Source organism: Streptomyces sp. 549 (assembly GCF_030124175.1).
Taxonomy (GTDB): domain Bacteria; phylum Actinomycetota; class Actinomycetes; order Streptomycetales; family Streptomycetaceae; genus Streptomyces.
The window spans coordinates 1-57,535 of sequence record NZ_JASKMT010000008.1 but is presented as its reverse complement, the minus strand read 5'-3'; the positions used below and the strand labels follow the sequence as shown (position 1 = coordinate 57,535).

The following is a 57,535-nucleotide window of genomic DNA, read 5'->3' as shown; positions in this document are numbered from 1 at the left end:
TCGACCCGGGTGAGGTCCAGTTCGGCGAGGCGGGTGCTGAGTTCGCCCAGGGCGGCGAAGTCGCGCAGCACCACCTGGAGGTGCACCCGGCCGTGGTGGGCGCGCACCCGCTCGCCCCGGCCGTGCTTGCTGAGTTCGGGAGTCAGGGTGAAGGAGCCGGTCTCGGTGGACTCGACGGCCTCCCCGTAGCTCCGCACCAGTTCCAGCACCTCGGCGTTGCGGCGGGTGAGGTCCTCCAGCGCCGCGCGCCGGTCGGAGCCGCGCGCCTGGACGGTGACGCCGATCCGGGCGATCTCGGGATCGGCCTCCAGCAGCGCCTCACCCCGCACCGCGACCCGCGGCAGGGCGGCGGCGCCGGTGCTGCTGCCGGGCGGGCTCACGGGGGCGGGAGTGTCGGTCATGCAGTCACCCTGGCAGACCCGGGCGGCCACCGCGAGCACTTCCGGGCACGGCGCTCCCACCCGGTCGTCCCCCGCCCGGGCACGGCCGTCCCGCCCGGCGCCGTCCCGTCCGGGACGGCCCTCAGTTGGCCGGGAGCGGGCGCAGCGCGGACTGCCCGGCGCGGAGGGCGGTCTCCGCGTCGGCCGCCGGGCGGCGCAGCCCGAAGCGGGTGAAGGCCGTTCGGCGGGGCAGCGGATACGGTTCCGCACCTGTCAGCGTGTTGAGCACGGACGCGCTGCGGTGCGCCGCGAGACCCAGGTCCGGTGTGCCCACTCCGTGGGTGTGCGTCTGCGCGTTGTGCACGAAGACGTCACCGGTGACGGCCGGGTCGAGCACCAGTCGGTGCTGCGCGTCCACCCGGGGGCGTTCCGCCGCGTCGCGGCGCATGTACGGGTCCAGGGCCGCCAGGATGCGGTCCAGCGAACGCTCCCGGTAGCCGGTGGCGAGCACCACCGCGTGGGTGGTGAGGCGGTCGCGTTCGTCCTGCTCGACGTGCTGGAGGTGCAGCTCGATCTGGGTGGTGCCGATCCGCCCGGCCGTGCGCACCGTGACCCCCGGCGTGAGCACGGCGCTCGGCCAGCCCCCGCCGAGCGTGCGGCGGTGCAGCTCGCGGTGGATGTCGTCGATCGTCCCGCTGTCGATCGCCTTGTAGAGCTGGTTCTGCCGGGGCAGCAGCGTGTTCCTGGTCTGCTCGGGCAGCGCGTGGAAGTACCGCTCGTAGTCGGGTGTGAAGTGCTCCAGCCCCAGCTTGCTGTACTCCATCGGCGCGAACGCCGGACTGCGGGTCAGCCAGTGCAGGCGCTCCTGGCCGGCCGGGCGGTGGGTGAGCAGGTCCAGGAAGACCTCGGCGCCCGACTGGCCGGACCCGACCACGGTGACGTGCTCGGCGGCGAGCAGGCGTTCGCGGTGGTCGAGGTAGTCGGCGGAGTGGATCACCGGCACGGCGGGCGCCTCGACGAGGGGCCGCAGCGGCTCGGGCACCTGCGGCGCGGTGCCGATGCCCAGCGACAGGTTGCGCGCGTAGGCGCGGCCCAGCGCGTCCGCCTCGCCGTCCTGGTCCAGCCGCGTGAAGTCGATCTCGAAGACGGCCCGTTCGAGGTTCCAGCGCACGGCGTCCACCTGGTGGCCGAAGTGCAGACCGGTGCTGGAGCCGTCGTCGGCGGCGAGTTCGGCGCTGACCCAGCGGCAGTAGGCGTCGAACTCGGCCCGCGGGGTGTGCAGCCGCTCGGCGAGGTAGAAGGGGAAGAGGCGCTCGTGCAGCCGCAGGTAGTTGAGGTAGCTGAACCGGCTGGTGGGGTCGGCCAGGCTCACCAGGTCGGCGAGGAAGGGCACTTGCAGGGTCGTGCCGTCGATGAGCAGCCCCGGGTGCCACCGGAAGTCGGTCCGCTGGTCGAAGGCGGCCAGCCGCAGGCCGGCGAGGGGCTGGGCGAGTGCGGCCAGGGACAGGTTGAACGGTCCGATGCCGACGGCGGCGACGTCGAGCGGGGCTTCGCTCTGTACCGCGCTGTCGGGGGCGGGCCCGGGTGCGTTCATGGCTGGAGGTCCTTCTCTCGGGCACTGTCGTCGACGAGGGTGAGCAGCGCGGTCAGGTCGGCGGAACGTGCGTGGGGGTTGAGCAGGGTGGCCTTGAGCCAGCGTCGGCCGTCCTGCTCGGCACGGCCGAGCACCGCCCGTCCGGTGCCGAGCAGGTGGCGGCGGATCGCGGCGACCTGCTCGTCATCGGCCGACGTCGGACGGAACAGCACGGTGGAGAGGCAGGGCCGGGCGTGCAGTTCCAGCCGGGGGTGCTCCTCGACGAGGTCGGCGAGGTGGCGGGCGGCTGCGCAGGTGCGTTCGACGAGGAGGCCCAGCCCGCTGCGGCCGAGGGCCTGCAGGGTGACGGCGATCTTCAGTACGTCGGGTCGCCGGGTGGTGCGCAGGGAGCGGCCCAGCAGGTCGGGCAGCCCCGCCCGGGTGTCGTCGTCGGCGTTGAGGTAGTCGGCCTGGTGGCCGAGCGGGGCCAGCAGTTCGGCGCGCGGCACGGTGAGCAGGCCGGCGGCGACCGGTTGCCAGCCGAGCTTGTGCAGGTCGAGGGTGACGCTGTCGGCGCGCTCCAGGCCGTCGAGGCGGTGCCGGAGACGGTCGCTGAACAGCAGCGGACCGCCGTACGCGGCGTCGACGTGCAGGGCGGCGCGGTGCCGGGCTGCGGTGTCGGCGACGGCGGGCAGCGGGTCGATCGCGCCGGTGTCGGTGGTGCCGGCGGTGGCGACGACCAGGGCCGGCAGACCGGCGGCGGTGGCTTCGGCGAGGGCCGCGTCCAGGGCTGCGGGGTCGAGCAGGCCGCGCGGGGCGGGCAGCACCACGGGCCGGTCGAGGCCGAGCACCCATGCGGACCGGCCCACGCTGTGGTGGGCGGAGGCCGCACAGAGCACCCGCAGCCGGGGGCCCGTCCGCTCGCGGGCGAGCAGCAGGCCGAGCTGGTTGGACTCGGTGCCGCCGGTGGTGAGCAGCGCGTCGGGGTCGTGCTCCCGGGGGTGGACCAGTGCGGCGAGTGCCCGGGTGGTGCGCTCCTCCAGGGCGGTGGCGGCGGGCGCCTGGTCCCAGGAGTCCATCGACGGGTTGAGCGCGCTGGCGGCGAGGTCAGCGGCGGCGGCCACGGCGAGCGGCGGGCAGTGCAGGTGGGCGGCGCAGTGCGGGTCGGCCGGGTCCGCGGCGCCTTCGGCAAGGGCGCGGACCAGGGAGGACAGGGCCGCGTGGGCGCCGGTGCCGTGCTCGGGCAGTACCGGTCCGCAGGCGGCGCGCAGCCGGGCCGCGGTGGCTTCGGGGCCGCCGGGCGGCAGCGGGCCGTCCCGGTCGGCGGCCCCCTCGGCGAGGGCGGTCAGCACGGTGTCGAGCAGCGGACGCAGCGCGCGGGGGCCGCTGGTGCCGCCCGCGAGCAGCGTGGCGTCGTCGGTGGGCACGGGCATGGGCGGCGCTCTTTCTGCTGCGGCTGGGGTGCCGTGAGCCATGACCGTAGGGCGTCACCGCTCCGGGACCGGCGCGGTGCGGAAGGGTTCGCCCGAAGGTGGTACGCGGAGGAGGTGTCGGCCGGACCTTTCTGGTAATGGGACCCCGCCGGGCCGGGACACCGACGAGCCCGGCCGCGCGGGGCGGGGCCGGGCTCGTGCGGGTAGTGGTCGCGGTTGCGGCCGGGGTCGCGGTCGTGGCTGTGGTGACGGGCGGGTGGCCGCCGAGGGTGCTGTCAGTCGCCCCGGACGGCGAGCGCCCGGCGCAGGTCGTCGAGCTGGTCGGCGAGCGGCCGGCGGAAGGCGGGCTGGCGGACCGCGGCGAGCGCCGCCTCACCGCGCTTGAGCAGGCCGTTGTCGACCAGCGGTGCCGGGAAGCCGTAGTGGACGGCGAACTGGGCGAGGGAGTCGCCGCGCCGTTCGGCCACGGCCGGCGCGTCGGTGAAGAAGCGCTCGCCGTACGGCTGGAGCACGTCGAGGTGCTCGGCCTGCCAGAAACCCTGGGCGGTGGCGGCGAAGAGGTAGTTGGACAGGCTGTCGGCCGGCCCGAACAGGGCCTGCCAGGCTGCTTCCTTGGCCTCCGCGCCGGGCAGCGCCGCCCGGCAGCGCGCCGCGCTCTCCCGGCCGGTCGCGCCCGGGTCGCGTTCGGCTTCGGCGCGGATGTCCGCCTCGCCTGCCGCTCCGAGGACCACGAGCCGATTGAGCACCAACCAGCGCAGTTCCGGGTCGAGTTCGGGCCCGCCAGGCACGGTGCCCGCCGCGCGCCAGGCTTCGAGCCCGCCCGGTTCGGTGGCGGAGGCGATGTGGTGGCGCACCGCGGTGAGCCGGATGCCGGTGGCACCCGGCGGCTGCGCGGCGCCGGACGCCACCGGCGCCGTCCGGTCGAGGAGTTCCCGGCTGAGGGCGTGCAGCGTGGCGAGCGCGGCCGGGCGGCGAGCGGCAGGCAGGTACCGGTCGGCGACCCAGGTCCGGGCGAACGCGAGCACACCCTGCACCACGGCGTTGTCGCTCTCGTGGGGCAGGTGGGCGGCGGCGGTCTCCAGGTAGGAGGCGGGGGCGAGTTCACCGTCCCTGACCATGTCCCGGGCGGCGTTCCACACCACGGCCCGGCTGAGCGGGTCGGGCAGTCCGCTCAGGGCTTCGCGCACGGTGGTCCAGGATTCCGCGTCGAGGCGGACCTTGGCGTAGCCGAGGTCGTGGTCGTTGAGCAGGACCAGGTCGGGCCGGGGACCGGGCAGGGTGACGGCGGTGGTGCCCGGCGGCTGCGGCACGTCGATCTCGACGCGGTCGCGCAGCACCAGCCGCGCCGGGTCGGCGGGGGCGCGGTCGTAGCAGCCGGCGAGCAGGCGGTGCGGGCGGCTCCCGTCGTGCCGCACGCCGAGCTGCCAGGTCCCGGGCGCGCTGCCGGCGGCCGGCTCGGGGGTGAGCGTGTCGACCCCGGTGGTGCGCAGCCAGTGGCCCGCCCACGTGTGCACGTCACGGTCGGTGGAGCCGGCGAGCGAGTCGAGGAAGTCGGCGAGCGTGGCGTTGCCGAAACGGTGCCGGGCGAAGTGCGCGTTGATGCCGGCCAGGAAGTTCTTCGGGCCGAGCCAGCTGACGAGCTGCCGCAGCGCGGAGGCGCCCTTGGCGTAGGAGATGCCGTCGAAGTTGAGGCGGGCGGCGGCGGTGTCGGGCACGTCCTCGGGGGCGGGCGCGACCGGGTGGGTGGAGGGCCGCTGGTCTGCGTCGTAGCCCCAGCCCTTGCGGTTGACGGCGAAGTCGGTCCAGGTGCCCTTCCAGTGGGTGGCGTCGGCCAGCACCTGGAAACCCATGTACTCGGCGAACGACTCGTTCAGCCAGATGTCGTCCCACCAGCGCAGCGTGACGAGGTCGCCGAACCACATGTGGGCCATCTCGTGCGCTATCACCATGCCGCGGCTCTGGCGCTGGGTGTCGGTGACGGCCGAGCGGTGGATGAACTCGTCCCGGAAGGTGACCAGTCCGGGGTTCTCCATGGCGCCGGAGTTGAACTCCGGTACGAACGCCTGGTCGTAGGAGTCGAAGGGGTAGGGCTCGTCGAAGATCTCGTGGTAGCGGTCGAAGCAGCGCCGGGTGATGTCGAGGAGTTCGGCGGCGTCGGCGTCGAGGTGCTCGGCGAGCGAGCGCCGCACGTGCAGCCCGAAGGGCAGCCCGGCGTGCTCGGTGCGGACCGAGTGGTAGGGGCCGGCGACCACGGCCATCAGGTAGGTGCTGATGGGCGGGGTGGTGGCGCACTCCCAGCGGCCCGGGCTGCCCTCGACGGGGGTGCTGATCCCGTTGCCGAGCACCGTCCAGCCCTCGGGGGCGGTGACGGTGACGGCGAACTCCGCCTTGAGGTCGGGCTGGTCGAAGCAGGCGAAGACCAGTGGCGCGTCCGACTGGCAGACCTGGGTGTAGAGGTAGCTGAGACCGTCGGCCGGGTCGGTGAAGCGGTGCATGCCCTCGCCGGTGTGCGAGTACCGCATGTCCGCCTCGACGAGCAGTTCGTGGGGCCCGGCCTCCAGCGCGTCGAGCCGGATGCGGCCGTCCTCGGCGGTGGTGTCCAGCGGCTGCCCGTCGAGCACGGCCCGGCCCAGGGCGGCGGGGCGCACCTCGACGAAGGTGGCGCCGGGCTCCCGGGCGGTGAAGCTGATCCGGGTGGTGCTGCCGTACACCTGCTCGCCGCGGGTGAGGTCGAGGTCGATGGTGTAGCGGTGGACGTCGAGGAGGTGTGCTCGGGTCTGCGCTTCGTCGCGCGTCAGTACGGACATGGGGACATGCTGCCGCACCCCGCCACCGGCCCGCAGCAGGCCCCGGGGGACGGCGGCCGACGGTGGGTGGGGCCGGTGGGTCAGGAGCGGGCGATGGTCTCGTGGTGGCGGATGACCTCGGCGATGATGAACGTCAGCAGCTTCTCCGCGAAGGCCGGGTCCAGCCGGGCGTTCTCGGCGAGTTGGCGCAGCCGGGCGATCTGCCGGGCCTCGCGTGAGGGGTCGGCCGGCGGCAGGGCGTGGGCGGCCTTGAGGCGGCCGACCTGCTGGGTGCACTTGAAGCGTTCCGCCAGCATGTGGACCACCGCGGCGTCGATGTTGTCGATGCTCTCCCGCAGCCGGGTCAGTTCCGCCTGTACGGACTCGTCGATGTCGCCGTTGCTCATGGACAGCGACCTTAGACGGGCCGGCCCTGCCGGGTGCGGGGTGTCCACGCTGCGGAAGGGCACAGCGGCCAGCGCGTCGCGGCAGGCGCCGGGTGGTTCGAGTCCGGGTCGAGCCACCCGGCGCACGGTGGCCGCATGACTGCCACGGACGCAGGGCGCGCCGCCGTGCACATCACCGCGCGCACCGCCCGTCCCTGAGCGCCGGCGCCCACAGCTGAACCGCTCCCCCACCGGGCGCACGCCCCCACTCGGCGCGTGCGCGGGTCCCGGGTGCGCGCTGCCGTGCGCCCGGGACCCGTGTGCTCAGCCCGCTCAGACCGGTGCGACGTACGGCCGTCAGTCGGGCGTCTCCTGGTCCGCGCGGCGCGACCGCTCGACGTCGCCCCCGGCCGGCTCGCCGTCCTCGGCGTCCACCTCGGTACCCGCCTCCCCCTCTGCGCCGACCTCCTCCAGCTGCCCGGCGTGCTCGGTCTCCGCACCGGAGCCGGCGCCGGTCTCCGGCGGGTCGGGGGTCCGCGCGTTCGGGTCGCGGTGCGTCTCCTGGTGCGTCTCCCGGGTTCGGGGACGGTCCTGCTCCTGGTGGTTCTGGTGGTCGCTCACGGGGCCTCCGGTGGTGGGCGGCGGGCGTCGGGGGCAGCACGGCCCGAGGGACGCGGAGTACCCGGGGGCGGCACGGGAAACCGCCGGCTGGGCCGTCCGGGTCAGCCGGGCGTGCGCCTGCATGGCTGGCGCACACCCGGGTACTGGGCCGTCCCCGGCCGGCGTGCCCGCGCGGGCACGCCGGCCTCCCACCGTGCAGTCCCGGGGCGACCGGGAAGCCGAGAAGTCAAGGAGCGCAGGGCCGTGACAGACGTATCGAGCGCAGGGTCCCCCTCGGACGACGACCGGCCGGTGCTCACCGACCGGCAGGGCCACCCGATCTACGACAACCAGAACCAGCGCACGGTCGGGGCCCGCGGCCCGGCCACGCTGGAGAACTACCACTTCCTGGAGAAGATCAGCCACTTCGACCGGGAGCGCATCCCGGAGCGCGTGGTGCACGCCCGCGGCGTGACCAGCTACGGCTTCTTCGAGGCGTACGGGGCCTGGGGCGACGAGCCGATCAGCAGGTTCACCCGGGCCAAGCTGTTCCAGGAGCGCGGCAGGCGCACCGACGTGGCGGTGCGCTTCTCGACGGTGATCGGCGGCCGCGACTCCTCGGAGGCGGCCCGCGACCCGCGCGGCTTCGCGGTGAAGTTCTACACCGAGGACGGCAACTGGGACCTCGTCGGCAACAACCTCGGGGTGTTCTTCATCCGGGACGCGGTGAAGTTCCCGGACGTCATCCACTCCCTGAAGCCCGACCCGGTCTCGCACGAGCAGAAGCCCGCCCGGATCTTCGACTTCATGTCGCAGACGCCGGAGAGCATGCACATGCTGGTCAACCTGTTCAGCCCGCGCGGCATCCCGTCGGACTACCGGCACATGCAGGGCTTCGGCGTGAACACGTACAAGTGGGTCAACAGCGAGGGAAAGACCGTCCTGGTCAAGTACCACTGGCTGCCCAAGCAGGGCGTGCGCAGCATGACCGAGGAGGACGCGGCCAACGTCCAGGCGGGCGAGCTGGGGCACGCGACCAAGGACCTGTACGAGGCGATCAACCGGGGCGACCACCCCGAGTGGGAGCTGGTCGTGCAGATGATGGAGGACGGCGAGCACCCGGAGCTGGACTTCGACCCGCTCGACGACACCAAGACCTGGCCCGAGCAGGAGTTCCCGCCGCGGCCGGTGGGCCGCATGGTGCTCGACCGGACCGTCGACAACTACTTCGCGGAGAACGAGCAGATCGCCTTCGGCACCGGCGTGCTGGTGGACGGCCTGGACTTCTCCGACGACAAGATGCTCGTCGGCCGGACGTTCTCCTACAGCGACACCCAGCGCTACCGGGTGGGCCCGAACTACCTCCAGGTCCCGGTCAACCACGCCAAGAACGCCGAGGTGCGCACCAACCAGCGCGACGGCCAGATGGCGCACTACCAGGACCAGGCCGGAGCGAACCCGGAGGTCAACTACGAGCCGTCGATCACCGGCGGCGTGCGGGAGGGCCAGTACCCGACGCACGACGAGCAGGGCCCGGAGATCCACGGCCGGCTGACCCGCAAGCGGATTCCCCGCGCCAACGACTACCTCCAGGCCGGCCAGCGGTACCTGCTGATGGAGGACTGGGAGCGCGACGACCTGGTCGAGAACTTCGTAGACCTGATCTCCCAGTGCGACCGGGCGGTGCAGGAGCGCATGGTGTGGCACTTCCTGCTGGTGGAGAACGACCTGGGCCTGCGGGTCGGTGAGGGGCTCGGCATCGGGCCGTCCGACGTGTCCCACCTGGAGCCGCTGACGACCCAGGACCTCACCGAGGAGGACCGCAAGCGGCTGGCGAACCTCGGCAGCAACCCGCCGCGGGACGTCTCCGGGCTCACCATGACGCACTGCGTGCCCAACGAGCGGCACACCGTCACCCGCTGACCCGCCGCCTGCCGGGGATGAGCCGCCGCCCGCCCCCGCCCCGCGCCGCCGCCCGCCACCGGGTGGCGGCGAGGGGCGTTCGGGCGCGCGCGGGCGTTCGGGCAGGCCCGCGGCGGCGGGCTGCCCGTACAGTGGGCAGCGTCGGACGGGGGTGAGGGCGTGGCCGCTGGGCGGGACGTCGAACGCGGGTTCCCGCATCTGGAGACGGTGCGCGAGGCGGTGACGGCGCTGTACCGCCGGTTGTCCGGCGACGGGGTGCGGTCCTTCGACCTGAGTGTGGTGCCCGCCGACGTGGCGTTCGCGGACGACGACGACCTGCGGCTCGGCGCGCAGCGGGTGGCCCGGGTCATGGTGGCGCAGCTGCGGCTGCCCGAGGCACCGGTGGTCGTCACGTTCCGGGAGATGGAACACGCCGCGCAGATCGAGCCGGCGGGCGGCCCGGAGTACTTCGTCGAGCTGAACGCGCGCTTCCGCGAGCACCGGAGGGACATCGGTGCGGCACTGGCCCACGAGATCACCCACGTCTACCTGCACCGGCTGGGGCTGGCCTTCGACGGGGTCCGCAACAACGAGATCCTCACCGACACCGTCGCCACCTACCTGGGTGCGGGCTGGCTGCTGCTGGACGCCTTCCGGCAGGACCGGCTGTCCTCGCAGAAGCTCGGCTACCTGACGCCGGAGGAGTTCGGCTACGTCCTGGCGAAGCGGGCGGAGGTGTTCGGCGAGGACCCGTCGGTGTGGTTCACCAGCCCGCAGGCCTACGAGGCGTACACCGCGGGCCGCCGCAAGGCGGACGAGGACGCCCGGCGCCCGCCGCTGACGGCGGCCGGCTGGGCGGGCCGCCGCGCCTACGCCCGGGACCGGCGGTGGGCGCGGGACCGGCTGGCGGACGGCGCCGGGCCGGTGACCAGCGGTCCCTACACCTTCGAGAACCGCTCGCAGCTGCGGGTCGCCTTCGACTGCCCGACCTGCTTCCAGCGCATCCGGGTGCCGGTGCGGGGCCGGGTGCGGGCCCGCTGCGGGCTGTGCCGCACGGTCCTGGAGTGCGACACCTGACAGCCCCCGGTGGTGCCCGGCCCGGCCCCGCCGCGCGGTCTCAGAGCCGGAAGCGGCCGTCGGCCAGGCCGAGCAGTACGGCGTCGACGGTGGCGGTGCTGTCCAGCAGGGAGGAGTCCAGCACATGGCTCTCCAGCTCGCCCAGGTCGGCGAACTGCCGGTGCATGTGCCGGATCGGCCCGGGGTCGGTGAGCGGGTGGTCGGGGCGGGCGGTGCCGCGGTCGAGCGCGGTCTGCTCGTCCGGCCGCAGCACCGCGTAGTGCAGGTCGAGCCCCGCCGCCTCGGCGGCCTGCCGGATCGGAGGCAGGAACCAGGGGCCGATCACGCCGTCCACGAGCACCTGGTAGCCGTCCGCCGCGTACCCGGCGGCGGCCCCGGCCAGCACCCGCACGACGGTGGCGTTCTGCGCGTCCGCCTCGGGCCGGTAGGGGGACACCGCTCCGTGCACGATGTTGGCCCAGAAGTCGTCGGCGTGCAGGTGCACCACCGGGGCCGGCCGCAGCGAGGCGAGCAGTCGGGCCACGGTGGTCTTGCCCGCGCCGGGCGGGCCTGACAGGACGAGGATGCTGCCGTCGGTGCTCATCCTCGGCACCCTAGGGCTGTCCTGCGGGGTGACAGTCAGCGGGGTGCCGGTCGGTCAGCCCTTGACGGCTCCCGCGGCGAGCCCGGAGGACAGTCTGCGCTGCACGAGCACGAAGAAGACGAGCACCGGCAGCGTGATGAGAGTGGAGCCGGCCATCACCGCGCCCCAGTCGTTGGTGTGCTGCCCGAAGAAGCGGTGCAGCCCGACGGCGGCGGTGAAGCGGCTCTCGTCCTGGAGGAACGTGAACGCGAAGACGAACTCGTTCCAGGCCACGATGAACGAGAACACGCTGGTGGCGACGAGCCCGGGGGCGACCAGCGGCAGCAGCACGCTGCGGAACATCCGCAGCCAGGTGCAGCCGTCGAGGTAGGCGGCCTCCTCCACCTCCCGCGGCACCGCGGCGACGAAGCCGCGCAGCATCCAGATCGCGAACGGCAGGGAGAACGCCAGGTAGACGACGGTCAGGCCGAGCAGGCTGTTGAGCATGTCCAGGTTGCGCATCTGGACGAACAGCGGGATGACCAGGGCCTCCAGCGGCACCATCTGCACCACCAGCACCATCACCAGGACGGCGGTGCGGAAGCGGAACGTGAAGCGGGCCACCGCGACGGCCGCCAGCAGCGACAGCACGCCGGCCAGCAGCACCGTCCCGGCGCCGACCAGCGCCGAGTTGAGCAGGAAGCGCCCGAAGCCGCCCTCGTCCAACACGAAGCGGAAGTGGTCGAGGGTGAAGCCGCTCGGCAGCAGGTTCGCACCGCGGGCGTCGGCCCGGGGGTCGAACGCCGACGTCACCATCCAGTACACCGGCAGCACGGTGAAGGCGAGCAGCGCGGCGACGGCCGCAGCGGTCGCGGCGCGGGACACCAGGGACGTCCTTCGGGGCGGGGGCGATGCCCTGCGGGACGCGAGGGAGGCGCTCACAGTTCCTCACCCTCCTTGAACAGCGTGCGGATGTAGACGGTGGTGACGGCCAGGAGCAGCAGCGTCAGCAGCACGGCGACGGCGGCTCCCATGCCGTACTGGCGCTGGGCGAAGGACTCCACGTAGGACCACACACCGAGGTTGAGCACGTCCCGGTTGGCGCCGTTGCCGCCCGGCATCAGGTAGAGCTGCACGAACACCTTGAAGTCCCAGATGGTCGACAGGATGAGCACCACCATGAACACCGGCTTGATGGCGGGCACGGTGATCGACCAGAAGCGCTGCCAGGCGTTCGCGCCGTCGACGATGGCCGCCTCGTACAGTTCCCTGGGGACGGTGAGCAGCCCGGCGAAGACGGTGACGGCCACGAACGGGAAGCTGTGGTGCACCACGTTGAGGGTGGCGATGGCGTAGAAGGAGAGCCGGCCGGTGAACCAGTTGGTGTCGGCCGGGTCCACCGCGCCCAGGCCGCCGAGCAGTTGCACGACGGCGCCGTTCAGCGGGTCGAACAACCAGATCCACACGTACGTGCCGGTGACGGCCGGCATGGCCCAGGCCATCATCAGCACGCTTGCGCACACCGTGCGCCACAGCGGGCTGAGCCGTTGCATGAGCAGCGCCACCAGCGTGCCGAGCACGACGGTCAGGGAGACGCAGGCCGCCGCGAACAGCACGGTGTTGGGCAGGACGGTGGTCCACAGGTAGGGCTGGCCGAGGATCTCGCGGTAGTTGGCCAGGCCGTTGTAGTTGCTGGTGCCGCTGACGATCTCCCGCAGGCCGTAGTCCTGGAGGGACATCCACACCACCCGCGCCAGCGGCCACACCAGCAGCCCGGCGACGGCCAGCAGCGCCGGGGCCAGCAGCAGCCAGGGCCGCTGGCGGCGCCTGCGGTGGGCCCGGCGGGCGGCGGGGCCGGGAGGAGGCAGCGGACGGACGGGGCGGGCCGGGGCGGCGGCAGCGGACGGGTGGGGCGGGGTCTCAGTTGCCAAAGGACTTGTCCATGTCGGCCGCGGCGGCGTCGGCCGCCTGCTGCGCGCTCTGCTTCCCGGCGAGCACTGACTGCAGCATCTGGGCGAGTGTCTTCTTGCCCTGGATCTCGCCGTAGGCGGGGGTGACGGGCACGGTCCGGCCCGCCTCGGTCATCTGCCGGGCGAAGGGCGCCACCAGCGGGTCGCCCTGCTCGCGCACCTTCTCCACCAGGGACCGGCGGCCGGCGAAGTATCCGGACTGCTCGGCCCACCGGGCGGCGAACCGGCTGCTGCTCATCAGTTCCACGAACTCCCAGGCGAGTTCGCGGCGCGGGCTCTCCTGGAAAACACCCAGGTGGGAGCCGCCGAGGAAGGAGGGGCTGAGTCCGCCGTCGGGTCCGGGGATCGGCGCGGCGGCGAGCTTGCCCTCCATCTCCGGGCTGCGCTGTGTGATGGCGGCGGGCGTCCAACTGCCGGAGACGGTCATGGCGACACGGCCGGCCTGGAAGTTGTCGACCAGGTCGGCCTCGTTCCAGGTGTGGGCCGCCTTGGGTGAGAAGCCGTCCTTCGTGGCGAGGGCGGTGTAGAAGGAGAGGCCGCGGACGGCGTCGGCGGAGTTGACGGCGGCCTTCCAGCTGCCGCCGCTCTCGGTGGCCAGGTCGCCGCCGGCGCCCCAGATGAACGAGTCGAGGATGTACTCGTTGTCGCCGACCACCGGGAACGGGATCATGTCCGGCTCCTCGGCCTTCAGCCGGGCCGCGACCGCGCGCAGTTCCTTCCAGGACCCGGGGGCGTCGAGGCCGTGCTTGTCGAAGACGTCCTTGCGGTAGAGCAGGGCCCGCACCCCGGCGTACCAGGGCATGCCGTACAGCCGCCCGTCGAGGGTGCCGGCCTCACGCAGCCCCGGGACCAGGTCCTCGTCGAGTCCGGCGCCTTCCACGTCGTCGGTGAGGTCGGCGAGCGCCCCGGCGTCGGCGAACTCCGCCGTCCAGGTGGTGCCGATCTCCGCCACGTCGGGTGTGGTGCCGCCGGCCATGGCCTTGGTGAACTTGTCGTGGGCGTCGGGCCACGGCACGTACTGGACCCTGAGATCGGCGCCGGTGCGCCGGGTGAACTCCTTGCCGACGTCCCGGAAGAAGGGCCCGGAGTCCGGATTCGTTCCCTCCATGATCCATACGGTGAGGGCGCCGTCCCCGGCGGCGGAGCTGCCGCTGCCGCAGGCGGTCAGGGTGAGCGACAGGACCGCTCCGACGGCGATGGCACGCTTCCTCATTGCCGGGCTCCTCAGCGCAGTGCGGACTGCGGGTGACCACCTGGCCACCCGCGGTGACGCTTCCACCTTGCGCCATGCGGGGCCCTTCGGCGTGGACCGGCGCCGCCGTCGGGTTGAGCTTTGACGGATCGGCCTACTGCGGAGACTCCAGCACCGTCGTCCCACTGCCGGGCCACTCACGGCCGGACCACTCACCGCCGGGCCACGCACGGCGGCCCGGAACGCGGGGTCGCGGTTCCGGGCCGTCGGGTCGGGCTGGGGGTAAGGGGCACGGCCGTGCGGTGAGGCGGGTCTACTTCTCCAGCAGGTCCTTGCCGGTGGCGGCGTCCACCACGGTCCGGTCGCCGAGCGGCTGCTCCAGCTCGACCTCGACGTCGTCGATGAGCAGCTGGTCGGTGCAGAAGTCGACGTCCTTGGGCTTCGCCCAGCCGGCGACGACCACGTAGCCCTCGGACTCCTTCACGTGCACGCCGAAGTCCTCGTCGCAGGCCCCGTGGCCGACGGCCACCTCGAAGGTGGTGTCGTCGGAGCCGGGCGGACTTGCGTCCTCCAGCGGCAGCATGTCGTCGGGACGGCCGGAGACGGCACTGACCTCGGGCCACTCCGCCTCGATCTTCGCCGCCCGCTTGTCGAAACGGGTCTGCTTCTCGGAAGCGGACGGTGAGCCGTCCGAACGCACGCTCTGGTTGTTGCTGCCGCACCCGCCGGCGGCCAGTGCCGCGACCGCCGCCAGGGCCACCGCCGTAGTCCTTCGTCGCATCGTTGCCTCCTGTGTGGGGTGCCGATGAGACGCGGCCGCGCCCGTTCCGGTTCCGGTCCGGCCGCCGCCCGCGAGGGGTCTGGAGCCGTCCGGGCCAAGCCGCGCCCGGACGCGGAGGTGCCGCGGTGCCCGCCCTCGGTCGGGGGTGAGGGCGGGCACCGCGGCGGCTGTCCGTACGCCGTTGTACGGGACATCTGCGGGGCCGGGTCGGCGGGGCCCGGCCGGGGTCAGACGGTCAGCGCCCGGTCGGTGGGCTTCACCGGGGCGGGCAGCGCGCTGGCACCCGTCAGGAAGCGGTCCACGCCGCGGGCGGCGGAGCGGCCCTCGGCGATCGCCCAGACGATCAGCGACTGGCCGCGCCCGGCGTCACCGGCGACGAACACGCCGTCGACGTTGGTGGCGTAGTCCGCGTCGCGGGCCACGTTGCCGCGCTCGTCCATCTCAAGGCCGAACTGCTCGACCAGACCGTTCTCCCGGTCGATGCCGGTGAAGCCCATGGCGAGCGTCACCAGCTGGGCCGGGATGCGCCGCTCGGTGCCGGGCTTCTGCTCCAGCTTGCCGCCGGCGAACTCGACCTCGACGAGGTGCAGCCACTGGACGTTGCCGTCCTCGTCGCCCTCGAAGTGGGTGGTGGAGACGGAGTAGACCCGCTCGCCGCCCTCCTCGTGCGCGGAGGTGACCTTGTAGAGCATGGGGAACGTCGGCCAGGGCTGGTTGGCGTTCCGCTCCTCGCCGGGCCGGGGCATGATCTCCAGCTGCGTCACGGACGCGGCGCCCTGGCGGTGCGCGGTGCCCACGCAGTCCGCGCCGGTGTCGCCGCCGCCGATGACCACGACGTGCTTGCCCTCGGCGGAGACCGGCGACGTGACGTAGTCGCCCTCCTGCACCTTGTTGGCCAGCGGCAGGTACTCCATCGCCTGCATCACGCCGTTCAGCTCCCGGCCGGGGACCGGCAGGTCCCGGGCCGTGGTGGAGCCGGCGGCGATGACCACCGCGTCGTAGCGCTTGCGCAGCTTCGCCGCGTCCACGTCCCGGCCGACCTCGACGCCGGTGCGGAACTTGGTGCCCTCCGCGCGCATCTGCTCGATGCGGCGGTTGATGTGGCGCTTCTCCATCTTGAACTCGGGAATACCGTACCGCAGCAGCCCGCCGACCCGGTCGGCCCGCTCGTACACGGCCACGGTGTGGCCGGCCCGGGTGAGCTGCTGGGCGGCGGCCAGCCCGGCGGGGCCGGAGCCGATCACCGCGACCGTCTTGCCCGACAGCCGCTCCGGCGGCTGCGGCGTGACGTCCCCGGTGTCCCACGCCTTGTCGATGATGGTGACCTCGACGTTCTTGATGGTCACCGCCGGCTGGTTGATGCCCAGCACACACGCCGACTCGCACGGCGCCGGGCACAGCCGCCCGGTGAACTCGGGGAAGTTGTTCGTCGCGTGCAGCCGCTCGCTGGCGGCCCGCCAGTCCTCGCGGTAGGCGTAGTCGTTCCACTCGGGGATGAGGTTGCCCAGCGGACAGCCGTTGTGGCAGAACGGGATGCCGCAGTCCATGCAGCGGCCGGCCTGCTTGCTGATGATCGGCAGCAGCGCGCCGGGAACGTAGACCTCGTTCCAGTCCTTGACCCGCTCTTCGACCGGTCGCGTCGGCGCGACCTCACGGCCGGTGGTAAGGAAGCCCTTGGGGTCAGCCATTGGTCGCCGCCTCCATCATCTTCTCGTGGGTCTCGGACTCGCTGAGTCCGGCTCGCTCGGCGGCGTCCTTGGCGGCGAGCACTGCCTGGTAGGTGGCCGGCACGACCTTGCTGAAGCGGGGCAGCGCGGCCCCCCAGTCGGCGAGCAGTGCCTTGGCGACGGTCGAACCGGTCTCCTCGTGGTGGCGGCGCACGGCGTCGTGCAGCCACTGCTGGTCGTCGGCGTCGAGCTTGCAGACGGCCGAGGCCAGTTCGCGGTTGACGTTGTCCGGGTCGAGGTCGATGACGTACGCGACGCCGCCCGACATTCCCGCGGCGAAGTTGCGGCCCGTCTCCCCGAGCACGACCGCCCGGCCGCCGGTCATGTACTCGCAGCCGTGGTCGCCCACGCCCTCGGAGACGACCGTCGCACCGGAGTTGCGGACGCAGAACCGCTCGCCGACCCGGCCGCGCAGGAACATCTCGCCGCCGGTCGCGCCGTAGGCGAGGGTGTTGCCGGCGATGGTGGAGTACTCCGCCAGGTGGTCGGCGCTGCGGTCCGGGCGGACCACGATCCGGCCGCCGGAGAGGCCCTTGCCGACGTAGTCGTTGGCGTCGCCCTCCAGCCGCAGGGTGATGCCGCGCGGCACGAACGCGCCGAACGACTGGCCCGCGGAGCCGGTGAAGGTGATGTCGATGGTGTCGTCGGGCAGCCCGGCACCACCGAACTTCCGGGTCACCTCGTGCCCCAGCATGGTGCCGACGGTCCGGTTGATGTTGCGGATCGCGACCTGGGCGCGCACCGGGCGGGCGTCCTCGACGCTGTCCGCGGCGAGCGCGTCGGCGGCCAGCTTGATCAGCTGGTTGTCGAGCGCCTTGGCGAGGCCGTGGTCCTGCTCGGTCACCTGGTGCCGGACGGCGCCTTCGGGCAGCTCGGGCAGGTGCAGCAGCGGCGCGAGGTCCAGGCCCTGCGCCTTCCAGTGGTCCACCGCCCGCGAGGTGTCCAGCACCTCGACGCGGCCGACGGCCTCGTCCAGCGTCCGGAAGCCCAGTTCGGCGAGGATCTCGCGGACCTCCTCGGCGACGAACTGGAAGAAGTTGACGACGTACTCGGCCTTGCCGCTGAACCGCTCGCGCAGCACCGGGTTCTGCGTGGCGATGCCGACCGGGCAGGTGTCCAGGTGGCACACGCGCATCATGACGCAGCCGGAGACGACGAGCGGCGCGGTCGCGAAACCGAACTCCTCGGCGCCCAGCAGTGCGGCGATGACCACGTCGCGGCCGGTCTTGAGCTGGCCGTCGGTCTGCACCACGATGCGGTCGCGCAGTCCGTTGAGCAGCAGGGTCTGCTGCGTCTCGGCAAGCCCCAGCTCCCACGGGCCGCCCGCGTGCTTGAGCGAGGTCAGCGGCGAGGCGCCGGTGCCGCCGTCGTGGCCGGAGATCAGCACCACGTCGGCGTGCGCCTTGGACACGCCCGCCGCGACGGTGCCGACGCCGACCTCGGACACCAGCTTGACGTGGATGCGCGCCTTGGGGTTGGCGTTCTTCAGGTCGTGGATGAGCTGGGCGAGGTCCTCGATCGAGTAGATGTCGTGGTGCGGCGGCGGCGAGATCAGGCCGACGCCGGGAGTGGAGTGCCGCGTCTTCGCCACCCACGGGTACACCTTGTGGCCGGGCAGCTGGCCGCCCTCGCCGGGCTTGGCGCCCTGGGCCATCTTGATCTGGATGTCGTCCGCGTTGACCAGGTACTCGCTGGTCACGCCGAAGCGGCCGGAGGCGACCTGCTTGATGGAGGACCGCCGCGCCGGGTCGTAGAGCCGCTCGGGGTCCTCACCGCCCTCACCGGTGTTGGACTTGCCGCCCAGCTGGTTCATGGCGATGGCGAGCGTCTCGTGCGCCTCCTGCGAGATGGAGCCGTAGCTCATCGCGCCGGTGGAGAAGCGCTTGACGATCTCCGAGACCGACTCGACCTCTTCGATCGGGATGGGCTGCCGCTCGCCGTCCTTGAACCGGAACAGGCCGCGCAGCGTCATCAGGCGCTGCGACTGCTCGTCGACGCGCTCGGTGTACTGCTTGAAGATGTCGTAGCGGCGCTCGCGGGTGGAGTGCTGGAGGCGGAACACCGTGTCCGGGTCGAACAGGTGCGGCTCGCCCTCGCGGCGCCACTGGTACTCGCCGCCGATGTCCAGCTTGCGGTGGGCGGAGGCGATGCCGGTGGCCGGGTACGCCTTGGCGTGCCGGGCGGCGACCTCCCTGGCGACCACGTCGAGGCCGGCGCCGCCGATCTTGGTGGCGGTGCCGTGGAAGTAGGTGTCCACGAAGGACTGCTCCAGGCCGACGGCCTCGAAGACCTGCGCGCCGCGGTAGGAGGCGACGGTGGAGATGCCCATCTTGGACATCACCTTCAGCACGCCCTTGCCGAGTGCCTTGATCAGGTTGCGGATGGCCGCTTCCGGGTCGGTGTCGGCGGGCAGGAACGTGCCCGCGCGGACCAGGTCCTCGACGGACTCCATCGCCAGGTACGGGTTGACCGCGGCGGCGCCGTAGCCGATGAGCAGCGCGACGTGGTGGACCTCGCGCACGTCGCCGGCCTCCACCAGCAGGCCCACCTGGCTGCGCTGCTTGGTGCGGATGAGGTGGTGGTGCACCGAGGAGGTGAGCAGCAGCGACGGGATCGGCGCGTGCTCGGCGTCGGAGTGCCGGTCGGACAGCACGATCATGCGGGCGCCGCCGGCGATGGCCGCGTCGACCTCCGCGCAGACCTCGGTGATCCTGGCGGCCAGCGCCTCACCGCCGCCACCGACCCGGTACAGGCCGGACAGCGTGGCGGACGTCATGCCGGGCCGGTCGCCGTCGGCGTTGATGTGGATGAGCTTCGCCAGCTCGTCGTTGTCGATCACCGGGAACGGCAGGTTGACGCTGCGGCAGGCCGCCGCGCTGGGCTCCAGCAGGTTGCCCTGCGGTCCGAGCGAGGAGTGCAGGGAGGTGACCAGCTCCTCCCGGATGGCGTCCAGCGGCGGGTTGGTGACCTGCGCGAACAGCTGGGTGAAGTAGTCGAACAGCAGGCGGGGGCGGTCGGAGAGCGCGGCGATCGGCGAGTCGGTGCCCATCGAGCCGATCGGCTCGGCGCCCGCCTTGGCCATCGGCGCGACGAGGATGCGCAGCTCCTCCTCGGTGTAGCCGAATGTCTGCTGGCGGCGGGTGACCGAGGCGTGGGTGTGCACGATGTGCTCGCGCTCGGGCAGCTCGGCCAGCTCGGTGACGCCCGCGTTCAGCCACTCCTGGTAGGGCAGCTCAGCGGCGAGGGCCGACTTGATCTCGTCGTCCTCGATGATGCGGTGCTCGGCGGTGTCCACGAGGAACATCCGGCCGGGCTGCAGGCGTCCCTTGCGCACGACCTTGGCGGGGTCGATGTCGAGCACGCCGACCTCGGAGCCCAGCACGACGAGGCCGTCGTCGGTCACCCAGTACCGGCCGGGACGCAGGCCGTTGCGGTCGAGGACCGCGCCGACCTGGACACCGTCGGTGAAGGTGACGCAGGCCGGGCCGTCCCAGGGCTCCATCAGGTTGGAGTGGTACTGGTAGAAGGCACGCCGGGCCGGGTCCATCGAGTCGTGGTTCTCCCACGCCTCGGGCACCATCATCAGCACCGAGTGCGGCAGCGAGCGGCCACCCAGGTGGAGCAGCTCCAGCACCTCGTCGAAGGACGCGGAGTCGGAGGCGTCGGGGGTGCAGACGGGGAAGATGCGCTCCAGGTCGCCCTTGCCGAACAGCTCGGTGGCGAGCTGCGACTCGCGGGCCCGCATCCAGTTCCGGTTGCCCTTGACGGTGTTGATCTCACCGTTGTGGGCGACGAAGCGGTAGGGGTGTGCGAGCGGCCAGCTGGGGAACGTGTTGGTCGAGAAGCGCGAGTGCACGAGGGCCACGGCGCTTGCCAGGCGGCGGTCCGACAGGTCGGGGAAGAAGGGCTCCAGCTGCCCGGTGGTGAGCATGCCCTTGTAGACGAGGGTGCGAGCGGAGAGCGAGGGGAAGTAGGTGGCCGCCTCCCGCTCGGCGCGCTTGCGCAGCACGAAGGCGATGCGGTCCAGCTCGATGCCGGTCCGGGCCGCCGCGCCCGCCTCGGGGACGTCGGCGACGAAGAGCTGGCGGAACGCGGGCATGGTGGTGCGGGCGCCGTTGCCGAGCAGCTCGGGAGCGACCGGCACCTCACGCCAGCCCAGCACCCGCAGGCCCTCTTCGGCGGCCAGCGTCTCGATCTGCGAGACGGCCTGCTCGGTCTCCGAGACGTTCGGGGGAAGGAAGGCGATGCCGACGGCGTAGGCGCCCGGCTCGGGCAGCTCGAAGGAGACCGACTCGCGCAGGAAGGCGTCCGGAACCTGCAGCAGGATGCCCGCGCCGTCACCGGAGTCCGGCTCGGAACCAGTGGCGCCGCGGTGTTCGAGATTGCGCAGCACGGTCAGCGCCTGCTCCACGAGCTGGTGGCTCGCTTCGCCGGTCAGGGTGGCCACGAAGCCGACGCCACAGGCGTCGTGCTCGTTCTGGGGGTCGTACAACCCCTGCTTGGCAGGGTGGGCCGCCATAGACGCAGCACGCATCGGCTCTCCCGTCGTCGTCGTGGCAAGGTGCAAGTGCCGAGGGACGACGTTGGCCCTCTGCAGAACAAATTTTCGTGCAGGTTACATGATGGGTAGCTTCCCGAGAACTGGATAGCGAAGTCCATCATGCGGACACCCGAGCGGGTGTCGGGCGACGGAGAGACAAGGTAGCGAAACGGGATCAAAGCCGCTCGGTACCCGGGCGCCTGTCGGGCTTCGTTGCCCGTGGCGTTTTCCGCTTCTGCCCCGTGGCAACCGAACTGAAACCCTCCGGTAACCGCCGTCACCCACCGCGGTCAGCCGATCGCGGAACCCAGGACGGTCCCCAGCCCGTAGGTCAGCGCGGCGGCGGTGCCCCCCAGGATGAACTGCCGCAGCCCGCTGTACCACCAGGAGCGGGCGGTGACCTTGGACACGACGGCCCCGCACAGGAACAGCCCCAGCAGCGCCAGCGCCACCGCGTGCCACAGCACGACGGACCCCAGCAGGTAGGGGATCAGCGGCAGGAAAGCGCCGACGGCGAAGGCGGCGAAGGAGGAGACGGCGGCCACCAACGGGGAGGGCAGGTCGCCGGGCCCCACGCCCAGCTCCTCCCGGGCGTGGATCTCCAGCGCCTGCTCCGGGTCCCGCGACAGCTGCGCCGCGACCGCGTCGGCCAGCGCCGGCTCCACGCCGCGCGCCCGGAAGCGGTCGGCCAGCTCCCGCTGCTCGCCTTCGGGATGCCCGGCCAGCTCCCGGCGCTCGACCTCCAGCTCCGCCTCGACCAGTTCCCGCTGCGAGGCGACCGAGGTGTACTCCCCCGCCGCCATGGAGAAGGCCCCGGCGGCCAGGCCCGCAAGGCCGGTGAGCACCACGGTGGCCGGCGCCACCGAGCCCCCGGCGACGCCGGCGATCAGCGCCGTGTTGGAGACCAGGCCGTCCATCGCACCGAACACCGTCGGCCGCAGCCAGCCGCCGTTGACGTCCCGGTGCCGGTGGTTGTCGCGGTGCCGGCCGAGCAGCGCGGACGGCACGGCGGGGGTGCCCTCGGCGCCGGGGACGCCTTCACGTGGTGGAACGGACATGTGTCACGGACCTCCCTGCACGGTGCGGCACGACCGGCTCGCCGACTCTGCCGCTGCTGCGAACATACGCCCGCTGGGAGTCGCCGCGCCAGCGAGCAAGGCCTGGCTCACCTCGCTGACCTGCAAAGATGCCTGACGAGCAAGTGAGACGCGGAAGGGCCGAGCGGGGGTGCAGGCCGCGGACAGGGCGGTGCTCGGCACACGCGCCGGGGGCCGCCGTGCGTGTCGCACGGCGGCCCCCGGGAGGCGAGGTGGGCGGACCCCGTCAGCCGCGGTCCGTGTCAGCCGACGGCCGGGGGTCGCTGTCGGCGGGAGACGCCTTCACCGCGGAGGTGGATGCGGCAGTGGTCGGCTCGGCGGCCGACTCGGCACCGCCCGCCTTGGTGGCGCCCGCCTCCGCGCCGGTCGCCTTGGTGGCGGCCTCAGTAGGCGTCTTCGTGTCGGCGGCCTCAGGAGTAGCGGCCTCGGGAGCGGTCCTGCCGTCCTTGGCCGCCTTGCCGCCCTCGCCCCGCTCGGAGCCCTTGGCTGTCCGTGTGTCCTCGGCCGCCTTCGCGCCCGGTGCTGCCGCCCTGTCGGGGGCGCCGTCCTCGCCGGCCGCGGACGGCTCGTCGCCGTCGGGCCGGGGCTCGACGATCTCCTCCCGGCCGGGGCGGCGGCGGGCGGAGACCACCAGGTAGACGACCGCACCGAGGAAGACCACCAGCGACGTCCAGTTGTTCAGACGCAGGCCGAGGAACTCGTGCGCCTCGTCGATCCGCAGGTACTCGATCCAGAACCGGCCGACCGTGTAGGCGGCGACGTACAGCGCGAACGCCCGGCCGTGGCCGAGCCGGAAGCGCCGGTCCGCCCAGATGACCAGTGCGGCCACGCCCAGGCACCACAGCGACTCGTAGAGGAACGTCGGGTGGAAGGTGCCGTCGTCCAGGCCGTTGTCGATGCGCACCGCCCAGGGCACGTCCGTGGCCCGGCCGTAAAGCTCCTGGTTGAACCAGTTGCCCCACCGGCCCAGCGCCTGGGCCACGGCGATGCCCGGGGCCACCGCGTCCGCGTAGGCGGGCAGCGGGATGCCGCGCATCCGGCAGGCGATCCACGCTCCGACCGCGCCGAAGGCGATGGCGCCCCAGATGCCGAGGCCGCCCTCCCAGATCTTGAAGGCGTCGACCCAGTTGCGGCCCTCGCCGAAGTAGAGCTGGTAGTCGGTGAGGACGTGGTAGAGCCTTCCGCCGATCAGGCCGAAGGGCACCGCCCAGACGGCGATGTCGGCGATGGTGCCCGGCTGGCCGCCTCGGGCCACCCAGCGCCTTCCGCCGATCCAGATCGCGGCGAAGACGCCGAGGATGATGCAGAACGCGTAGCCGCGGAGCGGGATCGGGCCGAGCATGATCTCGCCGGACGACGGGCTGGGGATATAGGCAAGAAGGTCCATGGCGAGTCAGACGCTACCCTGCCCGGCCGTCCGCGCGGCAACCGCGTCGTCAGTTTCCGGCGATCCGCTCCACCTTTTCCCTGAGCTTCTCCGGCGTGAGCGGATCGTTGGGATCGCCGTACAGGTTCTCGCCGTCCAGCAGCACAGTCGGGGTCGCGTTGTACTCCGAGCCGGTGAAGTCGGTGTTGACCCGCTTCACCCAGGCGTCGTGCGTGCCGTCCTGGACGCAGCTGCGGAAGGAGGGCGTGTCCAGACCGTCGACCTTACCCGCCAGCTCGACCAGGTGGTCCTTGTCCGCGAAGGTGTCCGCCGCCTCCTCGGGCTGGTTGTCGAAGAGCACGTCGTGGTACTCGGTGAACTTCCCCTCGTCCCGCGCGCACGCGGCGGCGTTCGCGGCGTTCTTCGAGCCATCGCCGCCCATGTTTCCGTCGATGATCGAGACCAGGTGGTACTCGCTGCGGATCTTCCCCGCGTCGCGCAGGTCCTGGATCGTCTCGCGGAAGTTCCGCTCGAAGTGGCCGCAGCCGGGGCAGCGGAAGTCCTCGTAGACGGTCAGCGTGACCGGAGCGCCCGACTTCCCCTCGCTGATGGGCGCCGCCACCGGGCCCGACGGCTTCTCCTTTCCCTGCTGCGTGACGACGATTCCCGCCACACCCGCGACGGCGAGCACCGAGAAGGCCACCGCGCCCACCTTCAGCGCCCGCAGCCGCTTGGCGCGCGCCTTCTCCCGTTCCCGCTCGTCCTGCAGGCGCTCACGGGCGGAGCGCTTCCCCTCGGTGTTCCTCTTGCTCATCACACCCGGGCCAACGAACCACCACACCGCCGGGCGTACCCCACCCGGCGAAATCCGCCCGAAAGAGGCACCGAGGCAATCGCAGGTTGACGCCGTGGGGTTCACCCGGCCGATGACAATCAGCCATCGCGCACCGCCGCCCGACCGCTGGCCGCGGATTCGGACCGGCCACCGCACGACCGTCCACCGCTCGACGCGCACACGGCGCGTTCGCCGCACGCCTGCGGAGGTTGCTTCCCCCCTGGTGTGACGCTGCTTACTTTTCCCCCAGTTACCCGTACCGCCCGAGGGAGTTCGCTCCCCGACGAGGAGACGTCAATGTCGACAGAACTCCCCCCGCAGTCCCGCTCACCCGAGGACGAGCAGGCCCGGCGGACGCTGGAGATGCACAGCGACCCGCGGTTCATCGAGCTGAAGCGGCGACTGGTCGTCTTCGCCTTCCCCATGAGCCTCGCCTTCCTCGCCTGGTACCTGCTGTACGTCCTGATGTCCGCCTACGCCCGCGACGCGATGGCCACCGTGCTGTTCGGCCAGGTGAACGTGGCCCTGGTGTTCGGCGTGCTGCAGTTCGTCAGCACCTTCGGCATCGCCGTCCTCTACTCCCGCTACGCCAACCGACGCCTCGACCCGCTGGCCGAGGAACTCTGCGCCGAACTGACCGCCGCTCCCGGCAAGGGTGACGAGGAGCGGGCCGACTCCGAGGGAGCCCACGCATGACGATTCTCGCGGAGGCCGGTGCCACCGGCCGCACCTTCACCGTCCTGCTGTTCCTGGCCATGATCGCCGTGACCCTGGCGGTCACGGTGTGGGCCAGCCGGCAGACCAAGTCCGCCGCCGACTTCCACTCCGGCGGGCGCGGGTTCTCCGGCATGCAGAACGGCTTCGCGATCGGCAGCGACTACATGTCCGCGGCGTCCTTCCTGGGCATCGCCGGCATGATCGCCCTCTTCGGCTACGACGGCTTCCTGTACTCCATCGGCTTCCTCGTCGCCTGGCTGGTGGCGCTGCTGCTGGTCGCGGAGCTGCTGCGCAACTCCGGCCGCTTCACCATGGCCGACGTGCTCTCCTACCGGATGAAGCAGCGGCCGGTGCGCACCGCGGCGGCGGTGTCCACCATCACCGTCTCGATCTTCTACCTGCTGGCCCAGATGGTCGGCGCCGGCGCCCTGATCGCGCTGCTGCTCGGCATCAAGCCGGGCGAGACGTACCTGGGCATGGACGCCGACACCGCCAAGATCGCCGGCATCGTCATCGTCGGCATCCTGATGATCGTGTACGTGACCTTCGGCGGCATGAAGGGCACCACCTGGGTCCAGATCATCAAGGCCGGCATGCTGATGGGCGGCGCCTTCCTGCTCACCGTCCTGGTACTTGCCGTCTACGGCTTCGACATGGGCTCGCTGATGGGCGACGCGGCCAGCGCCAGCGGCGCCGGGCAGGCGTTCCTGGAACCGGGGCTGAACTTCGGCAAGGAAGTGCCGGGCGACGCCTGGCAGACGCTGTGGAACAAGCTCGACCTGATCAGCCTTGGCCTGGCGCTGGTGCTGGGCACGGCGGGCCTGCCGCACATCCTGATCCGCTTCTACACCGTGCCCGACTCCAAGGCGGCCCGTAAGTCCGTCAACTGGGGCATCGGCCTGATCGGCTCGTTCTACCTGATGACGCTGGTGCTGGGCTTCGGCGCCGCCGCCATGGTGGGCCGCGAGGCGATCACCGAGCAGAACGCGGCAGGCAACACCGCGGCGCCGCAGCTCGCCGAGGCCGTCGGCTCGCACTTCGGCGGCTCGGCGTTCGCCGCGGTCATGCTGGCCATCATCGCCGCGGTCGCCTTCGCGGCGATCCTCTCCACGGTGGCGGGCCTGACCATCGCCTCCTCGTCCTCCCTGGCGCACGACTTCTACAACAGCGTGCTGCGCAAGGGGCAGGCGTCGGAGAAGGAGGAGGTCAAGGTCGCCAAGCTGGCCGCGTTCGGTGTCGGCGCCGCCGCCATCGTGCTGGCCATCTTCGCGCAGAGCCTCAACGTGGCCTTCCTGGTCGCCCTGGCCTTCGCGATCGCCGCCTCGGCCAACCTGCCCACCCTGCTGCTCAGCCTGTTCTGGAAGCGGTTCAACACCCAGGGGGCCGTCGCCGGCATCTACGGCGGCCTGGTCAGCGCGGTGGGCCTGGTCATCTTCTCGCCGGTGGTCTCCGGCTCCGAGACGGCCCTGGTCACCAGCGTCGACTTCAGCTGGTTCCCGCTGGCCAACCCCGGCCTGGTGTCGATCCCGCTGGGACTGCTCTGCGCGATCGTCGGCACGCTGATGTCCAGCGAGAACAACCCGCAGCGCTTCGCCGACCTCCAGGTCCGGGCCCTCACCGGCGCCGGTGCCGAGGGCGCGTCGAAGCACTGAACGGGGACCCTGTGGCCGCCCGGGCGGCCACAGGAAGTCCGCGCGCCCGCAAGTGCTGCCACAGAGACCGCCGCCGGGACGGGCGGCGCGGGACCCTGCACGGTCCCGCGCCGGCCCCCCTCCCGCCCCGGCGGCACCCCACCGACCGGGCCCCTCGCGGGCCCCTCCCCGCCCGGCCCCGACGGCCACTCCCCACTCGGCACGCCACCTGCCCCGTCTGGCGTTCCGGACCGCCGTCGGGGCCGGGCCTTTTGTGTACCGCTGCGCTACGGTCACCGGGTGAACAGGACGTGGACGGCACTGTGGCCGGCGGCCGGACGCCGAGGCGCCGGTGCTCGACGGCCCTCCGGTCCCGGCCGCCCGGCCACCGTGCCGGTGCTGCGCGAGGCCCGGCTGCTCGGCGCCGACCTGCAGTCGGGCCTGCGCGGCGGCGGTCCCGCCGCGGCCCGCAGGATCCGCCGCCTGCTGGACGCCGAGGCGGTGGTCCTCGCCGACCTCGACGGCCCGGTGGCCGCCCACGGGCAGCTGCCGCCCGGCACCGACGCGGCGGCCCTCGTCGCCCGGGTCTACGAGCACGGCACCCTGCGCCAGCCGCATCTGTGCGCGGTGCCGCTGGTCGTGGCCGACGAACTCGCCGGCTGCCTGGTGGCCTCCGGGGAGGTGGCCGAGGAGGACCTCACCGAGGTGGCCGGCCTGATCGCCGAGTTCCTCGACCACGCCGACCTGCGCACCGCCCGCACCCGCATCGCCGCCGCCGACCTGCGCACCCTGCGCGCCCAGATATCGCCGCACTTCCTGCACAACGCGCTGGCCGTCATCGCCGCGCACATCCGCAGCGACCCGGCCCGCGCTCGGGTGCTGCTCACCGACTTCGCCGACTACCTGCGCTACAGCTTCTCCACGAAGGGCGACTACGCGACCGTCGCCGCCGAGCTCCAGGCCACCCAGACGTACCTGGAACTCCAGCGGGCCCGGTTCGACGACCGGCTGCACATCACCGTGCGCATGGCACCTGAGATCCTTCCCGTCGCCATCCCCTTCCTGGTGGTGCAGCCCATCGTGGAGAATGCCGTCCGGCACGGCCTGGAGAAGAAGACGGAGAACGGGCACATCAGCGTCTCCGGATTCGGCGAGGGCCCGCTGTGCGTCATCGAGATCGAGGACGACGGGGTCGGCATGGAACCGGGCTTCGCCCGCGCGATCCTCGCCGGATCGGGCCCTCCGGCCAAGGGGGTGGGCCTGGCCAACGTGGACCAGCGACTGCGGGCGGTCTACGGGCCCGAGCACGGCCTGCTCATCGAGACGGCAAAGGGAAGCGGCACCAAGGTGATCATCCGGGTGCCCCGGTTCATGCGAGGAGTGGTCGCCGAATGACGCACACGGCACAGGCGCTGCACGTCCTCGTCGTGGAGGACGAGCCCTTCACCCGCGAGGAGCTGACCGAGTTCCTCACCGACATACCCGAGATCGCCGAGGTGCAGGCCGCGGAGAGCGGCGAGGCGGCGGTGAAGCTGCTCGGCAGCACCGCCTTCGACGCGGTCTTCCTCGACATCTCCATGCCCGGCCTCAACGGCATGGACGTGGCGCGGGTGATCAGCATGCTGTCGGTGCCGCCGGCGATCGTCTTCGTCACCGCGTCGGAGTCGCACGCCATCGAGGCGTTCGGCATCGGGGCCGTCGACTACCTGCTGAAGCCGATCCGCCCCGAGCGGCTGGCGGAGTCCGTGGCGCGGATCGCCCGGCAGCGCAGCGCGGGCACCGGTGCGCCCGCCGCCGACGAGCTGGCCGTGGTCCAGATCGAGCACAGCCGCCGGACGGTGTTCGTGCGGCGCGACGACATCCAGTTCGCCGAGGCGCACGGCGACTACGTGCGGCTGCACACCGCGGACGACACCCACCTGATCCGGCTCGCCCTGTCCTACCTGGAGGACGTCTGGGCGCCCGCCGGCTTCGTCCGGGTGCACCGGGGCTACCTGGTGGCGGTCGGCTGGGTGCACGACCTGCGGGTCACCAGTTCCGCCGGGCTCGTCGCCTGCACGCCCGCCGGCGACGTACCGGTCAGCCGGAGGCACGCGCGCGGCCTGAAGGAGCAGCTGATCGAGGCGGCCCGCAGCGGACAGCTGGGCAGGGCGGCGAAGTGAGCGGCGCCCGCCGCGAGAAGGTGACCAGTCCGCAGACCCGCATCGCGCTGGCCCGCCGCCACCGTCCGCAGCCCCGGCCGCTGCCGCTGCCCGGTCCGGCCGACCCGGAACGGGCCCGGCGGGTCTTCGCCGCCCAGCGGCGCCTCGCGCTGCGTACGGTGGGGCTGCTGGCGCTGGTGCTGTTCGGCACCAGTGGCCTGATCGCCCTGTTCCCGGCCATGGACCGCGTGTCGGCCGGCGGTGTGCCGGTGTCGTGGCTGGTGCTGGCCACGGCCACCTACCCGCTGCTGCTGCTCATCGCCGCGCTGCACGTACGGGCCGCCGAGCGCACGGACGACCGGGCGTGAGCGGGCTGCTGGCGATCGGCTTCCTGATCGCCGCGAGCCTGGTCATCGGGGTGTACGGGGTGCGTGCGGCCCGCACCACTCCGGACTTCCTGGTGGCCTCCCGGCAGGTGGCGCCCGGCTGGAACGCGATGGCGATCGCCGGGGAGTACGTCTCGGCGGCGTCCGTCATCGGGCTGGCCGGACTGCTGCTGAAGAACGGCATCGGCACGCTGTGGTTCGCGGTCGGGTTCACCGCCGGCTACGTGGCGGTCGCCGCGCTGGTCGCCGGGCCGATGCGGCGCTCGGGGGCGTTCACCGTGCCGGACTTCGCCGAGTACCGGCTGGGGTCCCGCGCCATCCGCAAGCTGTGCGGGGTGATCGTGCTGGTCATCATGTGGCTGTACCTGGTGCCGCAGTTCAAGGGCGCTGGTGTGGTGCTGCAACTGGTCAGCGGCACGCCGTACTGGGTGGGCGTGGTGCTGGCCGGGCTGGTGGTGAGCGGGACGATCGCGGTCGGCGGCATGCGCTCGGCCACCTACGTGCAGGCGTTCCACTACCTGGTGAAGCTCGTCTTCATCGCGGTCCCCGCGGTGTTCCTGGTGATCCACGTCGGCCCGGAGATCCGCTCGGAGGCGCTGACGCCGGTGACCGTGCCGGAGAGCTGGAGCCGGCCGCTGCTGGACATCAACGACGCCGGATACCCACTGCTGGGCACCTGGTCGGTGCTGCTGGCGACGACGCTGGGCGCCATCGGGCTGCCGCACGTCATCATGCGCTTCCACACCAGCACCAGTGCGCGCAACGCCCGCCGGGTGGCCGTGCTGGTCATCGCGCTGCTCGGGGTGTTCTACCTCTTCCCGGCCGTGTACGGGCTGCTGGGCCGGGTGCTGACCCCGCACCTGGTGCGCAACAACGCGACCGACACGGTCAGCGTGGTGCTGCCGGGCCACGTGGTGCCGGGCGCGCTGGGCAGCGTGCTGACGGCCCTGGTCGCGGCGGGTGCCTTCGCCGCCTTCCTGTCGACCTCCTCGGGTCTGCTGCTCGCGCTGGCCGGCGGCCTCTCCCACGACCTGTTCGGCAGCGGCCTGTCCCGGCTGCGGGCGGCCGTCGCGGCGGGCGCGCTGGTCGCGGTACTGCTGTCGCTGCCCGCCGCGCACCTGGACATCAACGTGCTGGTGGGGTGGGCGTTCGCGGTGGCGGCGTCCACGTTCTGCCCGCTGCTGGTGCTGGGCATCTGGTGGCCGCGGCTGACCGTGGCCGGGGCGGCCTGGGGGCTGGGCGTCGGTGTGGTGTCGGCGACGGGCGCGGCGTTCCTGTCCGCGGTCGGCACCTGGCACTCCGGCCTGGTGACGGTGCTGCTGGCGCAGCCGGCGTCCTGGACGGTGCCGCTGGCCTTCCTCACCATGATCGTGGTGTCCCGCTTCGGTGAGCCCCCGGAAGGTGCGGAACGCGCGGTCCTGCGGCTGCACGCCCCCTGACGGTTCAGTGCCGCGCTGCCACAGCACAGACGCAGCACCGCCGTGCCTCCGCCCGCCGGCCCGCGTCCACGGGCCGGCGGGCGGAACGATGGCTCAGCCGCGTCGCACGCCCGCCGCCAGCTCGCCGGCCAGCGCGCGGACCGCTGCCAGCCCGGACTGCAGGTCGTCGCCGTGCTCCAGCAGCTTCTTCACGAAGGCCGACCCGACGATGACGCCGTCCGCGAACTCCGCGACCTGGGCGGCCTGCGCCGGGTTGGACACGCCGAGGCCCACGCACACCGGCAGGTCCGTGACCGCGCGGGTGCGGCCCACCAGCTCCCTGGCCTCCTGGCCGACCGAGTCGCGGGTGCCGGTGACGCCCATCAGCGACGCCGCGTAGACGAAGCCGCTACCGGCCGCGGTGATGGTGGCCAGCCGGTGGTCGCGGCTGCTGGGCGCGACCACGAAGACGGTGGCCAGCCCGTGCTGCTCGGCGGCCTTGCGCCACACGTCGGACTCCTCCACCGGGAGGTCGGGCAGGATGCACCCGGCGCCGCCGTTGGCGGCCAGTTCGGCGGCGAACCGCTCGACGCCGTACCGGTCGACCGGGTTCCAGTAGGTCATGCACAGCACCGGCGCCCCGGTCGCCGCGTGGGCCTCGCCGACCGTGCGCAGCACGTCGGCGATGCGGACGCCGCCGCGCAGCGCGATGTCGTCGGCGGTCTGGATGACGGGGCCGTCCAGCACCGGGTCGCTGTGCGGCAGGCCGACCTCGACGACGTCGCAGCCGCCCTCCAGCAGCGCGGTGCAGGCGGCGATGCCGCCCTCCACCGTGGGGAAGCCGGCGGGCAGGTAGCCGACCAGGGCGGCCCGGTTCTCGTCCTTGGCCCGCTGGAGCACGGAGCTCAGCAGGGCTGCGTTACCGGTGGTGCCGGTGCTGCCGGGGGCGCCCGTGCTGACCGGGACGCCCGTGCTGACGGCCTGTTCGGTGCGCTCGCTCATCGCTGGGACTCCCCGTCGTAGAGCCCGAAGTAGCGGGCCGCCGTGTCCATGTCCTTGTCGCCGCGCCCCGAGAGGTTCACCAGGACCAGGCCCTCCGGGCCCAGTTCCCGCCCGAGGTCGAGCGCGCCGGCCAGGGCGTGCGCGCTCTCGATGGCGGGGATGATGCCCTCGGTCTGCGACAGCAGCCGCAGCGCCTGCATCGCCTGGTCGTCGGTGATCGGCCGGTACTCCGCCCGGCCGGAGTCCTTGAGGTAGGCGTGCTCGGGGCCGATGCCCGGGTAGTCCAGGCCGGCGGAGATCGAGTACGGCTCGGTGATCTGGCCCTCGTCGTCCTGGAGCACGTAGGAGCGGGAGCCGTGCAGGATGCCGGGCTCGCCCACCGACAGGGTCGCCGCGTGCTCGCCCGACTCGACGCCGTGCCCGGCGGCCTCCAGGCCGACCAGCCGCACGTCCTCGTCCGGCAGGAAGGCGTGGAACAGGCCAATGGCGTTGGAGCCGCCGCCGACGCAGGCGGCGACGGCGTCCGGCAGCCGTCCGGTGCGCTCCTGGATCTGCCGCCTGGCCTCCACGCCGATCACCCGGTGGAAGTCGCGGACCATCGCGGGGAACGGGTGCGGCCCGGCGACCGTGCCGAACAGGTAGTGGGTGCGGTCCACGTTGGCGACCCAGTCCCGGAACGCCTCGTTGATGGCGTCCTTGAGGGTGCGGCTGCCGGAGCTGACCGGTACCACCTCGGCACCCAGCATGCGCATCCGGGCGACGTTCAGCGCCTGCCGCTCGGTGTCGATCTGGCCCATGTAGATGGTGCATTCGAGGCCGAACAGGGCGCAGGCGGTGGCGGTGGCCACGCCGTGCTGCCCGGCGCCGGTCTCGGCGATGACGCGGGTCTTGCCCATGCGGCGGGTGAGCAGCGCCTGACCCAGCACGTTGTTGATCTTGTGCGAGCCGGTGTGGTTCAGGTCCTCGCGCTTGAGGAAGATCCGGGCGCCGCCTGCGTGCTCGGCGAAGCGCGGGACCTCGGTCAGGGCGCTGGGGCGCCCGGTGTAGTGGACGAGCAGGTCGTCGAGTTCGGCGGCGAAGGCCGGGTCGGCCTTGGCCTTGTCGTACTCGGCGGCGACCTCCTCCACGGCGGCGACCAGCGCCTCCGGGATGAACCTGCCGCCGAAGGCACCGAAGTAGCCCTCGGCGGTGGGCACGAGGCCCTCGGGGTCGGGAAGGAAGAACTCTGCGGACATCCGGCGTCTCTCCTCGGTGGGACACGGCAAGCGGACTGCTGGCGGATCACTGCGCCCCCTGCCCCGGCCCGCGCCGGGCACGCCGCGGTGGCGGCGCCGGCGCTCCGGCGCACGCCGCGGGGTGCGGGTGCGGTGCCCGCGGTGGTCACCGCGGGCGGCGGGGTGCTGCCCGCCTCGTCCCTCACCCCGGAGGGGCGGCGGGCGGGGCGGTGGTGGGCGGCGGCGTCAGCCGCGCCATCGCCGTCCGTTGATCTGCCCCGGCTCGGCGCCGATGTGGTACCGCACCCGGCGCCCGCGGACCCGGCGTGCGGGCGCGCGGCAGCCGCGCGGCCGGCAGCCGCGGGCGAGTCGGGCGAAGGCGGAGGACATGTCGCTCAGCGGCCGTGCCGCAGGGCCGGGTGGGCGCCGGCGGCGACCAGGTCGGCGACGGCCGTCCTGGGGTCGCGCCCGGTCACCAGGGACTCACCGACGAGTACGGCGTCCGCGCCCTCGTTGGCATAGGCGATCAGGTCGTGCGGGCCCCGCACGCCGGACTCGGCGATCTTCACGACGCCGTCCGGGATCTCGGGCGCGACGCGGGCGAAGTTGCCCCGGTCGACCTCGAGGGTCTTGAGGTTGCGGGCGTTGACGCCGATGATGCGGGCGCCGGCGTCCACGGCCCGCTCGGCCTCCTCCTCGTCGTGCACCTCGACGAGCGGGGTGAGCCCGAGGGACTCGGCGCGCTCGATGAGGGAGACCAGGGCCGGCTGCTCCAGCGCGGCGACGATCAGCAGCACCAGGTCCGCGCCATAGGCGCGGGCCTCCCAGAGCTGGTAGGCGGTGACCACGAAGTCCTTGCGCAGGACGGGGATGCCCACACGCCCGCGGACCGCTTCGAGGTCGGCGAGCGAGCCGCCGAAGCGGCGCTGCTCGGTGAGCACGGAGATGACCGACGCACCGCCGGCCTCGTAGTCGGCGGCCAGTCCGGCCGGGTCGGCGATCGCGGCGAGCGCGCCCTTGGACGGGCTGGAGCGCTTGACCTCGCAGATCACCTTGATGCCGTCGCCCTTGAGGGCGGCGACGCCGTCCCTGGCAGCCGGGGCCTTGGCGACGAGCTCCTTGAGCTCGTCGAGGCCGACCCGCTCCTGGCGCTCGGCGAGGTCGGCGCGGACTCCGTCGATGATCTCGTCGAGCACACTCACGCGAGCAGCCCCTTTCAGACGGGTACGGATAGTCACGGTCGATCCCTGCGATGGTATCCGGCCAGAGACGGACGGCTCGCATCCGGTTCGCCGTGGTCTCACATTCCGGGCATTTGACCACAGCGCCCGGATCTGCTTTCAGGGTGCCAGGGACGCGCCGAACGGCAGGTTACGCACCACCGAGAACACCAGGACCAGCACTCCCGCCACCCGCACCAGCGGCATCGGCACGCTCGGCGGGATGCGCGGCCGGACACACCAGACCACCCAGACGGCGGCCACCACCGCACCAGCCGCCACCACAGCGGCGTTCGCCGCGAGCGCGCCCACCACGTCCCCGTGGGCGAGTGCGTGCACCGCCCGCAGACCACCGCAGCCCGGGCAGAGCAGCCCGGTACGGCTGAGCAGCGGGCACGGCGGGTAGTGACCGGCCTCACCCGGATCGACCGCACCGACGTAGGCGACCGCCGCGCCGACCCCGGCGGGTACCGCGAGCCGGGCCAGCACGGCGGGCAGGACGCGGGCGGTCGGCGAGGAGACGCTCATCACCTCACAGTGGCGGCCCGCCGCCGGGCCCGCACTCCGGGGCGGCGCGTCCGGCACCCGTCCGGAGCAGTCCCGGTGCGCCCGGCCCCTGGCGACAACGGCGACCGACGTGCGGCAGCCCGGCCGCCGCCCCTCAGCGGGGCCGGGCGACCGGGCTGCCGGACAGGCCGGGTGCCGGGGTGCCTACCGGGTCAGTTGCTGCCCGCCATGACCCGCTGCGGCTGCGGCTGCGGCTCCTCCTTGGGCTTGCCGAGGCCCATGGAACGCATGATCATGCCGACCACGCCGCCGAGGCAGGCCAGGACCAGGCCGCCGACCACGCCGAGGGGCTGGGCCATGACCATGAACACGGCACTCACCATGAAGCCGATGAACGCTATGACCACGCCGGTCCACGCGGCAGGGGTGTGTCCGTGGCTGCTGTCCGACATCGGTGTGCTCCTCGTAATCTGTTCAGGTCCGGTCGCGACCGCCGGTGCGCGACTCATTCTGTCAAAGCGTCCGGGGCGGCTCGTCGCCGGGCGTGGTCCCGGGGTCCGCAGGGCGCGGGCCGGGGCCGTCCGACTCCGCGGGCCGGGCAGGGCCGGGCTCGGGAGCAGGTCCGGCGTGGGGGTCGGGAGCAGGTCCGGGGCCGGGCGCGCGGGTGCCGTCCGCCGGACCGGTGGGGTCCTCACCGCGGTCGAGGGCCTGCCACATCTCCTCCGGCCGCTCCGGGTCCGCGGGGGCCGCGGTGCGGCGGCGTGCGGCCCGGCCGCCGCGCTCGTACCGGCCACCCATCGCAGGCCAGTAGCGGCCGTAGCGCAGCGCCAGCACACCGGCGACCAGCAGCAGGAACCCGCCGGCCGCGGCGATGTACGGCCACGCGCTGTGCGTGACCTGACCGACCGCCGCGTCGGCGAGGCCGGTGGCCTCGGCCGCCTTCTCCTCCAGCGCACCGGTGTCCGCGGAGGCGGCCAGCGCGGCGACCATGGTGCCCAGCCCTGCCAGGGCGAGCAGCCCGGCGACCACGGCACGGCCGGCCCGGCGCACCGCGAACACCGCGACCAGCGCGGCCAGTCCGACAAGCGCCAGCGCGCTGGGCAGCCCGGTGACGTCGCTGCCGGTCGCCTCCACGCCCAGCGTTCCGGTGCCGAACGTGGTGATGCCCTCGCTCCACGTCTGACCAGAGGCGACGAGCACGACCGCGGCACCGACGGCACCGCCCGGCAGCGCGACGGCGAGTGCGCGCCGGGGCGCCTGGCTGCGTTCTGCGGGGGTGGAAGTCACCCTTCCACGCTACCGCCGAGTTGTTCCGCGGTGCGCACCGCCCTCAGCACGGCGGCAGCCTTGTTGCGGCACTCCTGGTCCTCCGCCACCGGGTCTGAGTCGGCCACCACGCCGGCACCGGCCTGCACGTAGGCGGTGCCGTCCCGCAGCACCGCGGTGCGGATGGCGATGGCGGTGTCGGAGTCGCCGGCGAAGTCCAGGTACCCCACACAGCCGCCGTACAGGCCGCGCCGGGTGGGCTCCAGCTCCTCGATGATCTGCAGGGCCCGGGGCTTGGGCGCGCCGGAGAGCGTGCCCGCCGGGAAGCAGGCGGTCAGCGCGTCGAACGCGGTCCGGCCGGGGGCGAGTCGGCCGGTCACCGTCGACACGATGTGCATGACGTGGCTGTAGCGCTCCAGCGTCATGAAGTCGACCACCTCCACACTGCCCGGAGCGCAGACCCGGCCCAGGTCGTTGCGGCCCAGGTCGACGAGCATCAGGTGCTCGGCGCGCTCCTTGGGGTCGGCGAGCAGTTCCTCACCGAGCGCGGTGTCCTGCTGCGGCGTGGCACCGCGCGGCCGGGTACCGGCGATGGGGTGCAGCATGGCGCGGCCGTCCTCGACCTTCACCAGCGCCTCCGGGCTGGACCCCACCACGTCGAACCCGCCGCTGCCGTCGCCGCCTTCGGCGGGCTGCTCGCCGCCGAAGCGGAACAGGTACATGTACGGGCTGGGGTTGGTGGCCCGCAGCGCCCGGTACACGTCCAGCGCGCTCGCGCCGCACGGCGTCTGGAAGCGCTGCGAGGGCACCACCTGGAACGCGTCGCCGGCGCGGATGCGCTCCTTGACCTCGTCCACGGCCGCCCGGAAGCCCTCCGAGCCCCAGCGCTCGTCGTACTCGGGCAGTTCCGACGGCGGCAGCGGCACGGCCGGGGTGGCGACCGGCCGGGCCAGGTCGGCCGCCATCGTGTCGAGGCGGGCGACGGCGTCGCCGTACGCCTGCTCGACTCCGGTGTCCAGGTCGTTGTGGTTGATGGCGTTGGCGATGAGCAGCACCGTGCCGTCCCGGTGGTCCAGCACAGCCAGGTCGGAGGCGAGCAGCATCGTCAGTTCGGGCAGCCGCAGGTCGTCGATGGTGCTGTCGCCGACCTTCTCCAGCCGACGCACCACGTCGTATCCGAGGTAGCCGACCATGCCCCCGGTGAACGGCGGCAGTTCGGGGTCGCGCGGCGTGTGCAGCGTCTCCACGGCGGCGCGCAGCGCGGCCAGCGGGTCGCCTCCCGTCGGCACACCGACCGGGGGCGTGCCCTGCCAGTGCGCCTCGCCGTCGCGGACGGTGAGGGCGGCGGCGCTGCGCACGCCGACGAAGGAGTAGCGCGACCAGGTGCGGCCGTTCTCTGCGGACTCCAGCAGGAAGGTGCCGGGGCGCTCCCCGGCGAGCTTGCGGTACAGCGCGATGGGTGTGTCGCCGTCGGCGAGCAGGCGTCGGGTCACCGGGATGACCCGGCGGTCCTTCGCGAGCGTGCGGAAGGTGTCGAGGTCCGGCGTCGTCATGTTCGGTGACCCTACTCGGCCGGGGCGCCGCTGCCGGTGAGGCCCAGGGGCAGCGGGTCCTCGTCGAAGCAGGTCCGGGCGCCGGTGTGGCAGGCCGCGCCGGTCTGGTCGACCTTCACCAGGACGGTGTCCCCGTCGCAGTCCAGGGCGACCGACTTGACCTGCTGGGTGTGCCCGGAGGTGTCGCCCTTGACCCAGTACTCGCCCCGGCTGCGGCTCCAGTACGTGCAGCGTCCGGTGGTCAGCGTGCGGTGCAGCGCCTCGTCGTCCATCCAGCCGAGCATGAGGACTTCGCCGGTGTCGTACTGCTGGGCGATGGCGGGGACCAGCCCGTCGGGGGTGCGCTTGAGCCTGGCGGCGACGGACGGTGCGAGCGGGGATGCGGGCATGGGCCCATTCTGCCGCCGCCGACGCCGATTGCGGAAACCGGCACGGGTGCGGCGCCGGGGTCCGGTTCAAACCGCTCGCCTCCCGAGCGGTGACCGCTGCGTGCCACCGGTCGTGAGGGGGTGCGCGCCCGCGTCCGCGTCGCGGACGGCCAACTGCCGCGTGCGCGGCGGGAGGCACCACACGCCGGCTTCGGGCGTGCTCCGGCCGGCCCGGGTGGGGGCCGTGGGGCGCGTCGGGCCGCTGGTGGGCGCGTACGCCGTCGTTGCGTTCCTGTTCCACGGTTGTGACCAGGGGCAGGCGTCGAATGCATGTCCCATGGGGCATTCTTTCGGGCATGAGCTACCCGCCGCCCAACGAACCTCAGCAGCCCGGGCCCGGCGGCGGATTCGGTCCGCCGCAGGGCTTCGGTCCCTCCGAACCGGCCGGCCCGCCCGGCAGCCCGCCCGGTGGCTACGGCTACCCCGGCCCGCCCGGCAACCCGCCCGGCGGTTACGGCTATCCCGGCCCGCCCGGCACGCCGCCCGGCGGCTACGGCCCCGGTGGGCCCGGGGGTTACGGCCCCGGCGGCCCCGGAGGTTACGGCCCCGGCGGTCCCGGCAGCTACCCGCCGCCCCCGAACGGCGGCGGCAACGGCCCCAACAAGGCGGCGATCACGGTCATCGCCGTCGTGCTGGGCATCGCGGTCGCCATCGGCGTGGTGCTCCTGGTGAGCGGCGGAGACGACGGCGACAAGGACCGGGCCAACGTGTCCGCCAGCAGCTCGCCCTCTCCCAAGGAGTCGGACGAGCCGGACCCGACGCCGACGTCCATACCGAGCCTGGACCTGCCGTCCACCGTGCCCACGCAGCCGTCCGAGCCGTCGGTGGCGCCGACCGTCATCCCCTACGTCGTCCTGCCGCCGGGTACCTGCTTCAACCACCCGGCGCTCAACAGCGACGCCAAGGGCATCGACCGGCGGTCCTGCAACGAGTCGCACGACGCGGAGGTCATCTCCAACCGCAAGGTGAGCGGCGACTTCGCCACGGACACCGCCATCCAGCAGGCCGCGCTGGCCCTGTGCGAGAAGGACGCCAGGACCCGGCTGCAGAAGATGCCGCAGGACGGCACCGTGTACTACCCGTTCGCGCTGTACCCGCTGAAGTCGACCTACGACTTCCAGGGCAAGGACACCGTGTCCTGCGCGATGACGCTGAGCAACACCAAGGACGGCAAGCAGCTGGCGGCTCCGCTGCCGGGCGGCTGACCGTGCCGGGCGGCCGGTTCCGCGCGGCGCGTCGCACCGCGGGGCCGGCCGCCGTAGGCTGGAGGCATGTCGACCCATGCCAAACGCGAACGCCTGCTCCTCGCCGATCTGTTGGAGAACGCCGGTCCTGACGCGCCGACGCTCTGCGACGGCTGGAAAACCCGTGAACTCGCCGCCCACGTGGTGGTGCGGGAGCGACGCGCCGACGCGGCGGGGGGCATCGTCATCAAGCCGCTGGCCGCGCGACTGGAGCGTGTCCAGGCGGAGTTCGCCGGAAAGCCGTACGAGGAACTGGTGCAGCTCATCCGGACGGGCCCGCCGAGGCTGTCCCCCTTCGCCCTCAAGCAGATCGACGAGGCGTCCAACACCGTCGAGTTCTTCCTGCACTCCGAGGACATCCGCCGGGCACAGCCCGACTGGCGCCCGCGCGAGGTGGACCCGGTGTTCGCCGACGCGCTGTGGAAGCGCCTGGAGACCGCGGCCCGCCTGTACGGGCGCAAGTCCCCGGTGGGGCTGGTGCTGCGCCGGCCGAACGGTCAGACCGCGGTGGCGCACAAGGGCACCCCGGTGGTGACGGTGACGGGCGAGCCCGCCGAGCTGCTGCTGTTCGCCTCGGGCCGCCAGGAGGTGGCCGACGTGGAGCTGGACGGCGACAAGGAAGCCGTGGCGAAGATCGCCGACACCCCGTTCGGCCTCTGGTAGCACCACGGCGGCAGGTCCCGCCCCCAACCCGGGTGCGGGACCTGCCGCGTGCCGTGCGGCGGGGTCAGCGCACGGGGTGGCCGGCTTCGCGCAGGGTGTCCTTGACCTGGCCGATGCGCAGGTCCCCGAAGTGGAAGACGGACGCGGCGAGTACCGCGTCGGCCCCGGCCTCGACGGCGGGCGGGAAGTCCGCCAGCCGGCCGGCGCCGCCGGAGGCGATGACCGGGATGGTGACGCGGGCGCGGACCGCGCGGATCATCTCGGTGTCGTAGCCGTCCTTGGTCCCGTCGGCGTCCATGGAGTTGAGCAGGATCTCGCCGGCGCCCAGTTTCGCGGCGCGCTCGGCCCACTCCACGGCGTCGATGCCGGTGCCCTTGCGACCGCCGTGCGTGGTGACCTCGAACCCGCTGGGCGGCGCGTCAGCGCCGGCCGTCCGCCGGGCGTCCACCGACAGCACCAGGACCTGCCGGCCGAACCGCTCGGCGATCTCCCGGATCAGCTCGGGCCGGTTGATCGCCGCGGTGTTGACGCCGACCTTGTCCGCACCGGCGCGCAGCAGCCGGTCCACGTCCTCTGTGGCGCGCACGCCGCCGCCCACGGTCAGCGGGATGAAGACCTGCTCGGCGGTGCGGCGCACCACGTCGTAGGTCGTCTCCCGGTTGCCCGAGGAGGCGGTGATGTCGAGGAAGGTCAACTCGTCGGCGCCTTCGGCGTCGTAGACCTTCGCCATCTCGACGGGGTCGCCCGCGTCGCGCACGTTCTGGAAGTTGACGCCCTTCACGACCCGGCCGCCGTCGACGTCCAGGCAGGGGATGACTCGTACGGCCAGGGTCACGAACGTTCTCCTTCTGCTCCCCGCGGGCCCTCCCCGGGGAGGTCGGCGTCCGGTGCGGTCCCCCGGTACGCCTCCACTTCCACTTCCACCAGCACCCGCGAGTCCACGAAGCCGGACACCACCACCAGGGTGGCGGCGGGCCGGACGTCGTCGAAGACCTCCTTGTGCGCCCGGCCGGCGGCCTCCACGTCGCGGGCGTGCGCCAGGTACAGCCGGGTGCGGAGGACCGACGAGCGGTCCAGGCCGAACGGTTCGAGCGCGGCCAGCGCGTTGCCGATGGCCGCCTTCGCCTGCTCGTAGGGGTCACCCTCGCCCTGCACCGCTCCGTCGCGGAACGGCATGGTGCCGGCCACCAGGACCCGGTCGCCGGCGGCGACCGCGCGTGCGAAGCCGATCGACTCCTCCCAGGGGCTGTCGGACTGCACGCGCTCGATGGTCATCCGGAAACCGCCTCCAACGCCTCTTCCAGGGTGAACGCCTTGGCGTAGAGGGCCTTGCCCACGATGGCGCCTTCCACACCCTCGGGGACCAGTGTGGCCAGGGCCCGCAGGTCGTCGAGGGAGGAGACGCCGCCGGAGGCGACGACGGGACGGTCGGTGGCGGCGCAGACGTTGCGCAGCAGTTCCAGGTTGGGGCCCTGGAGGGTGCCGTCCTTGTTGATGTCGGTGACGACGTAGCGGGCGCAGCCCTCGGAGTCGAGGCGGGCCAGCGTCTCGTAGAGGTCACCGCCGTCGCGGGTCCAGCCGCGGCCCCGCAGGGTGGTGCCGCGCACGTCCAGGCCGACCGCGATGCGGTCGCCGTGCTCGGCGATGATCTTGGCGACCCACTCGGGGCTCTCCAGGGCGGCGGTGCCCAGGTTGACGCGGGTGCAGCCGGTGGCGAGGGCGGCGGCGAGCGAGTCGTCGTCGCGGATGCCGCCGGACAGCTCCACCTTGAGGTCCATCGCGCGGGCGACCTCGGTGATCTGCGCCCGGTTGTCGCCGGTGCCGAAGGCGGCGTCGAGGTCGACCAGGTGCAGCCACTCGGCGCCGGCCGACTGCCAGGCCAGGGCGGCCTGCAGCGGGTCGCCGTAGGAGGTCTCGGAGCCGGACTCGCCGTGGACGAGGCGCACGGCCTGGCCGTCGCGGACGTCCACGGCGGGCAGCAGTTCGAGCTTCGGCAGGGAGGGTGTCACGTCGGACATCAGAGCGTCTCGATCCAGTTGGTCAGCAGCTGGGCCCCGGCGTCGCCGGACTTCTCGGGGTGGAACTGGGTGGCCCACAGCGGGCCGTTCTCCACCGCCGCGACGAAGCGTTCACCGTGGGTGGACCAGGTGACCTTCGGCGCGCGGATGTGGGGGTTGGTCGTCTCCAGCTCCCAGTCGTGCACGGCGTAGGAGTGGACGAAGTAGTAGCGGGCGTCGGCGTCCAGGCCGGCGAACAGCCGGGAGTCCGCGGGTGCCTCAACGGTGTTCCAGCCCATGTGCGGCACCACCTCGGCCTGCAGCGGCCCGACCGTGCCGGGCCACTCGTCGAGGCCGTCGGCCTCCTCGCCGTGCTCGATGCCGCGGCTGAACAGGATCTGCATGCCGACGCAGATGCCCATCACCGGCCGGCCGCCGGCCAGCCTGCGGCCGACGACCCAGTCGCCGCGGACCTGCCGCAGCCCGGCCATGCACGCCGCGAACGCGCCCACGCCGGGCACCAGCAGCCCGTCGGCGGCCATCGCCCGGTCGTAGTCGCCGGTGATCTCCACGTCGGCGCCCGCCCGGGCCAGGGCCCGCTCGGCGGAGCGCACGTTGCCGAAGCCGTAGTCGAAGACGACCACGTCCGGTGTTCTGCTCACGCTCATCACTCCAGTCGCAGGATGCCGGCCGCCAGCGCCAGCACGGCGCACACGCCGAGCAGCACGACCACTCCCCTGGGCAGCTGCTGCTTCCAGAAGGAGATGGCTCCGCCCAGCAGGAAGAGGCCGACGAAGATCAGCAGGGTCGAGACGGTGTTCACGGGGTGGGGACCCCTCCGTCCGGCCGTCGGCTCACAGCGCGCCCTTGGTGGAGGGGATGCCGGTCTGCCGGGGGTCGATCTCGCTGGCGTGGCGCAGGGCGCGGGCCAGCGCCTTGAACTGGCACTCCACGATGTGGTGCGCGTTGCGCCCGTAGGGGACGTGCACGTGCAGCGCGACCTGCGCCTGGGCGACGAACGACTCCAGGATGTGCCGGGTCATGGTGGTGTCGTAGTCGGGGCCGATCATCGGCGCCATGCCCTCGGGCTCGGTGTGCACCAGGTAGGGGCGGCCGGACAGGTCCACCGTCACGTTGGCGAGGGACTCGTCCAGCGGCACCGAAGCGTTCGCGAAGCGCACGATGCCGCGCTTGTCGCCGAGCGCCTGCCGGAAGGCGGCGCCCAGGGCGAGGCTGGTGTCCTCGATGGTGTGGTGGCTGTCGATGTGCAGGTCGCCGTCGGTCTTGACGGTGAGGTCGAACAGTCCGTGGCGGCCCAGCTGGTCGAGCATGTGGTCGAAGAACCCGACCCCGGTCGACACGTCGACTGTGCCGCTGCCGTCGAGGTCGATCTCGACGGTGACGGACGTCTCCTTGGTGGCGCGTTCCACGCGGCCCACGCGGGTCATGGCTTGTTCTCCTTCGTCACTGCGCGTACCGCGTCGAGGAACGCGTCGTTCTCTGCGGGTGTGCCGACGCTGACCCGCAGGTGGCCGGGCACACCGTTGTCCCGGACGAGCACACCGTGCTCCAGCAGGGCCTGCCAGACGGCGTGCGCGCCGTCAGCGCCGTCGAACCGCCCGAACTGCACGAAGTTGGCGTCGGACTCGGTCACCTCGCAGCCCAGCGCGCGCAGCTCGGTGACCAGGCGGTCCCGTTCGGCCTTGAGCTGCTCGACGTACCCCAGCAGCGTATCGGTGTGCTCCAGCGCGGCGAGCGCGGTGGCCTGGGTGACGGCCGACAGGTGGTACGGCAGGCGCACCAACTGCACCGCGTCGACCACCGCCGGGTCCGCGGCGAGGTAGCCCAGCCGCAGCCCGGCCGCGCCGAACGCCTTGGACATGGTCCGGGAGACCACCAGGTTGCGGCGGCCCTCGATCAGCGGCAGCAGCGACGGGCGGTGGCTGAACTCGCCGTACGCCTCGTCGACGACCACCAGCGCGCCCGCGCCGCCCCTGGCGCGCTGCGCCGCGTCGTACAGGGCGAGCACGGTGTCGGCGTCGACGGCCGTGCCGGTCGGGTTGTTCGGGGAGCACACGAACACCACGTCGGGCCGGTGCTCGGCGATGACCTGCTCGGCGGTGTGCACGTCGATGGTGAAGTCGCTCTGCCGCGGTCCCGACAGCCAGCCGGTGCCGGTGCCGCGGGCGATGAGCGCGTGCATCGAGTAGGAGGGGTCGAAGCCGAGCGCGGTGCGGCCCGGCCCGCCGAAGGCCTGCAGCAGCTGCTGCAGTACCTCGTTGGATCCGTTCGCCGCCCACACGCCCTCGGTGGCGACCCGGTGCCCGGTGGTGCGGCTGAGGTAGTCGGCGAGACCGGTGCGCAGCTCGACCGCGTCCCGGTCGGGGTAGCGGTTGAGGTGCCGGGCGGCCTCGGCGACGCGCTCGGCGATCCGCGCCACCAGCGCCTCGGGCAGCGGGTAGGGGTTCTCGTTGGTGTTGAGCCGGACGGCGACGTCCAGCTGCGGCGCGCCGTACGGGGACTTGCCGCGCAGCTCGTCGCGGATGGGCAGGTCGTCGATGCCGCTCACGCGTCGGGCACCTTCCAGTCGAACCGGGCCTTCATGGCGGCGCCGTGCGCGGGCAGGTCCTCCGCCTCGGCGAGCGTCACCACGTGGTGGGTGACCTCGGCGAGCGCGTCGCGGCTGTACTCCACGACGTGGATGCCGCGCAGGAAGGACTGCACGGACAGGCCCGAGGAGTGGCAGGCGCAGCCGCCGGTGGGCAGCACGTGGTTGGAGCCGGCGCAGTAGTCGCCGAGCGAGACGGGCGACCAGGGGCCGACGAACACCGCTCCGGCGTTGCGCACCCGGGCGGCGACGTCCGCGGCCTGCTCGGTCTGGACCTCCAGGTGCTCGGCGGCGTACGCGTCGACGACGGCGAGGCCGTGGTCGAGGTCGTCGACGAGCACGACGGCGGACTGCCGGCCGGACAGCGCCTCGGTGATGCGCTCCTGGTGCTTGGTGGCCGCGACCTGGGTGCGCAGCTCGGCGTCGACCGCGTCGGCCAGCGCCGGTGACGGCGTGACCAGCACGGCGGCGGCGAGCGTGTCGTGCTCGGCCTGGCTGATCAGGTCGGCGGCGAGGTGCGCGGGGTCGGCCGAGTCGTCGGCGAGCACCGCGATCTCGGTCGGGCCTGCCTCGGCGTCGATGCCGATGCGGCCCTTCAGCAGCCGCTTCGCGGCGGCGACCCAGATGTTGCCGGGGCCGGTGACGAGGTCGACCGGGCGGCACTCCTCGGTGCCGTAGGCGAACATGGCGACGGCCTGGGCGCCGCCCGCCGCGTACACCTCGTCGACGCCGAGCAGCGCGCAGGCGGCCAGGATGGTGGGGTGCGGCAGCCCGCCGAACTCGGCCTGCGGCGGCGAGGAGACGGCCAGCGAGGCCACCCCGGCCTCCTGGGCCGGCACGACGTTCATCACCACGGACGACGGGTAGACCGCCTTGCCGCCCGGCACGTACAGCCCGACCCGCTCCACCGGCACCCAGCGCTCGGTGACCGTGCCGCCGGGCACCACCGTGACGGTGTTGTCGGTGCGGCGCTGCTCCCGGTGCACGATCCGGGCGCGGCGGACGGACTCCTCCAGCGCGGCGCGCACCGCCGGGTCCAGTTCCGCGAGCGCGGTGGCCAGGGCCTCGGCGGGCACCCGGATCCGCTCCAGACGCACCCCGTCGAAGCGCTCGGCGTAGTCGATCAGTGCGGCGGTTCCCCGATGGTGGACGTCCTCGCAGATCGGCCGCACCTTGTCCAGGGCGGCCTCCACGTCGAACTCGGCGCGGGGCAGCAGGTCGCGGTCGACGCCGCCTCCGGTGGAGGTGGCGCCGCGCAGGTCGATTCGGGCCAGAGAGATTGCTTGCAGCACCCTGCCAGTCTCTCAGATCGGCCCAGGTGACCGGGCCGCCGTACCGAGGCGTGATACGGGTGTTCCCGGTGTTTCCTGACCGATAGTGTGGAGATCCTCACTCGGAGAGACCAACGTACCGGCCGGAAGGCCCGTTCCGGGTGGGCGACTCGGGCGCGGCGCGCCAAGGCCGGGGGCAGGAGTGGGGGACGCCAGTGAGCGAGCCGCCGGAAAGCGGCGAACCGCCTGCCGAGCTGCGGCTGACCACCGCGGAGTGGGGTCTGTGGCAGGCGTTCCGCAACGGCACGCGGCACGAGCTGCGGACGGGCGACGCGGCCCGGGACGATCCGTGCGGCGACCACCTGTGGGGCCCGCACCGCACGGTACGGGCCCGGGTGATCGCACTGCTGCTGCTGCACGGGCCGCCGCCGCTGCTGGGCCGGGTGGCCGCGCTGCACCTCTCCGGCGCGCTGATCACCGGCCGCCTGGACCTGTCCGGCGGCGCGGTGCAGCCGTACTTCGAGCTGCGGCACTGCCGGTTCGAGCAGGAGGTGCTGCTGTCGCAGTGCAGGATGTCCACCGGCCGGTTCGTCGACTGCCGCATCCCGCGTCTGGAGGCGGCCCGGGCCTCGGTCGACGGCGACCTGCACCTGACCCGGTGCACGGTGCCCGCCGGTGTCCGGCTGACCGACGCCAGCATCGGCACCGACCTGGTGCTGGGCGAGGCGACCATCGGCAGCGGGGAGCGGACCCGGGCGGTGTCCGCCGACGGGCTGTCCGTCGGCCAGGACCTGCAGGCCGGCCTGCTGCTCGCCTCCGGCGAGGTCAGCCTGCGCGGCGCCGGCATCGGCGGCTCGCTGTTCCTGCACGGCAGTGTGCTGCGCAACCCGGACGGCTACGCGCTGCACGCGCCCGAGATGCACGTGGCCCGGTTCGCCCACTTCACCCCCTCCGACTCGGCCGCCGTCGCCCGTCCGCCGGGGGCCACCCCGCCCGCCGGGACGGCAGTACTCGCCGGGCGTCCCGGTGTCGCCGCGCGGCGACACCGGCCGTTCCGCAGCACCGGCGGCGTGAAGCTGGACGACTGCCGGTTCGGCGACTCGCTGGTGCTGGAGGACGCGCGCTTCCGCATGGAACGCGGCCAGGAGCTGTCGCTGCGCAGGGTGCAGACCCCGGAGCTGTGCTTCACCCCGGAACGGCTTCGCAACGGACGCGTCGTGCTGTCCGGCGCGTCCGTCGGCAACCTGGTCGACCGGCAGACCAGCTGGCCGGTGGGTGAGGGGCTGTGGATGGCCGGCTTCACCTACGAGCACCTCATCCCCATCGGCTCGTTCCCGCTCGCCGAGCGGCTGCGGTGGCTTGCCGCGGCCACTCCCGAGTACTCCCCCGAACCGTACGAGCAGCTGGCGGGCGTGCTGCGCAACAGCGGTGAGGACGCCGAGGCGCGCCGGGTGCTGCTGGCGAAGCAGCGGCGCCGCCGGGAGACGCTGCCGCCGGCCGGCAAGGTGTGGGGCTACCTCCAGGACTGGACGGTCGCCTACGGCTACCGCCCCGGGCAGGCCGCCCTGTGGATGGCGGTGCTGTGGGCCTCGGGCGCCGCGTACTACGCCGAGCGCCCTCCCGAACCGCGGGGTGAGGACCCGCCGCACTGGAACGCCTCGATCTACGCACTGGACCTGCTGCTGCCGGTGATCGACCTGGGCCACGACTCGGCGTGGAACCCGGCGGGGGCGATGCAGTGGGTCGCGGTCGCCCTCACCCTCACCGGTTGGGTGCTGGCCACGACGGTCGCCGCGGGGGCGACCAGGTTGCTGCGGCGGCAGTAGGCGGGCGCCGGGCGGTTTAGGCTGGCCGACTGTGACCACCACGCGCCTTCCACTGTTCCCGCTCAACTCGGTGCTGTTCCCCGGGCTCGTCATGCCCCTGCACGTGTTCGAGCAGCGCTACCGGGCGCTGGTGGGCGACCTGCTGCAGATTCCCGAGGACGAGCCGCGGCTGTTCGGAGTGGTCGCCATCCGCGACGGCCACGAGGTCGCGGTGACCGGCGCCGGTATGCCCGACGGCAGGCCGCTGCCGTCGGGTGACGCGACCGCCGGGTTCGGCGCGGACCCACTGGCGGCGTTCTACGAGGTGGGGTGCATCGCGGACGCGTCCAGCGTCCAGCCTCACGACGACAACGAGGGCTACGAGCTGCTCGCGACGGGCACGACCCGGTTCCGGTTGCGCGCGGTGGACACCTCGGGCCCCTACCTCGTCGGAGAGGTCGAGGCGCTGCCCGAGGACGACGGCGAGGGCGCCGGCGCGCTCGCCGCGGGCGTGCTGCGGGCGTTCCGCACCTACCAGAAGCGGCTGGCCGGGGCGCGGGAGCGCACGCTCGCCACCGAGCAGGAGCTGCCCGAGGAGCCGTCGGTCGTCTCCTACCTGGTCGCTGCCGCGAGTGTGCTGGAGACCCCGTTGAAGCAGCGCCTGCTGGAGGCGGCCGACACCGCGACGCGGCTGACCGAGGAGCTGGCAATCCTGCGGCGGGAGAGCGCCGTCATCGGTAAGCTCCCCTCGCTCCCGGCCGCGGAGCTCACCCGGCGGCCCACCAGCCCGAACTGATCGCGAGGCGTCCGACGTGGCAAGGACCCGCAGCAACCGCAGCAACCGCAGCAAGAACGCCCAGCAGGGCGGTACGCCCGCCACCGTCGCGCTGAGCGGGGCCGACGTCGACTTCCAGGTGCACGCCTACGAGCACGATCCGGCGTCCGGCTCCTACGGCGAGGAGGCCGCGGCGGCACTGGGCGTACCGGCGGAGAGGGTGTTCAAGACCCTGGTCGCCGACGTGGACGGCACGCTGACGGTCGCGGTGGTGCCCGTCTCCGGATCGCTGGACCTCAAGGCGCTGGCCGCCGCCGTCGGCGGCAAGCGGGCCGCGATGGCCGACCCCGCGCTCGCCGAGCGCACCACGGGCTACGTACGCGGCGGCATCTCGCCGCTGGGCCAGCGCAAGCGGCTGGCGACGGTGGTGGACACCTCCGCCGCCGGGCACACCACGGTCTGCGTCTCGGCGGGCCGGCGCGGCCTGGAGATCGAACTGGCGCCGTCGGACCTGGTCGCACTCACCGGCGCCCGCACGGCGCCGATCGCCCGCCCGTAGGGACGTCCCCGTCAGGACGCCGCCCCGCGAGCCGTCCCGGGCTCAGGCCCGCGGCGGTGGGGCCCACTGCGGGAAGGGCTCGGGCTGCGGCTCGGGGTCGCGCGGGCCGAGGAAACCCAGCAGCAGCAGGTGGGTGGCGACTGCGGCCAGCGGCCAGGCCAGCAGGACCACCACGGACCCCAGTTGCAGCGGCGCGTCGAACGTGCCGCCGCGGCCCGCCTCGACGGCCCGTGCGGCGAGGTCCTGTCCGGGGCCGAGCAGCACACCGAGCCGCCAGCCGGCGACTGAGCCGAGCACCGCGCCCACCGCCAGACCGAGGACCAGGCCGACACCGCCGCTGCGGCGCACCAGGAAGGCGACCAGCCCGCTCAGCACGCCCAAGCCCAGCGCCAGCAGGGCGAACGTGCCGTCGACCGCGAAGGTGTCCTCCGCCTCGGTGTTGCGCAGCAGCGCGTTCGCACCGTCCGAGATGTACTCCACGGGCGGCGCCAGCCGCCACCACAGCAGGCCCAGCAGCCCGCCGGCCAGCGTCAGCGCCACCAGGACCAGCAGCAGGTCCCTGATCTCCGCACGGCCCGACAGTGCACCGCCCGCTTCCTCATCCGGCAGCGGGTCCGCCTTCGCGTCCGACGGCGGCGCGGCCCAGGGGTCGTAGGGGCCCGCGTGCGCGTCGCCCCGCGCGGCAGCACCGGACGGGGAGGTGCCGGACTGCCCGGACCCCTGCCGGGACGGGTCGTGCGGGGAGCGGCCGTGCTGCGGGGAGGGCGGTGTGGGAACGGTCACCACGCCATCGTGCCAGGCCCGCTCGGCTGTTCGGAGGCGGGTACGTCCGTCCGGCCGATCACCGCGAGGCCGCCCGCCGGTAGGCCCAGGTCGCCAGCATCAGCGCGACCACGCCGACCGCCGCACAGATCCCCAGGTCAAAGGCCACCTGGGCCCAGTTCGGCGACGGTTTGAACGCCTCGGCGAGGGCTTCGACACCGTAGGTGGACGGCAGCAGGTCGCGGGCCCACTGGAGCAGCTGCGGCATCGGCCCAGCCGGCAGCACGCCCAGCAGCAGCGCGGCGGACATGCCGAGCTGCCCGCACAGCGTCGCCAGTTCCTGCCGCGGCGCGAGCAGGCCCAGCGCCGCGCCCAGCCCGGCCAGCGCGGCGCCCGCCAGCGGCACCACGGCGACCAGCACCCACAGGCCGCCCATCGGCAGCTGGAACAGCCAGCTGCCGATGACGGCGGTGACGAGCACACCGGGCACGGTGAACGAGGCGTAGGCGCCCGCCGCACCCAGCACGACGGCGGCGGGCGGCACCGGCAGGGTGGCGTAGTGGTCGAGGCCGCCGGAGGCCCGGAGCTGCCCGAAGTACTGGGCGAGCAGGTTCAGCGCGACGAACGCCACCACCAGCACGCTGGATCCGGCGACCACGGCTCGGGCCGCCTCGCCGGGGCCGGACTCCACGACCCCGCGCATCAGCACCATGATCCCGACGGACTGGAAGGTGGCGACGAACAGCAGCGGGATGCGGGCGACCCGGGCGCGCGACAGCTGGGCCCGGTAGACCGCGCTCAGCGCCGGCCACAGCCGGGCGCGCGGCGCCAGCTCGGCCGCCGCACCGGCTGAGGCGTGCTCCGCCGCCGCCGAGCCGGCGCGGGGCGCCGTCACCTCTGCGGAGAGTGCGCTCACACCTTCACCAGACCTTCCGTTCGGCCGCCGAGTGCCAGGTAGACGTCCTCCAGGCTCGGCGTGACCAGGGTGAAATCGTCGAGGGCCGCGAAGGCCGCGCCGCCGGTGACGGCGGCCACCGCGGCCCGCACGTCGTCGGGAGGGAGCCGCAGCGTCCAGCGGCGGCCGGCGGCCACGGCCTCCGGGTGCAGGGCGGCGATCTCCGGCAGGTGCAGCGGCGGCTGGTCCCGCCACACCAGTTCCAGCCGCACGGTGTCGCCCACCACGGCTCGCAGGCCCGCCGGGGTGTCGCAGGCGATGACCCGGCCGCGGTCGAGCACCGCGACCCGGTCGAGCACCGTCTCCGCCTCGATCACGTTGTGGGTGACCAGCACGACCGTGGCGCCCTGCTCGGCCCTGCGGCGGTCCACGGCAGCCCACACGGCGCGGCGTGCGACCGGGTCCATGCCGGTGGTCGGCTCGTCCAGTACCAGCAGCGGGCGCTGACCGACCAGCGCGGTCGCCACGCAGGCCAGCCGGCGCTGCCCGCCGGACAGTTTCTTCAGCGGGCGGCCGGCGATCTCGGTCAGGCCCAGCTCCTCCAGGACGGCGTCCCGCGCGCGGCGGGCGCCGGGCGCGCTGAGGCCGCGCAGCCTGGCGGTGGTCTCAGCGGCGAGGGACACCGTCAGCTCGTCCAGCGCGGTGGACTCCTGCCCGAGGTATGCCAGCAGGCGGGCGGCCCGCTCGGGGTGCTTCACCAGGTCGTGGCCGAGCACGTCGACCGAGCCGGAGTCGGGGCGCAGCAGCCCGGTCAGCTGCCGCACGAGCGTGGACTTGCCGGCGCCGTTGGGTCCGAGCAGGCCGAAGACCTCGCCGCGTTCGACGGTCAGGGTGACGTGGTCGCTGGCCCGCACGGCCGGGGCCGCGGGCGCTCCCCGGCGGGCCCGCTGCGCCGGGTAGCTCTTGACCAGGTCCCTCACAGCGCAGACCGCACCGCCGCCCGTCGTTGCCTGCTGCGCGACCGTGTCCACGAGCTACGAGGGTACGCGCCCCGCACCCGGGCCCGGTCACCCACCCGGGAATCGGCCCCCTCCGGGCTGCGGGGGCGGCGGCATTCCGCAAGCGGGGAGGCCCGAGGGGCGCGGGAGGGTGGCTACTCCCCCGCGGTGGCGGGTTCGGAGCTGGCGTGCGGGTCGACCTCGCGCCAGAAGCCGGCGCGGATCGCGTACCGGTCGTGCTCGTCGATCTGGTCGTCCTTGTGCGCGAGCAGCCCGAAGCGGGCGGCGTAGCGCAGCAGCTCGCCGTCGATGCGGTGCGGGATGCGCGGGTACTGCGTGGTGAGGTGCTGGAGGTGGACGGACGCCGACAGCCGCGCCATCCAGCGGCGGGCGAAGACCTGCCCGACCTCGAAGGGGTCGCCACTGACGGCGGTGATGTCCTCCTCGCGGTCGGCCCAGCGCTGCTCGGCCGTGGTGAGCTGGGCCAGGGTGGGCAGGTTCGCGGCCTCCGGCGGCTCGCCGGGGGCACCGCGGTCGACCCAGCCCTTGTCGGAGGACCAGCGCAGGGTCGCGGCGGTCGGCGCCGGCTGGGACGGCGGGCGGCCCAGACCCGCCAGGTCCTTCGGCGTGGGCACGGCCGGCACGCCCTTGGTCTCGGCTGCGGGCCGCTCCCGTTGGCCGGACGGCTGCTCGGCGGGCGGCGCCTCGTCGGCGGCGGGTGAGCCGTTCTTCGGTCCGGCGGCGGGCTCGGGCAGGGGCGCGGACAGGATGGCCGCGATGTCGGGCCGCGGCGGCTGCTGGGGCGGACAGGCGCCGCTGAGGTCCTTGGCGCGGACCGCGCGGGTGATCCAGGTGCGGTCCAGCACGCGGCGCTCGTCGGCCTCGGCCACCAGGTCCTCGGACTGGTTGTAGTCGCCGTCGGCGGCCTGCACGGCCCACAGGTGGACGGCGACGCCGTGCTCCTTCGCCGACATCAGTCCCGGCAGCAGGTCGCCGTCGCCGGTGACCAGCACGATGTCGGCGCAGGCGCGGTTGCGGGCCAGTTCCGTCAGTTCGGCGTGCATGGCCGCGTCGACGCCCTTCTGCGCCCAGCGGCCATCACTCCGGGTGAGCGCGCCCAGCCGCACCGTCACGCGCGGCATCACGCGCAGCCGCCGGTGCTCGGGCTGCGGCACCCGGTCGGGCGCGCCGTCGAACCAGTAGATGCGCAGCAGGCTGCATCCGGTGTCCGCTTCGGCGCGTTCGCGCAGGCCCTGGATGAGCAGAGTGTGGTCGACGGTGATCCGGGAGCGGGTGGGCTCACCGGCGAGCAGGCTGGCGGCGGCACCCAGGAGGTAACCGGCGTCCACGAGGACGACGCAGCGGTCCACGGTCCACCCACTCTCGTCGTACGGATTCGGGTAACGGCGTGTTTCTCTCGAGTCTGCCCGACCGCAGGGGGGTTATCAGTGTGAACTCGATCTTCGGCGTGGCGAAAGACCGCCGGTGGGACCGGAGGGGCGGCCAACTCGCGACCACGCAGGGTAATTGCCCGACATGCGAAGTATGTGGGGGCGTGCGAACGTGAGGACGGCCCACCGTTCCCAAGGACCGCAGGAGGTCACCATGGGCAAGAACAAGAGCCGGGATCGCCGTGAACCGCAGTCGCGTACCGCGACCGATCCCGCACGCGAGCCGGCGAAGGGCACCACCGAGCAGGTCGCGCCGAGCGGGGCGAACCCGAAGATGGAGCGCAAGCACCAGGCGAAGCGCTTCGGCCACAACTGACTTCGCGGAGCCACGTCACCGACGCTCCGCGACGGCGCCCGACCTCTTTCGGGTGCCGTCCGCCCGCCTGCCGTCGCGGCAGGCGGGCGGACGAGCAGGCAGGCAAGCTGGCGCGGGGCGAGCAGACGGACGGGGGTCAGCCGGCGAGGCAGGACGGGCCGAGCAGCGCCTTCAGGTCGCCGAACAGCGCCGGGTCGTTCGTCACCCGGTGCCGGTCCAGACGCAGCACCGTCGTCTTGCGTGCGCCCTGGAGCTTGACCCGCACCTCGGTTGCGCCACGGTGGTGGGACAGCACCTCGCCGAGCTTCTCCACCAGCGGCGGTGTGACCTTGGCGGACGGAATGGTGATCGTCACCGGCGCGTTGGCCGACGCCTCGCTGAGGTCGGGGACCATCAGCTCCATCGCGACCAGCCGGGGCACGTCCTCCCGCTTGTCGAGGCGGCCCTTGACGAAGACCACCACGTCCTCCACCAGCTGCGTGGAGACCAGTTGGTAGGTGGCGGGGAAGAACATGCAGTCCAGTGATCCGGCCAGGTCCTCCACGGTGGCGATCGCCCACGCGTTGCCCTGCTTGGTCATCTTGCGCTGGAGGCCGGAGATGATGCCGCCGATGGTCACGATGGAGCCGTCGGAGTAGTCGCCACCGGTGAGCTGCGAGATCGCCGCGTCGGCCTTCTCGCCGAGCACGTGCTCGATGCCGAACAGCGGGTGGTCGGAGACGTAGAGGCCGAGCATCTCCCGCTCCTGCGCCAGCAGGTAGGACTTCTCCCACTCGATGTCGGAGAACTCGACGTCCAGGCCGAAGCCGGGACCGTCGTTGCCGTCGTCCCCGCCGAGGTCGCCGAAGAGGTCGAACTGCCCCTCGGCCTCCTTGCGCTTGACCTGGACCACGTTGTCGATCATCGGCTCGAACTGGGCGGTGAGACCCTTGCGGGTGTGGCCCATGGCGTCGAAGGCGCCCGCCTTGATCAGCGACTCGACGGTGCGCTTGTTGCAGACCACCGACTCGACCTTGTCGAGGAAGTCGGGGAAGGAGCTGTACTTCCCCTTGGCCTTGCGGCACTTGACGATGGAGTCCACGACGTTCTGGCCGACGTTGCGGACGGCTGTCAGGCCGAAGACGATCGTGTCGTCACCGCGCGGCGTGAAGTTGCCCTCGGACTCGTTGACGTCCGGCGGCAGCACCTTGATGCCCATCTTGCGGCACTCGTTGAGGTAGACCGCCGACTTGTCCTTGTCGTCGCGCACCGAGGTGAGCAGCGCCGACATGTACTCGGCCGGGTAGTTGGCCTTGAGGTAGGCCGTCCAGTAGGTGACCAGACCGTACGCGGAGGAGTGCGCCTTGTTGAAGGCGTAGCCGGCGAACGGGACGAGCACGTCCCACACGGCCTTGATCGCCTCGTCGGAGTAGCCGCGCTCGCGCATGCCGGCCTGGAAGGGCACGAACTCCTTGTCCAGGACCTCCTGCTTCTTCTTGCCCATCGCGCGGCGCAGCAGGTCGGCCTGGCCGAGGGTGTAGCCGGCGAGCACCTGGGCGGCCTTCTGCACCTGCTCCTGGTACACGATCAGGCCGTGGGTGATGTCCAGGACCTCGCGGAGCGGTTCCTCCAGCTCCGGGTGGATCGGGGTGATCTCCTGCTGCTTGTTCTTGCGCAGGGCGTAGTTGATGTGCGAGTTCATGCCCATCGGGCCCGGCCGGTACAGGGCCGAGACGGCGGAGATGTCCTCGAAGTTGTCGGGCTTCATCATGCGCAGCAGGGAGCGCATGGGGCCGCCGTCGAACTGGAAGACGCCGAGGGTGTCGCCGCGCTGCAGCAGCTCGTACGTGTTGGGGTCGTCCAGCGGCAGGTCGAGCAGCGAGATGTCGACGCCCTTGTTCTTCTTGATGGCCTTCTGCGCGTCGTCCATGATCGTGAGGTTGCGCAGCCCCAGGAAGTCCATCTTCAGCAGGCCGAGCGACTCGCAGCTCGGGTAGTCCCACTGGGTGACGACCACGCCGTCGTTCTTCGGTGAGAACACCGGGACGTGGTCGATGAGGCGTTCGCTGGACATGATCACGCCGGCGGCGTGCACGCCCATCTGCCGGACCAGGCCCTCGATTCCGCGCGCGGCGTCGATGACCTTGGTGACGTCCGGCTCGTTCTCGTACATCGAGCGGATCTCGCCGGCCTCGCCGTAGCGGGGGTGGCTCTTGTCGGTGATGCCGGACAGCGGGATGCCCTTGCCGAGCACGTCGGCCGGCATCGCCTTGGTGATGCGGTCGCCGACCGCGTACGGGTAGCCCAGGACGCGGGCGGAGTCCTTGATGGCGTTCTTCGCCTTGATCGTGCCGTAGGTGCCGATCATGGCGACCTTGTCCGCGCCGTACTTCTCGGTGACGTAGCGGATCACCTCACCGCGCCTGCGCTCGTCGAAGTCGATGTCGACATCGGGCATGGAGACGCGCTCGGGGTTGAGGAACCGCTCGAAGATCAGGCCGTGCACGATCGGGTCGAGGTCGGTGATGCCCATGGCGTAGGCGACGATCGAACCGGCTGCGGACCCTCGGCCGGGGCCGACCGCGATGCCGTTGTTCTTGGCCCACATGATGAAGTCGGCGACCACGAGGAAGTAGCCGGGGAACCCCATCTCGATGATGATGCCCATCTCGTAGGCGGCCTGCCGCTGGCGGTCCTCCGGGACACCGTTCGGGTAGCGGCGCGCCATGCCCCGCTTGACCTCCTCCTGGAACCAGGAGACCTCGTCGTAGCCCTCGGGCACGTCGAAGCGCGGCATCAGGTTCCGCGGCTTGAACATGCCCTCGGTGTCGACGCGGTCGGCGATCAGCAGCTGGGTGTTGCGGCACCCCTCCTGCCAGGCGTCGGAGTTGTCGATCGCGTACATCTGGGCGGCGGACTTCAGGTAGTAGCCAGAGCCGTCGAACCTGAAGCGGTCCGGGTCGGAGAGGTTGCTGCCGGTCTGGATGCACAGCAGGGTGTCGTGCGCCGCCGACTCGTGCTCGTAGGTGTAGTGCGAGTCGTTGGTGACGACGAAGGGCGCGCCGATCTTGCGGGCGATCTCCTCCAGCCCGGCGCGGGCCCGACGGTCGATGTCGATGTTGTGGTCCATCAACTCGACGAAGAAGTTCTCCTTGCCGAAGATGTCCTGGTACTCCCCGGCCGCCTTCACCGCCTCGTCCATCATGCCGAGCCGGATCTTGGTGGAAACCTCACCGGAGGGGCAGCCGGTGGTGGCCATCAGGCCGTCGGCGTACTCGGCGAGCAGCTCGCGGTCCATGCGCGGTTTGCGGAAGAAACCCTCCAGGCTGGCGCGCGACTGGGCCCGGAAGAGGTTGTGCAGCCCGTCCCGGTTGCGGGCCCACATGGTCATGTGGGTGTAGGCGCCGTTACCGGAGACGTCGTCCCGCTTCTGGTGCGGGGCGCCCCACTTCACCGGCCGGGTGAACCGCCGCGACTCCGGGGCCAGGTAGGCCTCGATGCCCACGATGGGCACGATGCCCGCACCCTGCGCCTGGTGGAAGAAGTCGTAGGCGCCGTGCAGGTTGCCGTGGTCCGTCATGGCGATGTGCGACATCTCCATCTCGCCGCACGCGTTGAACATGTCCTTCAGGCGGGCCGCGCCGTCCAGCAGCGAGTACTGAGTGTGCACGTGCAGATGCGTGAACGGCTTGTCGGTCACGGGCTGAGCCACCTCCGGCGCAAGTTCTTCAGGGGCAGCTCCGAAGTCTAAGGCCGCCCACTGACACCCCGGGGCCGTACAGGCCCACCCGTCACGACTCGCCGGATTCCGGCCCCGGGGCCGGCGCGTCGGACGGGCGGGCCGCCCCCGGGCGACGAAGGAGCCCCGCTGCGGCACGAAGTAGAGCACGCCCATTGGGCCTCCGACGGGATGGCGCGGTCCACCTTCCAGTCACCACGGGCGATCCGCGCGTCGAGGATCGCAGCGAGCTGCCGGTAGGGCGTAACCGGACCTTCGCTGTCGATCCGCCGCCGCAGCGCCGACCTCCGCGCAGGCAATCAAGATCTCAGTTGGCGGGCCAAGGGGCGAGTCCCGGATCAGTGTGCAGACAGGTCAAGCGGCGATTCGCTCCGATCGCCAGTTCCAATGACTCTTCAAAGGTTGTACCGAGCTCCCGAATCCAGCCCAAGCCAGCAGCAACCACCCGTCCTCCGGCCTCCATGAAGACGCTTGAGTAGCTGAGCCACTCACCGATGGGAAAGTACTTCCCGCCGAGGACAGCTTCCACCTCCATGGCCATAGCACGCTGCCCCGCTCCAGCCAAAATGGGGTCGAATTTTAAGGGTTCATCATTGCTGAAGTTTGGACCAACTCGATTGATTGGTTCGACCGAAAGCCCTCCCATCGCCGCGAGGACCTCTTCAGCCAGCGAGTGGACCCGGTACCCTTCATCCTCCAACGGCCCCACCCATTGAGCTCTTCCGATCGTGCCCCGATCGGGTGGCTGTAGGGCCGTGACGTACGAAGCTCCCTACCCGTTGC

General features: G+C 72.7%; 52 protein-coding genes and 1 pseudogene (1 of these 53 cut by a window edge). 14 read left to right on the top strand and 39 right to left on the bottom strand.

From position 1 onward, the window contains the following. The 6 genes from QNO07_RS12075 to QNO07_RS12050 form a co-directional block, all read right to left on the bottom strand. Positions 1–401: the 5' portion of an SIMPL domain-containing protein gene (locus tag QNO07_RS12075; RefSeq protein ID WP_283991805.1), read on the bottom strand. 319 nt of this gene lie to the left of the window's left edge; the window shows 401 of its 720 coding nt (coding positions 1–401); it begins with the start codon at positions 399–401; its stop codon lies off the left edge, out of view. 121 nt (positions 402–522) lie between these two features. Then, positions 523–1,974: a lysine N(6)-hydroxylase/L-ornithine N(5)-oxygenase family protein gene (locus QNO07_RS12070; protein ID WP_283991803.1), complete on the bottom strand. Its 1,452-nt coding sequence runs from the start codon at positions 1,972–1,974 to the stop codon at positions 523–525. Then, a complete protein-coding gene (locus QNO07_RS12065) occupies positions 1,971–3,386 on the bottom strand; it encodes a pyridoxal phosphate-dependent decarboxylase family protein (protein WP_283991802.1) in 1,416 nt (471 codons plus the stop codon). Before QNO07_RS12065 ends, QNO07_RS12070 begins: the two co-directional genes overlap by 4 nt. 275 nt (positions 3,387–3,661) lie before the next feature. After that, positions 3,662–6,193: an aminopeptidase N gene (gene pepN / locus QNO07_RS12060; RefSeq protein WP_283991801.1), complete on the bottom strand. Its 2,532-nt coding sequence runs from the start codon at positions 6,191–6,193 to the stop codon at positions 3,662–3,664. Between the two features lie 80 nt (positions 6,194–6,273). Next, positions 6,274–6,579 carry a chorismate mutase gene (locus QNO07_RS12055; RefSeq protein ID WP_283991973.1) on the bottom strand — a complete coding sequence of 102 codons (306 nt, stop codon included), beginning with the start codon at positions 6,577–6,579 and terminating at the stop codon, positions 6,274–6,276. 336 nt (positions 6,580–6,915) lie between these two features. After that, positions 6,916–7,179: a hypothetical protein gene (locus QNO07_RS12050; protein ID WP_283991800.1), complete on the bottom strand. Its 264-nt coding sequence runs from the start codon at positions 7,177–7,179 to the stop codon at positions 6,916–6,918. A 243-nt stretch (positions 7,180–7,422) separates the two neighbouring features. Between QNO07_RS12050 and QNO07_RS12045 the strand changes: the two genes are divergently transcribed. Then, entirely contained in the window at positions 7,423–9,081 is a 1,659-nt protein-coding gene (locus tag QNO07_RS12045) for a catalase (protein WP_283991799.1), read from the top strand. A 159-nt stretch (positions 9,082–9,240) separates the two neighbouring features. Then, entirely contained in the window at positions 9,241–10,137 is an 897-nt protein-coding gene (locus QNO07_RS12040; protein ID WP_283991798.1) for a hypothetical protein, read from the top strand. Between the two features lie 40 nt (positions 10,138–10,177). Here QNO07_RS12040 and QNO07_RS12035 read toward each other — a convergent pair whose 3' ends face one another. The 10 genes from QNO07_RS12035 to QNO07_RS11990 form a co-directional block, all read right to left on the bottom strand. Then, positions 10,178–10,720: an AAA family ATPase gene (locus QNO07_RS12035; RefSeq protein ID WP_283991797.1), complete on the bottom strand. Its 543-nt coding sequence runs from the start codon at positions 10,718–10,720 to the stop codon at positions 10,178–10,180. A 54-nt stretch (positions 10,721–10,774) separates the two neighbouring features. Beyond that, positions 10,775–11,584 (bottom strand): carbohydrate ABC transporter permease, encoded by an 810-nt coding sequence (locus tag QNO07_RS12030; protein ID WP_283991796.1) that lies wholly within the window; start codon positions 11,582–11,584, stop codon positions 10,775–10,777. A 53-nt stretch (positions 11,585–11,637) separates the two neighbouring features. Next, positions 11,638–12,630, bottom strand: a complete 993-nt coding sequence (locus QNO07_RS12025; RefSeq protein ID WP_283991795.1) for a carbohydrate ABC transporter permease — start codon at positions 12,628–12,630, stop codon at positions 11,638–11,640. After that, positions 12,620–13,882 (bottom strand): sugar ABC transporter substrate-binding protein, encoded by a 1,263-nt coding sequence (locus QNO07_RS12020; protein ID WP_283991794.1) that lies wholly within the window; start codon positions 13,880–13,882, stop codon positions 12,620–12,622. Before QNO07_RS12020 ends, QNO07_RS12025 begins: the two co-directional genes overlap by 11 nt. A gap of 292 nt (positions 13,883–14,174) precedes the next feature. Beyond that, positions 14,175–14,642, bottom strand: a complete 468-nt coding sequence (locus QNO07_RS12015; RefSeq protein ID WP_283991793.1) for a hypothetical protein — start codon at positions 14,640–14,642, stop codon at positions 14,175–14,177. Between the two features lie 227 nt (positions 14,643–14,869). Then, positions 14,870–16,330 carry a glutamate synthase subunit beta gene (locus QNO07_RS12010; RefSeq protein ID WP_283991792.1) on the bottom strand — a complete coding sequence of 487 codons (1,461 nt, stop codon included), beginning with the start codon at positions 16,328–16,330 and terminating at the stop codon, positions 14,870–14,872. Then, a complete protein-coding gene (gltB, locus tag QNO07_RS12005) occupies positions 16,323–20,888 on the bottom strand; it encodes a glutamate synthase large subunit (protein WP_502961827.1) in 4,566 nt (1,521 codons plus the stop codon). Before gltB ends, QNO07_RS12010 begins: the two co-directional genes overlap by 8 nt. 311 nt (positions 20,889–21,199) lie before the next feature. Next, positions 21,200–21,967, bottom strand: coding sequence for a VIT1/CCC1 transporter family protein (locus QNO07_RS12000; protein ID WP_283991790.1), 768 nt, complete (start codon positions 21,965–21,967; stop codon positions 21,200–21,202). Between the two features lie 265 nt (positions 21,968–22,232). Continuing rightward, a complete protein-coding gene (gene lgt, locus QNO07_RS11995) occupies positions 22,233–23,393 on the bottom strand; it encodes a prolipoprotein diacylglyceryl transferase (protein WP_283991789.1) in 1,161 nt (386 codons plus the stop codon). Between the two features lie 49 nt (positions 23,394–23,442). Beyond that, on the bottom strand, positions 23,443–24,186 hold the full coding sequence (locus QNO07_RS11990; RefSeq protein ID WP_283991788.1) for a DsbA family protein: 744 nt from the start codon (positions 24,184–24,186) through the stop codon (positions 23,443–23,445). Positions 24,187–24,504: 318 nt separating this feature from the next. On the opposite strand from QNO07_RS11990, the gene QNO07_RS11985 reads away from it, so the two are divergent. The 6 genes from QNO07_RS11985 (at position 24,505) to QNO07_RS11960 (ending at position 30,521) form a co-directional block, all read left to right on the top strand. Further along, positions 24,505–24,903 (top strand): DUF485 domain-containing protein, encoded by a 399-nt coding sequence (locus tag QNO07_RS11985; protein WP_283991787.1) that lies wholly within the window; start codon positions 24,505–24,507, stop codon positions 24,901–24,903. Next, a complete protein-coding gene (locus QNO07_RS11980) occupies positions 24,900–26,576 on the top strand; it encodes a monocarboxylic acid transporter (RefSeq protein WP_283991786.1) in 1,677 nt (558 codons plus the stop codon). Before QNO07_RS11985 ends, QNO07_RS11980 begins: the two co-directional genes overlap by 4 nt. 279 nt (positions 26,577–26,855) lie before the next feature. Further along, entirely contained in the window at positions 26,856–27,950 is a 1,095-nt protein-coding gene (locus QNO07_RS11975; RefSeq protein WP_283991785.1) for a sensor histidine kinase, read from the top strand. After that, positions 27,947–28,717, top strand: a complete 771-nt coding sequence (locus QNO07_RS11970) for a LytR/AlgR family response regulator transcription factor (RefSeq protein ID WP_283991783.1) — start codon at positions 27,947–27,949, stop codon at positions 28,715–28,717. Before QNO07_RS11975 ends, QNO07_RS11970 begins: the two co-directional genes overlap by 4 nt. Further along, positions 28,714–29,064 carry a hypothetical protein gene (locus QNO07_RS11965; protein WP_283991782.1) on the top strand — a complete coding sequence of 117 codons (351 nt, stop codon included), beginning with the start codon at positions 28,714–28,716 and terminating at the stop codon, positions 29,062–29,064. Before QNO07_RS11970 ends, QNO07_RS11965 begins: the two co-directional genes overlap by 4 nt. Beyond that, positions 29,061–30,521 carry a sodium/solute symporter gene (locus QNO07_RS11960; RefSeq protein ID WP_283991781.1) on the top strand — a complete coding sequence of 487 codons (1,461 nt, stop codon included), beginning with the start codon at positions 29,061–29,063 and terminating at the stop codon, positions 30,519–30,521. Before QNO07_RS11965 ends, QNO07_RS11960 begins: the two co-directional genes overlap by 4 nt. 93 nt (positions 30,522–30,614) lie before the next feature. On the opposite strand, the gene trpA is transcribed toward QNO07_RS11960, so the two are convergent. The 9 genes and pseudogenes from trpA to hisI form a co-directional block, all read right to left on the bottom strand. Beyond that, entirely contained in the window at positions 30,615–31,502 is an 888-nt protein-coding gene (gene trpA, locus QNO07_RS11955) for a tryptophan synthase subunit alpha (protein WP_283991780.1), read from the bottom strand. Further along, a complete protein-coding gene (trpB, locus tag QNO07_RS11950; RefSeq protein ID WP_283991779.1) occupies positions 31,499–32,737 on the bottom strand; it encodes a tryptophan synthase subunit beta in 1,239 nt (412 codons plus the stop codon). Before trpB ends, trpA begins: the two co-directional genes overlap by 4 nt. A gap of 225 nt (positions 32,738–32,962) precedes the next feature. After that, on the bottom strand, positions 32,963–33,115 hold the full coding sequence (gene trpM, locus QNO07_RS27680; protein WP_502961826.1) for a tryptophan biosynthesis modulator TrpM: 153 nt from the start codon (positions 33,113–33,115) through the stop codon (positions 32,963–32,965). After that, a complete protein-coding gene (gene trpC / locus QNO07_RS11945) occupies positions 33,112–33,918 on the bottom strand; it encodes an indole-3-glycerol phosphate synthase TrpC (protein ID WP_283991778.1) in 807 nt (268 codons plus the stop codon). The genes trpM and trpC overlap by 4 nt, the downstream gene beginning before the upstream one ends. 138 nt (positions 33,919–34,056) lie before the next feature. Further along, complete coding sequence (locus QNO07_RS11940; RefSeq protein WP_283991777.1) at positions 34,057–34,464, bottom strand: DUF2752 domain-containing protein; 408 nt, start codon at positions 34,462–34,464, stop codon at positions 34,057–34,059. Between the two features lie 191 nt (positions 34,465–34,655). Next, on the bottom strand, positions 34,656–34,895 hold the full coding sequence (locus QNO07_RS11935) for an HGxxPAAW family protein (RefSeq protein ID WP_283991775.1): 240 nt from the start codon (positions 34,893–34,895) through the stop codon (positions 34,656–34,658). Between the two features lie 226 nt (positions 34,896–35,121). After that, positions 35,122–35,730 (bottom strand): annotated as a pseudogene (locus QNO07_RS11930) (TIGR02234 family membrane protein); the annotation flags it as partial. Further along, positions 35,727–37,262, bottom strand: coding sequence for an anthranilate synthase component I (locus QNO07_RS11925; RefSeq protein WP_283991774.1), 1,536 nt, complete (start codon positions 37,260–37,262; stop codon positions 35,727–35,729). The gene QNO07_RS11925 and the pseudogene QNO07_RS11930, both read right to left, overlap by 4 nt. Positions 37,263–37,273: 11 nt before the next feature. Further along, a complete protein-coding gene (gene hisI / locus QNO07_RS11920; RefSeq protein WP_283991773.1) occupies positions 37,274–37,651 on the bottom strand; it encodes a phosphoribosyl-AMP cyclohydrolase in 378 nt (125 codons plus the stop codon). A 335-nt stretch (positions 37,652–37,986) separates the two neighbouring features. Between hisI and QNO07_RS11915 the strand changes: the two genes are divergently transcribed. After that, positions 37,987–38,895 carry a hypothetical protein gene (locus tag QNO07_RS11915; protein ID WP_283991772.1) on the top strand — a complete coding sequence of 303 codons (909 nt, stop codon included), beginning with the start codon at positions 37,987–37,989 and terminating at the stop codon, positions 38,893–38,895. Positions 38,896–38,961: 66 nt separating this feature from the next. Next, positions 38,962–39,597, top strand: coding sequence for a TIGR03085 family metal-binding protein (locus QNO07_RS11910; RefSeq protein WP_283991771.1), 636 nt, complete (start codon positions 38,962–38,964; stop codon positions 39,595–39,597). A gap of 64 nt (positions 39,598–39,661) precedes the next feature. Here QNO07_RS11910 and hisF read toward each other — a convergent pair whose 3' ends face one another. From hisF to hisD, 8 genes are read right to left on the bottom strand one after another with little or no spacing between them, the layout of a single operon-like run. Beyond that, positions 39,662–40,432 (bottom strand): imidazole glycerol phosphate synthase subunit HisF, encoded by a 771-nt coding sequence (hisF, locus tag QNO07_RS11905; RefSeq protein ID WP_283991770.1) that lies wholly within the window; start codon positions 40,430–40,432, stop codon positions 39,662–39,664. Beyond that, positions 40,429–40,872: a RidA family protein gene (locus QNO07_RS11900; protein ID WP_283991769.1), complete on the bottom strand. Its 444-nt coding sequence runs from the start codon at positions 40,870–40,872 to the stop codon at positions 40,429–40,431. The genes hisF and QNO07_RS11900 overlap by 4 nt, the downstream gene beginning before the upstream one ends. Then, positions 40,869–41,615, bottom strand: a complete 747-nt coding sequence (gene priA / locus QNO07_RS11895; protein WP_283991768.1) for a bifunctional 1-(5-phosphoribosyl)-5-((5-phosphoribosylamino)methylideneamino)imidazole-4-carboxamide isomerase/phosphoribosylanthranilate isomerase PriA — start codon at positions 41,613–41,615, stop codon at positions 40,869–40,871. The genes QNO07_RS11900 and priA overlap by 4 nt, the downstream gene beginning before the upstream one ends. After that, positions 41,615–42,256: an imidazole glycerol phosphate synthase subunit HisH gene (gene hisH, locus QNO07_RS11890; RefSeq protein WP_502961821.1), complete on the bottom strand. Its 642-nt coding sequence runs from the start codon at positions 42,254–42,256 to the stop codon at positions 41,615–41,617. Before hisH ends, priA begins: the two co-directional genes overlap by 1 nt. A gap of 5 nt (positions 42,257–42,261) precedes the next feature. Further along, positions 42,262–42,417, bottom strand: coding sequence for a CG2302 family histidine operon protein (locus tag QNO07_RS11885; RefSeq protein ID WP_283991766.1), 156 nt, complete (start codon positions 42,415–42,417; stop codon positions 42,262–42,264). 31 nt (positions 42,418–42,448) lie between these two features. Further along, positions 42,449–43,042 (bottom strand): imidazoleglycerol-phosphate dehydratase HisB, encoded by a 594-nt coding sequence (gene hisB, locus QNO07_RS11880; RefSeq protein ID WP_283991765.1) that lies wholly within the window; start codon positions 43,040–43,042, stop codon positions 42,449–42,451. After that, positions 43,039–44,163: a histidinol-phosphate transaminase gene (locus QNO07_RS11875; RefSeq protein WP_283991764.1), complete on the bottom strand. Its 1,125-nt coding sequence runs from the start codon at positions 44,161–44,163 to the stop codon at positions 43,039–43,041. Before QNO07_RS11875 ends, hisB begins: the two co-directional genes overlap by 4 nt. Continuing rightward, positions 44,160–45,494 (bottom strand): histidinol dehydrogenase, encoded by a 1,335-nt coding sequence (hisD, locus tag QNO07_RS11870; RefSeq protein WP_283991762.1) that lies wholly within the window; start codon positions 45,492–45,494, stop codon positions 44,160–44,162. The genes QNO07_RS11875 and hisD overlap by 4 nt, the downstream gene beginning before the upstream one ends. A gap of 194 nt (positions 45,495–45,688) precedes the next feature. On the opposite strand from hisD, the gene QNO07_RS11865 reads away from it, so the two are divergent. Genes QNO07_RS11865 through ybaK form a run of 3 tightly spaced genes read left to right on the top strand, consistent with a single transcriptional unit; the run spans position 45,689 to position 48,612 of the window. After that, positions 45,689–47,299: an oxidoreductase gene (locus QNO07_RS11865; RefSeq protein WP_283991761.1), complete on the top strand. Its 1,611-nt coding sequence runs from the start codon at positions 45,689–45,691 to the stop codon at positions 47,297–47,299. A 31-nt stretch (positions 47,300–47,330) separates the two neighbouring features. After that, positions 47,331–48,074, top strand: a complete 744-nt coding sequence (locus tag QNO07_RS11860) for an LON peptidase substrate-binding domain-containing protein (protein ID WP_283991759.1) — start codon at positions 47,331–47,333, stop codon at positions 48,072–48,074. A 16-nt stretch (positions 48,075–48,090) separates the two neighbouring features. Beyond that, positions 48,091–48,612, top strand: a complete 522-nt coding sequence (gene ybaK, locus QNO07_RS11855) for a Cys-tRNA(Pro) deacylase (RefSeq protein ID WP_283991758.1) — start codon at positions 48,091–48,093, stop codon at positions 48,610–48,612. 42 nt (positions 48,613–48,654) lie between these two features. Here ybaK and QNO07_RS11850 read toward each other — a convergent pair whose 3' ends face one another. From QNO07_RS11850 to QNO07_RS11835, 4 genes are all read right to left on the bottom strand, one after another. After that, complete coding sequence (locus QNO07_RS11850) at positions 48,655–49,395, bottom strand: hypothetical protein (protein WP_283991757.1); 741 nt, start codon at positions 49,393–49,395, stop codon at positions 48,655–48,657. 58 nt (positions 49,396–49,453) lie between these two features. Next, the gene (locus tag QNO07_RS11845; RefSeq protein WP_502961820.1) at positions 49,454–50,290 is read right to left on the bottom strand and encodes an ABC transporter permease; all 837 of its coding nucleotides are present in this window, start codon (positions 50,288–50,290) and stop codon (positions 49,454–49,456) included. Beyond that, positions 50,287–51,300, bottom strand: a complete 1,014-nt coding sequence (locus QNO07_RS11840; RefSeq protein ID WP_283991756.1) for an ABC transporter ATP-binding protein — start codon at positions 51,298–51,300, stop codon at positions 50,287–50,289. Before QNO07_RS11840 ends, QNO07_RS11845 begins: the two co-directional genes overlap by 4 nt. 122 nt (positions 51,301–51,422) lie before the next feature. Next, entirely contained in the window at positions 51,423–52,637 is a 1,215-nt protein-coding gene (locus QNO07_RS11835) for an NYN domain-containing protein (RefSeq protein ID WP_283991755.1), read from the bottom strand. A 235-nt stretch (positions 52,638–52,872) separates the two neighbouring features. Here QNO07_RS11835 and QNO07_RS11830 point away from each other — a divergent pair, with 235 nt between their 5' ends. Further along, on the top strand, positions 52,873–53,034 hold the full coding sequence (locus QNO07_RS11830) for a hypothetical protein (RefSeq protein ID WP_283991754.1): 162 nt from the start codon (positions 52,873–52,875) through the stop codon (positions 53,032–53,034). Positions 53,035–53,170: 136 nt separating this feature from the next. Here the strand turns inward: QNO07_RS11830 and dnaE are convergent, their stop codons facing one another. Together dnaE and QNO07_RS11815 are read right to left on the bottom strand one after the other, a co-directional pair. Beyond that, positions 53,171–56,713 (bottom strand): DNA polymerase III subunit alpha, encoded by a 3,543-nt coding sequence (dnaE, locus tag QNO07_RS11825; RefSeq protein ID WP_283991753.1) that lies wholly within the window; start codon positions 56,711–56,713, stop codon positions 53,171–53,173. A gap of 346 nt (positions 56,714–57,059) precedes the next feature. Beyond that, positions 57,060–57,461, bottom strand: coding sequence for an SUKH-3 domain-containing protein (locus QNO07_RS11815; RefSeq protein WP_283991752.1), 402 nt, complete (start codon positions 57,459–57,461; stop codon positions 57,060–57,062). Between the last annotated feature and the right edge of the window lie 74 nt (positions 57,462–57,535).

Coding starts and splice junctions, on each gene's coding strand:
- QNO07_RS12035 (WP_283991797.1), bottom strand. CDS start 10,720: ATGAGCACCGACGGCAGCATCCTCGTCCTGTCAGGCCCGCCCGGCGCG.
- QNO07_RS11980 (WP_283991786.1), top strand. CDS start 24,900: ATGACGATTCTCGCGGAGGCCGGTGCCACCGGCCGCACCTTCACCGTC.
- QNO07_RS12010 (WP_283991792.1), bottom strand. CDS start 16,330: ATGGCTGACCCCAAGGGCTTCCTTACCACCGGCCGTGAGGTCGCGCCG.
- QNO07_RS12015 (WP_283991793.1), bottom strand. CDS start 14,642: ATGCGACGAAGGACTACGGCGGTGGCCCTGGCGGCGGTCGCGGCACTG.
- QNO07_RS11915 (WP_283991772.1), top strand. CDS start 37,987: ATGAGCTACCCGCCGCCCAACGAACCTCAGCAGCCCGGGCCCGGCGGC.
- QNO07_RS11830 (WP_283991754.1), top strand. CDS start 52,873: ATGGGCAAGAACAAGAGCCGGGATCGCCGTGAACCGCAGTCGCGTACC.
- QNO07_RS11925 (WP_283991774.1), bottom strand. CDS start 37,262: ATGACGACGCCGGACCTCGACACCTTCCGCACGCTCGCGAAGGACCGC.
- trpB (WP_283991779.1), bottom strand. CDS start 32,737: ATGTCCGCAGAGTTCTTCCTTCCCGACCCCGAGGGCCTCGTGCCCACC.
- QNO07_RS12000 (WP_283991790.1), bottom strand. CDS start 21,967: ATGTCCGTTCCACCACGTGAAGGCGTCCCCGGCGCCGAGGGCACCCCC.
- QNO07_RS11990 (WP_283991788.1), bottom strand. CDS start 24,186: ATGAGCAAGAGGAACACCGAGGGGAAGCGCTCCGCCCGTGAGCGCCTG.
- QNO07_RS12020 (WP_283991794.1), bottom strand. CDS start 13,882: ATGAGGAAGCGTGCCATCGCCGTCGGAGCGGTCCTGTCGCTCACCCTG.
- gltB (WP_502961827.1), bottom strand. CDS start 20,888: ATGGCGGCCCACCCTGCCAAGCAGGGGTTGTACGACCCCCAGAACGAG.
- QNO07_RS11935 (WP_283991775.1), bottom strand. CDS start 34,895: ATGTCGGACAGCAGCCACGGACACACCCCTGCCGCGTGGACCGGCGTG.
- pepN (WP_283991801.1), bottom strand. CDS start 6,193: ATGTCCGTACTGACGCGCGACGAAGCGCAGACCCGAGCACACCTCCTC.
- QNO07_RS11970 (WP_283991783.1), top strand. CDS start 27,947: ATGACGCACACGGCACAGGCGCTGCACGTCCTCGTCGTGGAGGACGAG.
- QNO07_RS12065 (WP_283991802.1), bottom strand. CDS start 3,386: ATGCCCGTGCCCACCGACGACGCCACGCTGCTCGCGGGCGGCACCAGC.
- trpA (WP_283991780.1), bottom strand. CDS start 31,502: ATGAGCGAGCGCACCGAACAGGCCGTCAGCACGGGCGTCCCGGTCAGC.
- QNO07_RS12070 (WP_283991803.1), bottom strand. CDS start 1,974: ATGAACGCACCCGGGCCCGCCCCCGACAGCGCGGTACAGAGCGAAGCC.
- QNO07_RS11900 (WP_283991769.1), bottom strand. CDS start 40,872: ATGACCATCGAGCGCGTGCAGTCCGACAGCCCCTGGGAGGAGTCGATC.
- priA (WP_283991768.1), bottom strand. CDS start 41,615: ATGTCCGACGTGACACCCTCCCTGCCGAAGCTCGAACTGCTGCCCGCC.
- lgt (WP_283991789.1), bottom strand. CDS start 23,393: ATGGACCTTCTTGCCTATATCCCCAGCCCGTCGTCCGGCGAGATCATG.
- hisI (WP_283991773.1), bottom strand. CDS start 37,651: ATGCCCGCATCCCCGCTCGCACCGTCCGTCGCCGCCAGGCTCAAGCGC.
- QNO07_RS11910 (WP_283991771.1), top strand. CDS start 38,962: ATGTCGACCCATGCCAAACGCGAACGCCTGCTCCTCGCCGATCTGTTG.
- QNO07_RS11940 (WP_283991777.1), bottom strand. CDS start 34,464: ATGAGCGTCTCCTCGCCGACCGCCCGCGTCCTGCCCGCCGTGCTGGCC.
- QNO07_RS11985 (WP_283991787.1), top strand. CDS start 24,505: ATGTCGACAGAACTCCCCCCGCAGTCCCGCTCACCCGAGGACGAGCAG.
- QNO07_RS12055 (WP_283991973.1), bottom strand. CDS start 6,579: ATGAGCAACGGCGACATCGACGAGTCCGTACAGGCGGAACTGACCCGG.
- hisB (WP_283991765.1), bottom strand. CDS start 43,042: ATGACCCGCGTGGGCCGCGTGGAACGCGCCACCAAGGAGACGTCCGTC.